Origin of the sequence: Pseudodonghicola sp. (genome assembly GCF_048268305.1) — a bacterium.
GTDB lineage: Bacteria > Pseudomonadota > Alphaproteobacteria > Rhodobacterales > Rhodobacteraceae > Pseudodonghicola.
The window spans coordinates 166,823-222,772 of sequence record NZ_JBLWVT010000002.1; the positions used below are offsets into that span (position 1 = coordinate 166,823).

The window sequence follows — 55,950 nt, forward strand, 5'->3', positions numbered from 1 at the left end:
CGGCACGCCGATCAGCGCGGTGACGGCGAAGGCGACGCCGAAGAAGGTGCCCCAGAGGGTCAGCGCCGCCGAGCGGATGCCATCGGGCGCCACCTGGGCGATCAGCGTCGGGGCGGCCACCACGATCGCCAGATGGCTGGCCCCCTCGGCCACCCGCAGGAGCAGCATCAGCGGCAACGGCGGCAGCGCCGTCTGCGCCAGCGAGATTGCGCCGCCCGCCGCCAGGGCCCAGATCAGGGTGCGGCGAAACCCGATGCGCGCGACCAGCATGCCGGCCACCAGCCCCAGTAGCACTCCCATCAGGCTGAGAAGCGAGACCAGGAACCCCAGCGCGGTGCCGGCCTGCGGATAGGCCTGACCGAGCTGTGGCAGGATCACCGCCATCTTGGCGAATTGCCCCGCCGCGCCGAGGCCGGCGGCGTAAAGCGCGAGGATCGCGATCCAGGGGGACAGGGGGCGGGTCATCGGTGCAGGGTTGGCGCGCCATGGGGCGGATTGCAAGGCGTCCGGTGCCGGTCGCGGCGCCGGGGCCTTGCCAGCGCGGCGCGTTTGCCGCAATACCGGCCGGATTGGCTCAGGACAAAGCGGGGGGTCGCGATGACGACGAAATTCTCCTTCACGCTGAAGGCAACCGACGGCAAGGCGCGCACCGGCGTGATCGACACGCCGCGCGGTCAAATCCGCACCCCTGCCTTCATGCCGGTGGGCACGGCCGCGACCGTCAAGGCGATGATGCCGGAAAGCGTGGCGGCGACCGGCGCCGACATCCTTCTGGGCAATACCTATCACCTGATGCTGCGCCCCACCGCCGAGCGGATCGACCGGCTGGGTGGCCTGCACAAGTTCATGAACTGGCACAAGCCGATCCTGACCGACTCGGGCGGGTTCCAGGTGATGAGCCTGTCGGGTCTGCGCAAGCTGACCGAAGAGGGGGTGACCTTCAAATCCCATGTCGACGGCTCGAAACATCACCTGAGCCCGGAACGGTCGATGGAAATCCAGCGGCTCTTGGGGTCGGACATCGTGATGTGTTTCGATGAATGTCCCGCCTTGCCGGCCGACCGCGACCGCATCGCCGAGAGCATGCGGCTGTCGATGCGCTGGGCCGCGCGGTCGCGCGAAGCCTTCGGTGATCGGCCAGGATACGCGCTTTTCGGCATCCAGCAGGGCGGGCTTGAGCGCGACATGCGCGAGGAGAGCGCCGAGGCGCTGAAGGCGATCGGCTTCGAGGGCTATGCCATCGGCGGGCTCGCCGTGGGCGAGGGGCAGGAGGCGATGTTCGGCTGTCTCGACTACGCCCCCGACATGCTGCCCGAGGACAAGCCGCGCTATCTGATGGGGGTGGGCAAGCCTGACGACATCGTGGGCGCGGTGAAGCGCGGCGTCGACATGATGGACTGCGTGCTGCCGTCGCGGTCGGGCCGGACCGGGCAGGTTTTCACCCGTCATGGGGTTTTGAACATCAAGAACGCACGGCATCAGGATGATCCGCGTCCGCTGGACGAACAGTGCGGCTGTCCCGCCTGCCGCAACTATTCGCGCGCCTATCTGCACCATGTGTTCCGCAGTCAGGAGATCATCTCCTCGATGCTGCTGACCTGGCACAACCTGCATTACTTCCAGGATCTGATGCAGGGCATGCGCGACGCCATCGCCGAGGGCCGTTTCGACGCCTGGGAGGCCGAGTTCCATGCCCGGCGGGCCGAGGGCGATATCGCGCCGCTGTGATCGTCTGACCTGCGCGTACATGCGCGCCGGGGCTTGCCGCGGCGCAGAATGCGCTTAGCTTCCCTGTCGGACCCGCCTTGCCAGCGCGGGACGGAAAGGGAGTTTCCTCATGTCGTACAAGCTTTTTTCGCCCTTCACCGCGGGCGATATCTCGCTGAAGAACCGCGTCGTCATGGCGCCTTTGACCCGGAACCGGGCCGATGACGTGACCGGCGAGGTCAATGATCTCCACGTCGAATACTATCGCCAGCGTGCCACCGCCGGGCTGATCATCACCGAAGCCTCCCAGATCTCGCCGCAGGGCAAGGGCTATATCCAGACCCCCGGCATCTATACCGAGGCGCAGGCCGAGGCCTGGAAAAAGGTCACCGAGGCCGTGCACGAGGCGGGCGGCAAGATCGTCATCCAGCTCTGGCATGTCGGCCGCATCAGCCATACCTCGCTACAGCCCGACGGGCAGGCGCCGGTCGCGCCCTCGGCGATCCCGGCGGGGGTGAAGACCTTTACCCAGAACGGGTTCGAGGAAACCTCCGCCCCGCGCGCGCTGGCGATCGAGGAATTGCCGGGCATCGTCGAGGATTACCGCAAGGCCGCGCGGCTGGCGATGATCGCCGGCTTTGACGGGGTCGAGGTGCATGGCGCCAATGGCTATCTGCTGGATCAGTTCCTCAAGACCGGCGCCAACCATCGCGACGACGCCTATGGCGGGCCGGTCGAGAACCGCGCGCGGCTGCTGCTTGAAGTGCTGGAGGCTGTGACCGAGGAGATCGGCGGGGGCAAGGTCGGGTTGCGGCTGTCGCCGTTCAGCCCTGCCAATGGCGTATCCGATGCCGATCCGATGGCGACCTTCAGCTATGTGGTGCCGCAACTGAACCGCTTCGGTCTGGCCTATCTGCATATGGTCGAAGGCGCCACCGGCGGATCGCGCGAACTGGCCGCGGGCGAAAGCATCACGGCGCTGCGCGCGATGTTCGAGGGGCCCTATATGGCCAACAACGGCTACGACCGGCAGATGGCGCTGGATGCGATCGAAACGGGTGCGGCCGATCTGGTGGCCTTCGGACGGCCGTTCATCTCCAACCCCGATCTGGTGGCGCGGCTGGAACAGGATGCGCCCTGGAACGAACTGGATCGCGCCACCCTTTACGGCGGCGGGGCAAAGGGGCTGATCGACTATCCGGCGCTCGAAGCGGTCTGACCGAAGCTTGTGTCGGCCGGGAGGAACGGTCTGCCGCCTCCCGGCCGGGTTTTCCACAACAAAAGGTCAAATGCTCTCTTGCGGCCCCGTCGCACCCGCGCCATGCTGGCCGACGCCTGAAACGGGCGAGGTTGAAATGGAGAGGGCGACGCCCCACGTAACAACTCGATGACAGGAGATGGCCGAGCGCCGCCTCGAAGAGGGGCCAGTGCCATCTTGCCAAAGCCAAGGAACGCATATGCAAGAGCCTCTCAACTCCTCCTACCCGGTCCTGCCGCTGCGCGATATCGTGGTTTTCCCCCACATGATCGTGCCGCTGTTTGTGGGTCGGGAAAAATCCGTCCGGGCGCTGGAAGAGGTTATGGCGGACGACAAGCAGATTCTGCTGTCCAGCCAGATCGACCCCGCCGTAGACGATCCCGATGTCGATGGCATCTATATGACCGGCGTGCTGGCCAATGTGCTGCAGTTGCTGAAACTGCCCGATGGCACCGTCAAGGTGCTGGTCGAAGGCCAGGCGCGGGTCCGCATCACCGAATTTCTGCCCAATGAGTCCTTCTTCGAGGCGCGGGCTGAATATCTGACCGAAATCCCGGGCGATGTCACCACCACCGAAGCGCTGCTGCGCACGGTGGAGGATGAATTCGAACGCTATGCCAAGGTGCGCAAGAACATCCCCGAGGAAGCTCTCGCCGCCGTCAGCGAAAGCACCGATCCCGCCAAGCTCGCCGATCTGATCGCGGGCCATCTGGGCATCGACGTGTCGCGCAAGCAGGAGCTTCTGGAAACCCTCTCGATCTCCGAGCGGCTGGAAAAGGTCTATGGTCTGATGCAGGGCGAAATGTCCGTTCTGCAGGTCGAGAAGAAGATCAAGACCCGGGTCAAGTCGCAGATGGAGAAGACCCAGCGCGAATATTATCTGAATGAGCAGATGAAGGCCATTCAGAAGGAGCTGGGCGATGGCGACGAGGGCGAGGGCGAGATTGCCGAGCTTGAGGCCCGCATCGCCGAGACCAAGCTTTCGAACGAGGCCAGGGAAAAGGCCGAGGCCGAGCTGAAGAAGCTGAAACACATGTCGCCCATGTCGGCCGAGGCCACCGTGGTGCGCAACTATCTCGACTGGATGCTGTCGATCCCCTGGGGGGTGAAGTCCCGGGTCAAGAAGGATCTGACCCGCGCCGAGGAGATCCTCGATCATGACCACTATGGCCTCGAGAAGGTCAAGGAACGGATCGTCGAATATCTCGCGGTGCAGCAGCGCTCGAAAAAGCTGAAGGGGCCGATCATGTGCCTCGTCGGCCCTCCGGGCGTCGGCAAGACCTCGCTGGGTAAATCGGTCGCCAAGGCCACGGGGCGCGAATTCATTCGCATCTCGCTGGGTGGCGTGCGTGACGAGAGCGAGATCCGCGGTCACCGTCGGACCTATATCGGCTCGATGCCCGGCAAGATCATCCAGGCGCTGAAGAAGGCGAAGACCACCAACCCGCTGATCCTGCTCGACGAGATCGACAAGATGGGCCAGGATTTCCGTGGCGATCCCGCTTCGGCCATGCTGGAGGTGCTCGATCCGGAACAGAACTCCACCTTCGTGGACCACTATCTCGAGGTCGAATACGACCTGAGCGACGTGATGTTCCTGACCACGGCGAACTCCTACAACATGCCGGGGCCGCTTCTCGACCGGATGGAGATCATCCCGCTCTCGGGCTATACCGAGGACGAAAAGCGCGAGATCGCCAAGCAGCACCTGTTGCCGAAGCAGATCAAGAACCATGGGCTCAAACCCCAGGAGTTCTCGATGACCGATGATGCGCTGACCGCCATCATCCGCTTCTATACCCGTGAGGCCGGGGTGCGGAGCCTGGAGCGCGAGATCGCCAAGGTCTGCCGCAAGGCGCTGACCAAGCTCGTCAAGAAAGAGGTGGCGAACGTTACCGTGACCGCCGACAATATTGACGATTACCTGGGCGTGAAGAAGTTCCGCTATGGTCTGGCCGAGAAGGAAGACCAGATCGGCGTCGTTACCGGGCTGGCCTGGACCAGCGTCGGCGGCGAGCTTCTGAGCATCGAGGCGCTGCGTCTGCCGGGCAAGGGCCGGATGAAGACCACCGGGAAACTGGGCGAGGTGATGAAGGAATCGATCGACGCGGCCTCGAGCTACGTGCGTTCCATCGCACCGCAGCTTGGCGTCAAGCCGACCAGTTTCGACAAGTGGGACATCCACGTTCACGTCCCCGATGGCGCGACGCCGAAGGATGGGCCCTCGGCCGGTCTGGCGATGGTCACGGCCATTGTCTCGGTGCTGACGCAGATCCCGGTGCGCAAGGATATCGCCATGACTGGCGAGGTCACCCTGCGCGGCAATGCCACCGCCATCGGCGGGCTGAAGGAGAAACTGCTGGCCGCGCTGCGTGGCGGCATCAAGACGGTGCTGATTCCGGAAGAGAATGAAAAGGATCTGCCGGAAATCCCCGACAACGTGAAGCAGGGGCTGGAGATCATCCCGGTCACCCACGTGTCGGAGGTGCTCAAGCACGCCCTGGTGCGTCAGCCGGAGCCGATCGAATGGAACGAGGCGGCCGAGGAAGAGGCCGCAGCCGCCCGTGCCAAGATGACGACGGCGGAAGAAAATTCCGGCGCCACCGCGCACTAAGCCGGAACGACATGCTAGCGTTCATCAGGCGGGCCCTCGGGCCCGCCTTTTTCATGTGCGTGGGAGAACGGCGGCTGGTGTTCGCTGTGGGCGAGGGCTAGACTCGCGTATAAGGCAAACAGCAGCTCATCAGACGGGGGGCAGGCATGGAAGAGACCAAGCAGACGATCAAGAAAAAGAAGGGAAAGGCCGGAGGCGAGACCCGCGCCGGTGGCGGTGCCGAGATGCCGGCAGGGCCGAAGCTTAAGGTGGCGAAAGCGCAGGGAGCGGCCGAGACCGATCTGCGGATGAAGGAGTTGCTCGACCGCGTGGTGGAGCGGACCCAGGCGAAGAAGGCCGATGCCAAGCCGGTGATCGAGGCGATGCTTGCCCTGCTGGGGGAAACCCTGGCCGAAGGGCGGGGCTTCAACCTGGCACCGCTCGGCAAGCTCAGCATCAACCGTACGGCCGAAAAGGGGCCGAACCGGGTAGTGGTGGCCAAGCTGCGCCAGAAACTGACCCCGGGAACCCAGGACACCGAGGACAGCGACGGCGCGCCGGACTGAGACGCCGATTTGGCAGTGGGCAGGGGATGAATTTTCCTGCCCACAAACTTGCGAATTGGGGGTTGCGCCCTCGGGAAAGCTTGTATAAATCCCACTCGCACGGGTGATTAGCTCAGTGGTAGAGCGCTTCGTTCACATCGAAGATGTCAGGAGTTCAAATCTCTTATCACCCACCATTTTCCCACTGAATTGCGATGCTCGGGCTTGAGATGGCCCTTGAGCGACAGTTCGGGAAACTAGCCGAAAGTTCCAATTCAGCTCCAGACCCGCGCCGCTTGGGCGGTGTCGCCTTGCCTCTCTGAAAGCTTCACGAACCGGCCAGGGGGCAGGCCGACATGGCGGCTGAAGGCGGTGCTGAAGGTGCTGGCAGAGCCATAGCCGATCCGGCTTGCGACCTCGTCCAGCGGCAGGCCGCTGCCGCGCAGCATGGTTTTTGCCACGGCCATGCGCCAGGACAGCAGATATTCCATCGGCCTGACTCCGACCAGGCGGGTGAAGCGGTCGAAAAAGGCCGAGCGGGACAGCCCGGCCTCCCGCGCCAGGGCCGCCACCGTCCATGACCGCTGTATCTGGTCGTGCATGCAGCGCAGGGCGGGCGCGATCCGCGGGTCTGCCAGACCGCGCAGCAGCCCTGGTTGTGCCTGTCCGGCCGGCGCGGCGCGCAACGCCTCGATCAGCAGGATTTCCACCAGTCGTTCAAGGATGAGATCACGGCCGATCTCCTCGCGCGCCGCCTCGGCGCCGAGCAGATGCACCAATTGGCTCAGCCGCGGGACGCCGCGTATATGGATCATGCGCGGCAGCAGAGCGACCAGCAGCCCGGCATCGGGAGAGGCGAAGGCGAACCAGCCGCCGAACTGCCGCATGTCCGGTGGCCCGTCCTGCCGGCCATAGCGGACCTCGCGGTCTGGCGGCGGCGCACTCCTCGGGTCGATCCGCACCGCCGGAGCGGGATCGAGGCCGGACATGGTGAAGGCGGGCGTCGCCGGCAGCAGGACGAAATCCCCGGCTTCGAGCAGAACCTCCGCCTCGCCCTCGACGGCCAGGCGGCAGTGGCCCTCGGTCACCGCGCAAAAGCCGGGCTCGCCAAATGCGCCATAGCGCACCGCCCAGCGGCCGGCGCCGCTGATCCCTTTCGAGACCACGGCGCGGGGCCGCAAGATCCGGATCACTTGGGTCAGGGGATCGGGCATTCAGGACTTTCGCAAACAAAATACGGACTTCGGATTGATGATAGTCTTGATTTTGCCCGATAGAACCGTCTGGTCAACAGCAAACTCAGGAGTCCCCCATGACCACCGTCCTCATCACCGGCTGCTCGTCCGGCTACGGGCTGGAGACTGCCCGTCACTTCCATGCCCGGGGCTGGAGCGTCATCGCCACCATGCGCGGCCCGCGCAACGATCTTCTCCCGGTCTCTGACCGCATCCGGATCCTGCCGCTCGACGTCACCCGGGCGGACAGCATCGCCGAAGCGATCGCCGCCGCCGGGCCGATCGACGTCCTGGTCAACAACGCCGGCATCGGTGTTGTCGGCGCGTTTGAGGCGACGCCGATGGCACATGTCCGAAAGGTTTTCGAAACCAATACCTTCGGGGTGATGGCAATGACGCAGGCGGTGATTCCGCAGATGCGGGCGCGGCGTTCCGGGGTGATCGTCAACGTCACCTCGAGCGTGACGCTGGCGCCGATGCCACTGGCCGCCGCCTATACCGCCAGCAAACAGGCGATTGAGGGGTTCACCGGGTCCCTCGCGCATGAGCTGGGCGCTTTCGGTCTGCGCGCCCGGCTGGTCGAACCCGGCTATGCCCCAACCACGCGGTTCGCCGAGAATACCGACATCCCGGTCATGGAGCTGGTGCCCGAGGCCTATGCGGATTTCGCCGGGTCGATCTTTGCAGGCTACGCCAACCCGACGCTGACCACGCGGGAAAGCGACGTGGCCGAGGCGGTCTGGCTGGCCGCCAACGATCCGTCGGATCGGCTGCGCTATCCCGCCGGGGCGGATGCGGTCGCGCTTGCCTCGGTCGGCTGATCGGGGCAGGCGGGGCGGCGATCGGCCCGACGGGCAAAGGATCGCTGCCCCGGATCATCGCGTCGGACCTGGCCCCGGGGCTCAGGCCGCCAGGTCGGCTTCGCCGAAGCTCTCCACCCGGAACCGCTGAAGGCTGGTATCCTTCGCCCAGGAGTGCCGTGGCAGCCCGGCCTTGAGTTTCAGCGCCTCGAGGAAGGCCCGCGGCTCGGGCAGGCTGTCCCAGACCGCCGGCAGGAAGACTCCGCGATGCCCGCCGGAGGAGAGGATCAGCCCGTCAAGCCCGGGAGCGACCTGCGCCAGCGCCTCCTGTTCATTGCGGAAATGCAGCGGCTGCGCCTTGCTGAGCACGGCGATCTTGATCCGCAGATCGGGCAGCAGCCCGGCGGTGACCGGGGCGAAGCGCGGATCGCGGAAGGCGGCGGAGATCGCATTGTCCGCGACATCCTCCGCCAGGGCCCGATGCGCCCGGATCGTCCCGATGCAGCCGCGCAGGTCGCCGTTCAGGGTCAGGGTCACGAAGCTGGCCGCCTGCGTCTGCAGCGGCGTGGCGGCGCGCTCAGGCGCGGGGGGCTGCGCTTGGTCCGGCGTCAGCCGGGCGGTGATCGCCCCGCGCGCGAGGTCGAGCAGCGCGGCCTGGGCGCGCGGTGGCAGCATCGCGGCGTCGATCGGATAGAAGGCCCAGGCACCATAGCCGACGACGCGGGAGCGATCGCCGCTGGCCTCGGCGCTGTCGCCGATGCCGAGCCGCAGCGCCTTGCAGCCCTGTCCGCTTCGCGACATCAGCCAGCCCTGCAGCCCCTTGGCGCCGCAGGCATGATAGGGGGTCAGCCGATCTGCCTGGCCGGTCTCCAGCAGATGGGCGGTTTCGGCGTCCTTCTCGCGCGCTTCGGCCTGGGTCAGGAAATGGCTGAGATCGGAGGACAGCACCACCAGCGTCCCGGGTGCCTCAAGCGCGTCGATCGCCGCGGCGACCTGTTCGGCCGGCACCTCGCCGCAGACCAGGGGGACGATGCGGGCCCCGGGCCAGAGGCTGCGGATGAAGGGGAGCTGGGTTTCGATGCCGTGTTCATTGTCATGGGCGGCGTCTTCCTCATGGGCGAGCCCGGCCTGGGCCAGCCCGTCGCAGGCGGCCCGGTCGATGGTCAGGGGACCAAGCGGGGTCGAGAACACCTGCTGCGATGGGAAGGCGATCCCATGGAACCAGTAGCGGTGCGAGGGGGAGACGATGACGATCCGTTCGGGCGTCCAGGTCACCGCCCCGAAGGAGAGCCCGGCGAAGCGCCCGGAATAGAGATAGCCCGCATGTGGCGCCACGATGGCGCGCGGCGCCGCCATCCCCGCCGGCGCGGCGAGTGCTGCGGCATGTAGATAGGCCTCGACCTCGGTGGCGAGCTGTTTCGGATCGGCGGGGAAAAACATTCCGCTGAAATGGCAAATGCGTTCGGACATTGTTCACCTGATGTTCTCGTGCCCCTGGTGTCGGGGCCTTTGCATCCTATATGGGATGTGATCACAAAAAATGGAGAGGTCATCTTGGAGACTGCGCGTTTTTGGTCATCCCGGCCCGAGGATGGGCGGCTTGTCTGCGAGCTTTGCCCGCGCTTCTGCGCGCTGCAACCGGGTCAGCGCGGCATGTGCTTCGTGCGCAAGCGCGAGGGCCAGCGCATCGTGCTGGACACCTACAACCGCTCGTCGGGCTTCTGCATCGACCCGATCGAGAAGAAGCCGTTGAACCACTTCCTGCCCGGCACCCCGGTGCTGAGCTTCGGCACCGCGGGCTGCAACCTGGCCTGCAAGTTCTGCCAGAACCACGAGATATCCAAAAGCCGCGAGACCGACAGCCTGACCGATTACGCCACGCCCGAGATGATCGCCGAGGCGGCGGAACGGGCCGGGGTGGCCTCGGTCGCCTATACCTACAACGATCCGGTGATCTTCCACGAATATGCGGTCGATATCGCCCAGGCCTGCCATGACAGGGGCATCCGCAGCGTGGCGGTGACCGCCGGTTACATCACGCCGAAACCGCGGGCGGAGTTCTTTGCCCATATGGACGCGGCGAATATCGACCTGAAGGGCTTCACCGAGGCGTTCTATCAAAAGCTCACCGCCTCGCATCTGGCGCCGGTGCTGGAGACCATCGAATATGCGGTGAAGGAAACCCCCTGCTGGGTCGAGTTGACCACGCTGCTGATCCCCGGCTGGAACGACAGCGACCGCGAGCTGACCGAGATGTCGGAATGGGTGGTCGACCGGCTGGGGCCGGAGGTGCCGCTGCATTTCTCGGCCTTCCATCCCGATCACCGGATGCCCGATGTGCCGGCGACGCCGCAGGCGACGCTGCTGCGCGCCCGCGATATCGCCAAGGCCGCCGGGGTGCATCACGTCTATGTCGGCAATACCCATCACAAGGACGGGCAGTCGAGCTATTGCTCGGGCTGTGGGGCGTTGCTGATCGGTCGGGACTGGTATCGGCTGTCGGATTGGAACCTGACCGAGGATGGTCATTGCCAGAGCTGCGGCACCGCCTTTCCCGGGGTGATCGACGGTGCGCCGGGGGACTGGGGGCGCAAGCGGCAGGTGCTGCGGATCGGCTGACCGCCGGCTCAAGGGCCGGTTTGGCCGGCCGCGCGGAAATCGAACGCGCGACCGACCGGGAGGAGGGGAGGCCGGGATCGGCCGCCCCTTTTCGTGAGCCTCGGCAAGGTGGGGCGGGCTGTCTCAGGCCTTTGTGGCGGAGAGGCCGCGCTGCGCGCCGCGGGCGGTGGCCAGCGCCAGTGCCACCCCGGGCAGGATCAGCATCAGGCCGATCAGCGGTGTGGCGCCCAGCCCCCAGCCTTGGAAGGCGGCGGCGCCGATCAGGATGCCGAGCCCCTGGCCGAGATAGATCATCGAGCCATTGAGCGAGAAGGCCAGCGTCGCGCCGCTGCCGGCAAGCTCGGCCAGGCGGGATTGCACCAGCGTGCCGGTGGCCGCCTGCGCCGCCGGTCCGGTGGCGACGCTGAGGATCATCGCCGCCAGGCTGAGCGCGGTTGCCGCGCCGGTCATCAGCGGGGACACCAGAATGCCGAGCGAGACCAGCAGCATCGCGAAGGGCAGGAGCAGCGCATAGCGGTGGCCACGGGCCGCAAGGGCTGCGCCGAGCCGCACGCCGAACAGGCTGCTGAAGCCGATCAGGCACTGGATCGCCGCGATGCCGCTGCCGGAAAAGCCGGTGGTCGCCCGGATCACCGGTCCGATCAGCCCGGCGACGCAGAACAGCGTGGCCGAGGCGATCAGCGTGACCCCGAGATAGGGCAGCACGCGCGCATTCAGACCGGCCGCCGCCGGGGTGATGCCAAGCCGCGCCCGATCCGGCACGAAGGCCCAGACCAGCAGGAGGGCAATCGCACAGATCGCGGCGGTGGCGATGAAGCTGGCCGGCCAGCCATAGCTGAGGCCCGCGATCGAGCCGATCGGGATGCCGAGGATCATCGCCAGCGGGATGCCGGCGTAGACGGTGGAAATCGCCTTGGGCCGCGCCGCCGCCGTCGCGGCCGAGGCGGCAAGCGTGGTCGCCAGTGGAAAGGCCAGCGCGCCGATGCCGCCGACCAGCAACCTGAGCAGGAAGAGGCTGCGGAAATCCGCGGCCAGGGCCGAGGCGGCGTTCAGCACCGTCAACGTCAGCAAGACCGCCAGCAGCAGCCGGCGCGGCGGCAGTCGCCGGGTCAGATGCGCCAGCAGCGGGCCGCAAAAGGCGCAGGCGATGGCAAAGGCCGATTGCAGCGTCGCCACCGCCGCGACCGAAACCCCAAGCGCCTCTGCCATCGGTTGCAGCACCCCCGAGAAGACGAAGGCCCCGGTGGTGAAGGCGAAGGGACAGAAGAGAAGGGCGATCAGATACATGTCTCAGCCCGCCGTGCGAATGAAACAGGTGGTGGTGCCGGTGGCGAGAATCCGGCCCTGGCTGTCCTCGACCCAGCCCGAGGCGGTGGCGGTGTTGCGGCCGCGGCTCTGCACCTCGGCGCAGCAGCGGACCTGGCCGGTGTTCGGCAGGATGGGGCGGATGAACTTCACCTCGGTCCCCAGAGAGGCATAGGTCTCGCCCCGGTTCAGCGTGGTCTGCACCGCGCATCCCAGCGCGGAATCGAGCAGCGTCATGGTCCAGCCGCCATGCACCAGCCCCATCGGGTTCAGATAGCGCGCCGCCGGATTGCCGAGAAAGACGATACGACCCTCGCCGAGTTCATGGACCCACTGGCGCATGACCTCGACCATCGGTGGGGCGGGAAAGCGCTGTTCGATGATTGCCTGCATCTGTTCCAGGCCGGTCATGGTGGCCGCCTCGCGCGGGTCGGCCAGGCCGAAGGCCAGTTCGGGCATCGGCACTTCGGTGGGAATCGGGGTCTGTTCGGTCATGCTGCAATCTCCAGGGCAATGGCCGTCGCCTCGCCGCCGCCGATGCAGAGGCAGGCGATGCCGCGTTTCAGCCCACGCGCGCGCAGCGCGTGGATCAGGGTGACGATGATGCGGGCGCCGGTGGCGCCGATCGGATGGCCAAGCGCGCAGGCGCCGCCATTGACGTTCAGCCTGTCGCGCGGGATGCCGATCTCCTTGGCGGCGGCCATGGCAACGACGGCAAAGGCCTCGTTGATCTCGAAGAGATCGACATCCTCGGCCCGCCAGCCGAGCTGATCCAGCAGTTTGCGGATCGCCGGGATCGGTGCGGTGGTGAACCAGGCGGGTTCCTGCGAATGGGTGGCATGGCCGAGGAGGCGGGCAAGGATCGGCAGGCCGGATTGCTTCGCCGTGCTCTGGCGCGTCAGCACCAGCGCCGCCGCACCGTCGGCATTGGCCGAGGCGCTGGCGGCGGTGATGGTGCCGCCCTCGCCGAAGGCGCTGCGCAGGGTCGGGATCTTGTCGGCGTTGATCTGTTCGGGGCGTTCGTCGCGGGCGACGAGGGTTTCGCCCTTGCGGGTCATCACCGTGACCGGCGCGCATTCGCCGTCGAACTGGCCCGAGGCGACGGCGCCCTGCGCGCGTTCCAATGTCTCGATCGCATAGGTGTCCTGATCGGCGCGGCTGAACTGGTAAAGTTCGGCCGTGGCCTCGCCGAAGGCGCCCATCGGCCGGCCGCGGTCATAGGCATCCTCCAGCCCGTCGTTCATCATGTGGTCGAGAACCTCGGCGCTGCCGGCCTTGTGACCCCGGCGCATGTCGCCCAGCAGGAAGGGGGCGTTCGACATCGATTCCATGCCGCCCGCGACGACGATGCCGGCACTGCCCGAGCGGATCAGATCGTGGCCCAGCATAACCGCCTTCATCCCCGACCCGCAGACCTTGTTGAGCGTGGTGGCGCCGACCGCATCGGGCAGCCCGGCCGCTCGTGCCGCCTGCCGCGCCGGCGCCTGGCCAAGCCCCGCAGGCAGCACGCAGCCCATCAGCACCTCGGACACGGACGCGGGGGCCACATCGGCCGCTTGCAGGGCGGCGCGGATCGCGGTGGCGCCCAACCGTGGCGCCGGCACTGACGACAGCGCCCCCATGAAGGCGCCGAGCGGGGTGCGTGCGGCCCCGGCGATGATGATCGGATCTGGGTCTGTGATGGTCATCTGACTCCCTCCAAGAGTTCCATTTAGAGTATGATCATACTCCAACTTGTCAATCGAAAGATTATGACTATAATTCAAATGGTCAGATCAGGAGGCTGTGGCATGAGGATGAGCCGACAGGACGCGGCGAAGAATCGCGAGCGGGTGCTCAGGACCGCCGGCGAGATGTTTCGCAGGGACGGGTATGACGGCACCGGCATCGCGGCGTTGATGAAGGCTTCGGGGATGACCAACGGCGCCTTCTACAAGCAGTTCGACAGCAAGGAGGCGCTGATCGCCGAGGCGACGGCGCAGGCCTTGGCCGAGAATGCGGAGGCTTGGAGCAAGGTGCTGGCCGGGGCCGAGGGCGATCCGCTGACCGCCATCGCGCAATGGTATCTGTCCGATCTGCATCTGGAGCATCGGGGCAAGGGCTGTACCTATGCGACCCTGGCGGCCGAGGCGCCGCGCCACGAGGGGGCGGTTCGCAAGGCCTTTGACGATGGTCTGCGCCACACAGTGGAAATCATCGCGGGGCTGGAGCATAGCGGCGACGCGCAGCGCGACGAGACCGCCGCCCTGCGGTATCTGAGCCGGCTGGTCGGTGCCTTGATCCTGGCCCGGGCGGCTGAGGATCCCGATTTGTCACGGCACATTCTGGAGGCCAATCGCGACCCGGACTGAGGCGTTGGCGCGGTGATTGGGGGGGGCCGGTCCGCCTTGTCTGCAAATCGCAAAGCGCCCGCCCGACGGCTATGATCTGGGCTGATCCCGCCCGGTTCCAGGCGACCTATTGAAGCTTCAGGCCGCGCTCCCGACCTTTTGTCGGGGCGCGGTTTTCGCGTTTCTCCGCGCGGGGTTGCAGGTGTCCTGAGGGGGCATCGAAAAAACCGGAAAAAATGCACAAAGGCCGCTTGACGGGGCAGGGGGAGCACCATAATACAGCGCAACGTTCCGGGGCGACCCGGACGGCAGCGAGCGGTTGTAGCTCAGTTGGTTAGAGTACCGGCCTGTCACGCCGGGGGTCGCGGGTTCGAGCCCCGTCAACCGCGCCATCGCTGCCCAAGCCCCGGTCCGGGGTAAAACGGACCAGATGAAAGTCGATGCGCGGTTGTAGCTCAGTTGGTTAGAGTACCGGCCTGTCACGCCGGGGGTCGCGGGTTCGAGCCCCGTCAACCGCGCCACTTTCATCCCTCCCGAACCGGAGAACTGACCCGCCATGGGGCCTCTGCTTGACAAAGTTTCGTGGGAAATCGCGCTGATCGCGGCGCTGACCCTTGGTCTTGCCCCGTTTTTTCCCGAACCGCATATCTGGGAAAAGCTGAAGATGCTGGCTGGCGGCACATTGCATCGTCCCATCGACATCTTCGATCTGGTCCTGCATGGGGCGCCCTGGCTGCTGCTGCTTGCCAAGCTGGGCCGCTGGGTGCTGAAGCTTCGGTCGGACGGCGGTTCTTGACAGCTTAGCGACAATTGGGGGACCCTGGGCGACACTCTGCCTCCCGGTGTCGCCTCTTACGGCTGACGGACCGGGCTCTGGAAGGAGCCGAATAGTGACTCAGCCATCCCTCGTCGTGCGGGGAAAGCGAGAAGTCTTGGCCCTTATGGGTTTGATTCTTCGTGATTCTGTCGCCGTCCGCATGTTTCTGCTTCTGTTGGCCACGACGCTCACCATGATCGTCCTCTATGTGGTCGCCGGCTTCTGGGATGAACAATCGGCCCTGGCGCATGTGATCCGGCACAACTTCGATCTCGGGCTCGACGACGTCTTTGCCGAGGATTTCAACCACGGTCTGTCCTTTCTGGTCGCGGCGCTGATGCTGATGAGTTTCCTCGAAATTCGTTCGCGCGCGCTGCTGTTCCTGGCAGTGCTTTACGGATTCATCTGGTTCGACGATTCGGCGCAGTATCACGAGCGTGCCGGCGGCAAGATCGGCGCGGCGCTGCATATTCCGATCTCGCATGGTCTTGGTCCGCAGGAATACGGCGAACTGCTGGCCTGGGGGATCGCGGGGCTTGGCGTCGGGGTCGTCTTTCTCTGGTCGTGGCGGGGGCGACGGCCTGGCGATCTGGGCGCGCTGTTTCCCTTCTTCATGTGCTTCGTGCTGCTGGTGATCTGCGCCGTGGTCGTGGACATGCTGCATGTCGTCCTGCCGCCGAGCTTCAGCGAATTGGCCGGGGTCATCGAGGACGGCGGCGAAATGGTGGCGATCACCGCCAGCGCCGGTCTTGCGATCGGCCTGTCCCGACATGCGCGGGACTATTATCGCGCGATGTCAGAGCCTTCGATCGAGAGGTGAGGGGGGGCATGAAAACGGCGCGCCGCTGCGGACGCGCCGGTGTGGTGTCGCGATGATGTCGGCTCAGGCGGTCTTGGTCAGCGCCGCCAGCACCCGCGCCCAGGAGCGGATGCCCTTGTGGAAGCTCTTCACATCGTATTTCTCGTTCGGGCTGTGGATGGCGTCGTCATCATTGGCGAAACCGATCAGCATCGAATCGAGATCGAGGATCTTCTTGAAGAAGCCCGCGATCGGGATCGAGCCGCCCATGCCGGTAAAGACCGCCTCGCGCTCCCATTCGTCGGAGAGTGCGCCGCGGGCGGCCTCGAACTCCGGCCGGGAGATGTCCATCACCGGCGCGCGGGAGCCTTCCATGTCATTGTCCCAGGTGACCTTGGCGTCGGTCGACAGCCGCGCCTCCACATGCTTGCGGATCTTCACGCGCAGGGCGTCCGGGTCCATGTCGCCGACCAGCCGGCAGGTGATCTTGCAATGGGCCTCCGACGGAATCACGGTCTTGGAGCCGGCGCCGTTATAGCCACCCCAGAGCCCGTTGATCTCCAGCGTCGGGCGGGCCCATTGCTGTTCCAGCGTCGAATAGGCCTTTTCGCCATGGGCTTCGGTGAAGCCGACCGAGCTGAGGTAGTCCTCTTCATCGAAGCCGCAGGTCTTCCACTGGCGCAGCTGGTCCTCCGGCACCTCATGGACGCCTTCATAGAAGCCTTCCACCGCGACGCGGCCGGTATCCTCGTCATAGAAGGAGGCAATGATGCGGGAGATTTCGCGCAGCGGATTCAGCGCCGGGCCGCCGTAATGGCCGGAATGCAGGTCGATGCGCGGGCCGGTGATGGTGAATTCGTCCTTCAGCATGCCGCGCAGCTGCGAGGCGATCGAGGGCACGCCGCGCGATACCATCGAGGTGTCGCAGATCAGCGCCAGATCGGCCTTCAGCTCTTCCGCGTTGGCCTGCATGAAGGGGATCAGTGAGGGGGAGCCGGACTCTTCCTCACCCTCGAAGAAGAAGGTGATGCGGCAGGGCAGGGTGCCGTTAATCTCCTTCCAGGCGCGGCAGGCCTCGACGAAGGTCATGAGCTGTCCCTTGTCGTCGGAGGAACCGCGGCCGCGGATCACCGGGCCATTGGCGGTCTCTTCGATCTGCGGCTCGAACGGCGGCGTGTGCCAGAGGGTGAGCGGATCGACCGGCTGCACGTCGTAATGGCCGTAGAACAGCAGATGCGGCACACCCTCGGCCGCCTCGCCGATATGCCCCACCACCATCGGATGCCCGGGGGTGGGGCGTTTCTCGGCGTCGATCCCCAGCGCTTTCAGATCGGCGACCAGCCAATCGGCGGCCTTGTCGCACTCGGCCTTATAGGCCGGGTCGGTCGAGATCGAGGGAATCCGCAGAAACTCCATCAACCGGTCGGTGGCCTGGGGCAGATCGGCATCGATTCGTGCGAGCACGGCGTCGAGGGACATGGAAGCTCTCCTGGAAGTGGTTTGATCGGCGCGAGACTAGCACCGCGCGCCGGGGTGTCCAGCTTGGGCGGGGGATTCAGCGCCGGCGTGCCGTCGGGATGTCGCGGATCGGGGCGGGTCGGGGCGGCAACCGTCCAGGGCGGGGCCGTTGGCGGCGCGCAAATCCGGCGTCGGTGGCGCAGATCGCGCCGCAACCGCAGGACGATCCCGGTCTCGTGTCTTGACTCAGGTCAAGGAAAGGACGTAGCGGCAAAATGTAGCCTATAAAAACGGCAGCTCGCCCCCTATAACAGCTTCATTCGGAGGGGAGGAGCCGCCGAGAGCCGCAGGTCTGGAGCCGATTCTGCGGACCGGAGGCCGGAACGCCAAAAAGCGAAGAGGAAGGCGCGTGGATTATAACGCTCAACTGGATCTCGCGATCGACCGTCTGCACCAAGAGGGCCGGTATCGGACTTTCATCGACATCGAACGCAAGCAGGGTCAATTCCCGCATGCGGTCTGGCGCAAGCCCGACGGGACCGAGCAGCCGATCACCGTCTGGTGCGGCAACGATTATCTGGGCATGGGGCAGCATCCCGTCGTCCTCGCCGCGATGCACGAGGCGATCGACGCCACCGGCGCCGGGTCGGGCGGCACCCGCAACATTTCCGGCACCACCGTCTATCACAAGCGGCTTGAGGCCGAATTGGCCGATCTGCATGGCAAGGAGGGCGCTCTGGTCTTCTCCTCGGCCTATATCGCCAATGACGCGACGCTGAGCACGCTGCAGAAGCTGTTCCCGGGTCTGATCACCTATTCGGACGAGCTGAACCACGCCTCGATGATCGAGGGGATCAAGCGCAATGGCGGTTCCAAGCGGATCTTCCGCCACAACGACCTGGCCCATCTGCGCGACCTGCTGGCGGCCGATGATCCGGCGGCGCCCAAGCTGATCGCCTTCGAATCCGTCTATTCGATGGATGGCGATTTCGGGCCGATCCGCGAACTTTGCGACCTGGCGGACGAGTTCAACGCGCTGACCTATCTCGACGAGGTGCACGCGGTGGGCATGTACGGCCCCCGCGGCGGCGGCGTGTCCGAGCGCGACGGGCTGGCGCATCGGATCGACATCATCAACGGCACGCTGGGCAAGGCCTTCGGCGTCTTTGGCGGCTATATCGCGGCCTCGGACAGGATGTGCGACGCCATCCGCTCCTATGCGCCGGGCTTCATCTTTACCACCTCGATTCCGCCGGCGGTGGCGGCGGGGGCGGCGGCCTCGATCGCCCATCTGAAAACCGATCAGGCGCTGCGCGACAAGCATCAGGAACAGGCCAGGATCCTCAAACTGCGGCTCAAGGGGCTGGGTCTGCCGATCATCGACCACGGGAGCCATATCGTGCCGGTGGTGGTGGGTGATCCGGTGCACACCAAGATGCTGAGCGATATGCTGCTCGAACGCTATGGGATCTACGTCCAGCCGATCAACTTTCCCACCGTGCCGCGCGGCACCGAACGGCTGCGGTTCACGCCTTCGCCGGTGCATGGACGGGACGAGATTAACCAGCTTGTTCAGGCCATGGATGAACTTTGGTCCCATTGTGCGCTGAATCGTGCCGAACTGGCGGGATGAACGCTGCCTTCTGTGCAATCGGCTTGCGGTATGGTAGCTTTCCCTTAACAACAAACACAGGCGAATCTGGCAGGCGATTCCACTGTGTGACTTGGAATTTCGCGGCAGGCGGCACGGGGCGGCAGGGATGATTGGGCGCAAGCTTCAGCGCAAATCTGAGGAAGATCAGGCTGTCGAACTGAAAGGTTTCGACGATTTCGAGGTCCGTCTCGGTGACATGATGCGCGGGGAACGCGCCACCTTGGGGAAATCCCTGCTTGATGTGCAGCGTGAGCTGCGCATCAAGGCCAATTACATCGCCGCGATCGAGAATACCGACCCCTCCGCCTTTGACACCCCCGGTTTCATCGCCGGCTATGTGCGGTCCTATGCGCGCTATCTGAACATGAACCCGGATCTCGCCTATGAGGCCTTCTGCCGCGAAAGCGGCTTCAGCGTCGCGCATGGTATGTCGGCGCGGGCCTCGGGGGTGAAACCTGCCCGGATCGAGAAGAAGGCCGCCCAGGGCGCTGACCGTGATCCCTTCACCGCGCCCAGCACGCCTTTCATTCCGGAACGCGAGGGGTTCCTCAGCCGGATCGAACCGCGGGCCGTGGGCTCGTCGCTCGTGCTTCTCGCCCTGATCGCCGGCATCGGCTATGGCGGCTGGAGCGTCCTGAAAGAGGTGCAGCAGGTGCAGGTCGCGCCGGTCGAACAGGTGCCGATGGTGCTTTCCGATCTCGATCCGCTGCAGGGGGCTGCCGTCAATGGAACCTCGGAATCCGGGGTGAGTTCGCCGAGCGCCGAGGCACTCGATCGGCTCTATCGGCCGCAGGCGCTGGATGTGCCGGTGCTGATGGCCCGCGACGCGCCGATCTCCACCCTCGATCCGCACAGCGTCGGAACCCTGGCGGCCGCGGAATCGCCGCTTCTGCAGATGGCTTCCGCAACACCCTCCCGCCCGGACGAGGTGGTGCCGCAGGTGGTCGAACAGGCGGCGCCCAGTTTGACCATGGTGGCCGTGCGCCCCTCTTGGGTGCGGGTACGCGCCGCCGACGGCTCGGTGATCTTCGAAGGCATCATGGAAAGCGGTCAGACCTATCGGATCCCCGCCACCGAGGAGCCGCCGACCCTGCGGGCGGGCGAATCCGGGGCGATCTATTTCGCGGTCAACGGCAAGCATTACGGGCCGGTGGGGGAACGTGGTGTGGTGACCTCGAAACTGCCGTTGTCGATTGACGCGGTGACCCAGCGCTATCAGGTTGCCGATCTGAAGCAGGACCGCGACCTGGCCCGCATGGTGGCCGAGGCGCAGACTGTCCAGACCCAGGGCCAATAACCGCCGTAGCGCAACGCCGGGGCGACGAGGTTTCGCGCCGCCGGATGGGGCCGGATGTCGCTGATCGCCGAAGCGCCATTGCGGATGGGGCGCGACCGGCCTATTTAGCGGGCAACGGACACCAGCAAGCGGACCGCCGTCATGTCGCTGAACCAGGTGCGCCCCTGGCGCAACATCTATCGTCGCAAATCTCGTCAGATCATGGTGGGCAATGTCCCCGTGGGGGGCGACGCGCCGATTTCGGTGCAGACCATGACCAATACGCTGACCACCGATGTCTTCGCCACCGTGGCGCAGGTGCAGGCGGCGGCGGATGCGGGCGCCGATATCGTCCGCGTTTCGGTCCCGGACGAGGCTTCGGCGCGTGCATTGAAGGAGATCGTCGCCGAAAGCCCGGTGCCGATTGTCGCCGACATCCATTTCCATTACCGCCGCGGCATCGAGGCGGCCGAGGCGGGCGCCGCCTGCCTGCGCATCAACCCGGGCAATATCGGCAGCCCCGAGCGGGTGCGCGAGGTGATCAAGGCGGCCAAGGATCACGGCTGTTCGATCCGCATCGGCGTCAACGCCGGCTCGCTTGAGAAACATCTGCTCGAGAAATACGGCGAACCTTGCCCCGAGGCGATGGTCGAATCCGGGCTGGAACATATCCGCATCCTCGAGGACAACGATTTCCACGACTTCAAGATCAGCGTGAAGGCCTCGGACGTATTCCTGGCCGCCGCCGCCTATCAGGGCATCGCCGAGGCGACCGATGCGCCGATCCACCTGGGCATTACCGAGGCCGGCGGGCTGATGTCGGGCACGATCAAATCCGCCATCGGCCTGGGCAATCTGCTGTGGATGGGGATCGGCGACACGATCCGCGTCAGCCTGTCCGCCGATCCGGTGGAAGAGGTCAAGGTCGGCTACGAGATCCTGAAATCGCTGGGCCTGCGGCATCGCGGCGTCAACATCATCTCTTGCCCCTCCTGCGCGCGGCAGGGGTTTGATGTGATCAAGACCGTGGAAATCCTGGAAAAGCGGCTGGAGCACATCAAGACGCCGATGTCGCTGTCGATCATCGGCTGCGTCGTCAACGGCCCGGGCGAGGCGCTGATGACCGATGTGGGCTTCACCGGCGGCGGCGCAGGCTCCGGCATGGTCTATCTGGCCGGCAAGGCCAGCCACAAGATGTCGAACGACCAGATGATCGACCATATCGTGCTCGAAGTTGAAAAGCGCGCCGCGGTGATCGAGGCCGAGGCGCCGGAAGCCGCCGAATAACCGGCTGGTCTTTTCCGTCAAAAGACATATCTGCAATTGAGCTTTGCGCTTTCGCCGGGGCCGGAGGGCTGGCGGCGACTGGTCCTCTGGGGCAGAAAGGGCGCGACAGCCAGAGACCGAGCCAGAAGAGGGGCGCCCGCCGATGACCACCCGCGAAGCCGTATTGGAAGAGCTGAAGCAGATCACCGATCCCGCCAGCGGTCAGGATATCGTCAGCGCCGGCGTGGTGCGCGCCCTGACCGTCGAGGGCGGGCAGGTCCGCTTCGTGATGGAGATCGACCCCAAGATGGCCGAGCGGATGGAAACCGTCCGCGCGCTGGCCGAAGAACGGCTGCGCCGCCTGCCGGGGGTCGAGAAAACCTCGGTCATGCTGACCGCCCATGCCGACAAGGCGCCGCCCGATCTGAAGCCTGCGGCGAAGCCCAAGCCCGCCGGTCCGCAGCGGGTGCCGGGCGTCAAGCATGTCATCGCCATCGCCTCGGGCAAGGGCGGCGTCGGCAAGTCGACCGTCGCCGCCAACCTCGCCGTGGCGCTGGCCGCCGAGGGCAAGAGGGTGGGGCTGCTCGATGCCGATATCTACGGCCCCTCGCAGCCGCGCATGATGGGGGTGAGCAAGCGGCCGGGCAGCCCGGACGGCAAGATCATCATCCCGCTGCAGGCCCATGGCGTCACCATGATGTCGATCGGTCTGATGCTGAAGGATGAAACTCAGGCGGTGGTCTGGCGCGGTCCGATGCTGATGGGGGCGCTGCAACAGTTGATGATGCAGGTCGAATGGGGCGAACTCGACGTGCTGCTGATCGACCTGCCGCCGGGCACCGGCGACGTGCAGCTGACGCTGGGCCAGAAGTTCGTGGTCGATGGCGCCATCATCGTCAGCACGCCGCAGGACGTGGCCCTGTTGGACGCGCGCAAGGGCATCGACATGTTCCGCCAGCTCAAGACCCCGATCCTGGGCATGATCGAGAATATGTCGACCCATATCTGTTCGAACTGCGGGCACGAGGAACATGTCTTCGGTCACGGCGGCGTCGCGGCCGAGGCCGAGAAACTCGGCGTGCCACTGCTGGCGGAAATCCCGTTGCACCTTGATATCAGGCTGGCAGCCGACGGCGGCACCCCGATCACCGCCGCCCAACCCGACAGCCCCCAGGCCGCGGCCTTCCGCACGGTGGCCCGAGAGCTGATCGGGCAGGGGCTGGTCTGAATTCAACCGCCGGGTGGAACGTAAAGCTCCATCCGGCTTTTTTGTGCTGGTGGCTACCAGTGGAGCCGGCCGACTATGGAGATGGTATCTTCAAGCTCGGAAACCAGAACGTTCTGGATCGTTATCGTACTTATCCCCAACTCACTCGTGATCAGAACGTCCGTATCTATTTGGGTCAGGGTGATAGGGTTATACCGGCTGTGGAGGCGGATGTTGTCCTCGGTGGGATCGAAGTCCGTGATGACGTAGTCGCCATGACCATGACCGCGGGCTTTCCGGAACCAGGGGAAGAGGAATTCATCCGCTCCGTCTCCGCCAGTCAGGATGTCGTCGCCATATTGGCCCACCAGCGTGTCATCGCCGTCTCCGCCGATCAATTCATCCCGCCCGGCGCCGCCGTCGAGGATATCGTTGCCGTCGCCGCCGCTCAGGAGGTCTCGGCCGTCGTCTCCCAGCAATCTGTCATTGCCCGAATCACCGAACAATCTGTCGTTTCCGGCCCTGCCTGACAGCTTGTCGTCGCCCGTTCCTCCGTGCAGCTTGTCACGCTGTATCCCTCCGGAAAGCTCGTCATCCCCAGCGCCTCCTTTCAGCAGATTCCGGCCGGCCCCGGACCTAAGGATATCGTCGCCGTTCCCGCCGATCAGGACGTCGTTGCCGTCGCCTGTTGACAATTGGTCATTCCCTTCGCCGCCCAGCAGCGTGTCGTTTCCCGACCCGGCTTTAAGTATGTCGTCCCCGCCAAGGCCACGGAGGATTTTGTCGCCGTCATCTCCATCAATACGGTCGGCCTGAGGGCTGCCGGTGACATCGTCATTACCGTCACCGATCTTGATGTGGAGCGCATTGCTGGCGGCGACAATCACGTCGTCACCATCCAAAAGCTCGCTCAGAAAAGGTGTCACGTCGCTCATCATGGTAAGCCAGAGTTTGGCTGCATCCTCGGATAAATCCGGAATGGAGAGTTCTGTGTATCCTTCGACGCTGAAGGTGATCGAGGTCACTGTTCCTTTCAGCGTTCCGAGCCCTCCGTAGATGAAATCCCCTTCCAAAATGACGTCATATGTGGCGCCCGCCAGAAAGCTCAGACGTGCGCTGATGGTCGTGGCGTCCGCAAAAACGGCGCCATCGAGAGCACGGGGGCTGTCCAAGGTCAGTCCGAGATAGGCGCCGGATATGGTTTCGGGAAGCTCGTAAAACGTTAAGGTCGTCATGGGGAACTCTTCGGTTTGCTGAACTAATCAATGACAATGTGCGTCGAACGATGCCCGCGAATTTCATCTTTTGGTAGATTTTCAGTTTTGAGTGTTCCCGTATAGGTATCTTGAATGGAAAAGGCTGATTGGCGATTTTTTGCCCCTCAATTCAAATCCTCGAGCAATCGGCCATAGCGGCGGGTTTCCTCCAGCACCGCGCCCAGCGTCTCAAGCCCCTGCGCCTTCAGTATCGGCAGCATGCGGCACAGAACCTCTGCCGTGGCGCGCGCATCGCCCAGGGCGGTGTGGCGGCGCTCTGCCGGCAGGACGACGCCGAGGCGCAGGCAGATCGCATCGAGCGTATGGCTCTCGGACGTGCCGAAGAGCACGGCGGAGAGCAGCACGGTGTCGAGGATCGGATTGTCCCAAACCAGCCCGCTCTGCTTGGCCTGTCGGCGCAGAAAGGCCATGTCGAAGGGCGCGTTATGCGCCACGATCACCGCGCCGGTGGCGAAGCGGTTGAAGCTGGCGGCAACGCGGTCGATCCCCGGGGCGCCCGCCACCATCGCATCGGTGATCCCGTGCACCCGGGTCGATCCCGGCGGGATCGGCCGGCCGGGATCGACCAATTGGTCGATCTCCTCGCCCGGAAGAATACGGCCGCGCAGCACCCGCACCGCGCCCAATTGCACGATCTCGTCCTTATGCGGCAGCAACCCGGTGGTTTCGGTGTCGAAGACGACATAGGCCAGATCCTCCAGCCGCCGCGCCTCCATCGCCAGATCATGCGGCTGATCCAGCAGGGCGAAGTCATAGACCAGCGGCCGCGCCGCCTCGGGGCCGATCTCTGCCGTGCTGTCGTCGAGGATCAGCAGATAGCCCGGCGCATCGCCCAGCGGTTTCATCCGGGCGCTATAGCGTTGCGCCCCGTCGGAGCCGCTGGCAACCAGCGCCACCTCGCGCCCGGTCTTCACCAGCCGGGCATAGGCCGCCTCCACCGCCGCCCGATCGAGGTAGTCGAAGAGGGAGGCGTTGAGCCGCGGATGCGCCACCTGTGCCAGCATGCCGGCGGCCTGCCCGTCATAAAGGACGATCCGATGCGCCGGGGTGAGCAGCACGGTGGCGATGGGCACCTCGGTCAGCAGCGCGGCCAGCCGGGTCTTTTCGGCCTCGAGCCGGGCGGTCTCTGCCGCTACCGTCCCGGCGGTCGCCAGCGTGCTGGCCGATAGCTGCCCCGCCATGGCTGCCGCCGCAGGGCCCAGATCGCCCAGATAGCGCACCCCATGCAGGTCGAGATCGGTCTCCACCCCGGCATGGGCCCGGCCACGCAACTGCGCCGCCAGCCGCTCGATCGGCCGCGCCACATTCTCGTCGAACAGGAGCCAGATACCGGCCGACAGCGCACAAAGCCCCAAGGCCGCAATCAGCCCGGCGATGACAAAGCCGTCAAAGACCTCGGGCCGCCCGCTTCGCGCATAGCCGGCCCAAAGCCCCAGCGCCGTCACCGCGCTGCCGCCCAGGGCCAGCAGGCAGAAGAACAGAAAGACCCGCAGCCGCAGTCCCTGGCGCATCACGCGCCCCCGGTGCAGAGCGCCGCCATCAGCGGATCATCCATCCCCGTCACCTGCCAGACCGCGCCGGAGATCTCGCCATCCGGGCCGAAATCCGCCTCGTTCCCCAAAAGCGCCTGCCGCTCGCCGGGGCAATCGACCGCGACGGTGATCCATTTCGGCGCCGTCCAGCGGGCAAACAGATAGAGATCGGCCAGATAGAGACCGGGCCGCGACGGGTTCTGCCGCAGGGTGCCGCGATCCAGCGCGATGAAGCGTTCGGTGATCGGCACCACATAGGTCCAGGGCCGCCAGCCCTGGCGCTGGCGCACCTGCTCGATCACCTCCACCCCTTCGGGCAGGGCGGCGGCGCTGCGCCCGTACCAGCTGTATTCGCTGGTCAGGGTGACCGTGATCATCGCGATGCCCGCCGCGGCCGGCACCAGCCAGCCGGGCAGCCGGCCACGGCTCAGCCGCCGTAGCAACAGCATGACGCCGCCGGTGGCGATCCCCGCCACGATCACCGCGATCAGTTCCAGTATCATGTGGTCTTCCCTTCCTTCGTCCCCCGGGCGGCGCCCGTGCGTTCCGCTCTGCCCAAATACTCCCGCCGGAGGCTCTCGCCGTCCAGCCCCGTCATCAGGGGGGCGAGGGGCCTCCGGCTCAGCTCAGCATCCCCTTGCCCTGACCCAAGGCCGATTGCAGCGTCTTGACCACCACGAAGGCGTCGCGCAGGTGGCTGCGCTCGAAATCCGACAGATCGGCCGGAGAGAGGTAATTGTCGGGGCGCCCGCCGGCGCGGATCTGCGCCGCCTGATGTGCCAGCCGGGTCTCGGCGATCAGGTCATAGGCGTCCAGCAGATCGCGGCCGCCCGATCCGCTCAAGAGACCCGCCGCCGTCGCCGCCTCCAGCCGCGCCCGGGTGCCGACCGGGGTCAATTGCCCCTGCAGCGCATAAATCCGCCCCAGATCGACCACCGGCACCACCCCGGCGTGCTTCATGTCGATCGTGTTGCGATGCTCGCCAGAACGGATCGTCGCCAACCCTCTGAGGAGCCCGAGCGGTGGCGTGTGTTTCAGGGAATTCGCGATCATATGGGCGACGAAGATCGAGTTCGTCGCGGCCGCCCTCAGGGTCTCCGCCTGCAGCCCGTCGAAGAGCCTCTGATCGCCGCCGATCGGGCGCAGATCGAACATGACCGAAGCCAGCATCTGCGCCTCGGGGTCGGGGCGGGCGATCCAGCCCGCGAAATACTGCCGCCAGGTCCGCAGCGGCTGGCACCAGCGCGGGTTGGTCGCCATCATCTCGCCCGGGCAATAGAAATATCCGCAGGCATCGAGCCCGTCGCTGACGAAAGCCGCCAGATCGGCGAAATAGCCGGTCTTCTGCTCTTCGCTCACCTCATCGCTCAGGATCAGGCAATTGTCCTGATCGCTCACCCCGGTCTGCTCCTGCCGTCCCTGGCTGCCGCAGGCGAGCCAGAGATAGGGCACCGGGGGCGGGCCGAACGTCACCTCGGCCAGCGCCAGCAGACGGCGGGTGGCGGTATCGGCCAGATCGGTGATCAGCCGGGTGGTGACCTCGTGCCGGGTGCCGCCGGCGACCAGTTGCCCCAGCAGGCGCGGGATGCGGGCGGTGGTACGGGCCATCTCTGCGCCGCTCTCGGCGCGGGCGAGAGTGGCGACCAATTCGGCCGAGCTGAGTGCCTGCACCCGGGTCAGATCGGTCTGAGTGACGATGCCGATCAGCCGGCCGGCCTCGATGATCGGCACATGGCCGATGCGGTGCTCCATCATCAGATGCAGCACGTCGGCGCCGATGGCGGTGGGCGGCAGGCTCAGCGGATCGGCGGTCATGATCTCGGCTACCGGGGTGTCGGGGGTGCGCCCCTCGGCCAGCAGGCGCGCCAGATCGCGCAAGGTCAGGATGCCGGTCAGCCGGCCGCCGTCCTCGGTGACGCAAAGGCAGGAGATATGCGCCTCTCGCATCAGCCGGGCGGCCTCGGCAACGCTGGCCTCGGCCCGGCAGGTGCGGGGGGAGGGCGCCATGAAGCTGTCGATCCGGGCCGAGGCGAGATCGGTCCCGGGGCGCGGGGCAGGGCGGCGGCGGTCGAAGAACCGGGCGAAGCGGGGTTCCTCCCGCATCAGCCGGTCGAACTCGGCACGTGGCAGCAGCAGCAAGAGCGTCGGCGCGGTGGCATGGGCGGAGGTCGCCGCCAGCCCGTCGCGGATCAGCCCGCGTTCACCGAAGGAATTGCGCGGCCCCAGCAGCGACAGGGGAATGCCATTGTCGTCGCAGACCTCCACCTCGCCGTGATGCAGCACATAGAGCCCCTCCAACCGATCGCCGATCCGGTAGACGGAGGCGCCCGGGGCAAGTTCGATCAGCCGGAACCGGGGGGCAAGCTCTTCCAGCCGTTCGGCACCGAAGCTGTCATAGGGGTGCACCGAGGCGAGGAAGCGGATCAGGTCGGTATGGGACAGGGGCATGGGCAATCGTCGCGTGAGGGCGGTGTCTGGAATTCACGTTTCCCGGGGCGTGTCAGTCCCGGATCGCGCCCGACCGGCCGCCCCCTCGGGGCCGGCGCGATCCTCGGCGCACGAATTCCACTGTGTCAGCAAGCCCGCCGCAAGAGAAGACATTGCCGCGTCGCGTGAGGGCTGGCTGGACGCTCAGACCACGCCCCGGGGAGCCCGGAGCGTGGAGGAGAGGAGGCCGACGCAACCCGCGGGGGAAGTGCGGGCTGCGTCGGCTGGTGTACACGCGCCCCGGAAGGGACAGCCGGAGCGCGCGCAGAGGGATCAGTGATCCTGCGCCGCGCCCGCACCGCGCGGAATGCGCACGCTTTCGACCAGATCCTTGATCTCTTGCGGGGTCTCCTTGGTCATGCCGGCGACGGCATAGGCGACCGCGAAGTTGATCAGCGCGCCCACCGCCCCGAAGGAGGTCGACTTGATCGGCCCCAGCAGCGGCTTGGCGTCGGTGAAGCTGTTGGTGCCCGGCACGAAGAACCAGCCCTTGTGCAGGAAGATATAGATCAGCGTCACCACCAGGCCGGTGATCATCCCGGCCACGGCGCCAGCGTTGTTGATGCGGGTCGAGAAGATGCCCATCATCAGCGCCGGGAAGATCGAGGCAGCGGCAAGGCCGAAGGCCAGGGCCACGGTCTGGGCGGCGAAGCCCGGCGGGTTCAGACCCAGCCAGGTCGCCACCGCGATGGCCACGGCCATGGCGATCCGGGCCGACAGAAGTTCGCCCTTCTCGCTGATATTGGGGGTGAACTGACCCTTCATCAGATCGTGGCTCACCGCCGAGGAGATCGCCAGCAGCAGACCGGCGGCGGTGGAGAGCGCCGCGGCAAGACCGCCGGCGGCCACCAGGCCGATCACCCAGCCGGGCAGGTTGGCGATTTCCGGGTTGGCCAGAACCAGGATGTCGCGGTTGAAGTTGGTCAACTCGTTCCCCTTCCAGCCGGCGGCGTCCGCCTTGGCCTTCATCTCGGGGCTCGCGTCATTGTAATACTGGATCAGACCATCGCCGTTCTTGTCTTCCCAGCCGAGCATGTTGGTTTTCCGCCAGGTCTCCATCCAGGCGTATTTCGGATCGGTCTCGATCTGCTGGATCGACACCGCGTCGCCCTTGGTGCCATTGGGCCACATCATGTCGGTGATGTTGAGCCGCGCCATCGCGCCCACCGCGGGCGCGGTCAGGTACAGCAGCGCGATGAAGACCAGCGCCCAGCCCGCCGACCAGCGCGCATCGGCGACGCGCGGCACGGTGAAGAAGCGCATGATGACATGCGGCAGGCCGGCGGTGCCGATCATCAGCGACAGGGTGAACAGCACCATGTCGAGCGTATTGCCCTGTTGCTTGGTATATTCGGCAAAGCCCAGGTCGTGCACGATCTGGTCGAGCTTGGCCAGAAGCGGCTCGCCGCTGGCGACATGGTCGCCGAAGAGACCCAGCGCCGGGACCGGGTTGCCGGTGAGCTGCAGCGAGATGAAGATCGCCGGGATGGTATAGGCGAAGATCAGCACGACATATTGCGCCACCTGGGTATAGGTCACCCCCTTCATGCCGCCGAAGACCGCATAGGCGAAGACCACCACGGCGCCGATCAGCAGGCCGGTGGTGTTCGACACTTCGAGGAAGCGGCCGAAGGCCACGCCGACGCCGGTCATCTGGCCGATCACGTAGGTCACTGAGGCGATGATCAGGCAGATCACCGCCACCATGCGCGCGGTCTTGGAATAGAAGCGGTCGCCGATGAACTCGGACACGGTGAACTTGCCGAACTTGCGCAGATAGGGCGCGAGCAGCAGCGCCAGCAGCACATAGCCGCCGGTCCAGCCCATCAGATAGGCCGAGGTGTCATAGCCGCCGAAGGCCAGCAGCCCGGCCATCGAGATGAAGGAGGCCGCCGACATCCAGTCGGCTGCCGTGGCCATGCCGTTCATGACCGGGTGAACGCCCCGGCCGGCGGCATAGAATTCCGATGTGGAGCCGGCCCGGGCCCAGATCGCGATGCCGATATAGAGCGCGAAGGAGGCGCCGACGAAAAGCAGGTTGATGGTAAACTGATCCATGGCGCTCACTCCTCGTCCACGCCGAATTCACGGTCGAGGTTGTTCATCCGCCAGGCGTAGAAGAAGATCAGCGCCAGAAAGACCAGGATCGACCCCTGCTGGGCGAACCAGAAGCCCAGATCGGTGCCGCCCACCGCGATCCCCGACAGCATCGGGCGCAGCACGATGCCGAAGCCGAACGAGCAGAGCGCCCAGATCACCAGGCTGATCAGAATGATGCGCAGGTTGACCTGCCAATAGGCCTTGCCGGCCCCCGGCCCTTGGGCCGAGCCTTGTGTTTTATCCGCCATTGCGGTTCCTCCTTGCTTCCTCCTGGGCGCCGGTCCCCGCTGTTGGACGGGAGGGCCGGACAGCCGCTCACATTTGCCGCCGGTCATGCCGGCAGGCATACCTCCCTCGGTCCGCCGGGGCGGGTCCTTTGGAAAATCTCGATGTTCGGGTCGTCTGGTCTTGCGGTGCGGGGCCCCGCGATCGGGGCCCCGGTGGTGCGATCTCAGGCCGTGGCGGCGGTGACGATGCGCGCCAGCTCCTCGGCGATGGTGTCGATCTGCCCCATGGCGTCGATGGATTGCAGCACGCCCTTGTCGCCGTAATAAGCGATCAGCGGCGCGGTCTGGGCATGATAGGCCTCAAGCCGGCTGGCGACGGTTTCCGCCTTGTCGTCGGCGCGGCGCTTCATCTCGGTGCCGCCGCATTTGTCGCAGACCCCGGCCACGGCGGGGGTCTTGAAACTGTCGTGATAGCCCTCGCCGCAGGTGCCGCAGGTGTAGCGGCCGGAAATCCGCTCGACCATGGCGCCGTCGTCGACTTCGAGGCTGACGGCAGCGTTGATCTTCTGGTCGCTCTCGGCCAGCAGATCGTCCAGCGCCTCGGCCTGCACGGTGGTGCGCGGGAAGCCGTCGAGGATCACGCCCCGGGCGCAATCGGGCTCGGCGATGCGGTCGCGCAGGATGGCGATGACGATCTCGTCGCTGACCAGTTGGCCGGCCTCCATCACCGCCTTGGCGGCAAGGCCAGCCTCGGTTCCGGCGGCGACGGCGGCGCGCAGCAGATCGCCGGTCGACAATTGCACCAGGCCGAATTTCTCTTCCAGCATGCGGGCCTGGGTGCCCTTCCCGGCGCCCGGAGGGCCGAGAAGGATCAGAACGGCGGGGGCGGTGGTCACTTGGGTGGCTCCGTCCATCGGGTCGCTCCTCAGTTGCCGGCGCGGTTGGCGATCAGATCGTCGACGACGGACGGATCGGCCAGGGTGGAGGTGTCGCCGAGCGATCCGAAGTCATTTTCGGCGATCTTGCGCAGGATGCGGCGCATGATCTTGCCCGATCGGGTCTTCGGCAGGCCGGGCGCCCATTGGATCACGTCGGGGCTGGCGATCGGCCCGATTTCGGTCCGGACCCAGTTGCGCAGCTCCTTCTTCAGCTCTTCCGACGGCTCCTGTTCATGCATCAGGGTGACATAGCAATAGATGCCTTGCCCCTTGATCTCATGCGGGTAACCGACCACCGCAGCCTCGGCCACGGCGACATGGGCCACCAGCGCGCTTTCGACCTCGGCGGTGCCCATCCGGTGGCCCGAGACGTTGATCACGTCATCGACCCGGCCAGTGATCCAATAGTCGCCATCCTCGTCGCGGCGGCAACCGTCGCCCGAGAAGTAATAGCCCTTGTAGTCGGCGAAATAGGTCTTCTCGAACCGCTCGTGATCGCCCCAGACGGTGCGCATCTGGCCCGGCCAGCTGTCCTTGAGGCACAGAACGCCCTCGGTCGGGCTTTCCTGGATTTCCTCGCCCGATTGCGGATCCAGAACCACCGGCTGCACCCCGAAGAAGGGTTTCATCGCCGCCCCCGGCTTCAGCGTATGGGCGCCGGGCAGGGGGGTCAGCAGATGGCCACCGGTCTCGGTCTGCCACCAGGTGTCGACGATCGGGCAACGGCCCTGGCCGACCACCTCGTGATACCAGTTCCACGCCTCGGGGTTGATCGGCTCGCCGACCGAGCCCAGCAGCCGCAGGCTGGAGAGATCACATTTGCGGACGAATTCCTCCCCCTGGCCCATCAGCGCGCGGATCGCGGTGGGGGCGGTGTAGAACTGGGTGACCTTGTGCTTTTCGCAGACCTGCCAGAAGCGCGAGGCATCCGGATAGGTCGGCACGCCCTCGAACATCAGCGTGGTGGCACCATTGGCCAGCGGCCCATAGACGATATAGCTGTGGCCGGTGACCCAGCCCACGTCAGCGGTGCACCAGTAAACATCGCCCTCATGATAATCGAAGGTGATCTCATGCGTCATCGCGGCATAGAGCAGATAGCCGCCCGAGGTATGCACCACCCCTTTGGGCTGGCCGGTCGAGCCGGAGGTATAGAGGATGAACAGCGGATCCTCGGCGCTCACCTCGACCGGGCGGGAGTAGTCGTTGGCCTCCAGCACCATTTCGTTATAGTCGAAATCGCGGTCGGCGATCCAGGTGGTCTGGTCGCCGGTGCGTTTCACCACCAGGCATTTCACCGTGTCCTTGCAGTGCAGCAGCGCCGCGTCGGCATTGGATTTCAGCGGTGTCTTGCGGCCGCCGCGCGGGGCGTGGTCGGCGGTGATCACCAGCTTGGCGTCGCAGCCGTTCACCCGGGCCGCCAGCGCGTCGGGCGAGAAGCCGGCGAAGACGATCGAATGGATGGCGCCGATCCGGGCGCAGGCCAGCATCGCATAGGCGGCCTCGGGGATCATCGGCAGATAGATCACCACCCGGTCGCCCTTGCGCACACCCAGTGTCTCAAGGATGTTGGCCATCCGGCAGACCCGGCGGTGCAACTGGGCATAGGTGATGTATTCGGCCGGCTCGTCGGGATTGTCGGGCTCGAAGATGATCGCGGTTTGATCGGCGCGGGTCGCCAGATGGCGGTCGAGGCAATTGGACGAGACATTCAGCGTGCCGTCGCCGAACCATTCGATATGGACATCGCCAAGCTCGAAACTGGTGTTCTTGACGGTGCTGTACGGCTTGATCCAGTCAAGCCGCTTGCCCTGCTCCCCCCAGAAGGCTTCGGGATCCTCGACCGAAGCGGCGTACATTTCCTGATACTTCGCGGCATCCACATGGGCGCGGGCAATCGTTTCGGCCGTCGGCGCGTAGACTCGGATCTCCGGATGTGCGGGACTGTTCATGTCAGGCTCCTCCCTCTGACTGTCTTCTGTCCGACTGTAGCGCAGAGTGCCCCTGCACGCCGTCGAATAGTGTCTCTCCTCGCCTCATAATACCCGTTCTTGAAAAGAATGAAATAACCTTAAGAAATAAAAGGATTTAATTGTAAAAGCGTTTATATTATGTCGCGTTTATAGTAAATATATTTGCTTTCCGTCTGGAAAGGCAGTTTTGGATCAGAGGGTTGTCAGTCAAGGTCTTTCCGGGTCAAGGCCGCTGCCGGGCCGCCGGTCGGCGATGTTTAGTCCCGGGCAGGTTCCGCTCGGGGGCCGCGGCGGTTTCGCCTCAGGCTTGCTTCGCGCCGGGCGGTTCCGATCACGCAAAGGTGAGTCGGTGCCGCCCGGCCATGCCCGCCCCTCCGCGCGGGGCTTCCGCCGGGATCGGATTTATGCGACGAGACGGGCAGGCGACAGGCGTTTGGGAGAGATCGGATGAACATAAACCTGGATCAGGCGCGGGGCATCATCCGCGCCGCCTTGGAGGCGGCGCGGGCGCGCGACATGCGACCGCTGGCAGTGGCGGTTCTGGATGCGGGCGGTCACCCGATCGCGTTCGAGCGCGAGGATGGCGCCCCTCCGGGCCGTTTCGCCATCGCCCAGGGCAAGGCCTATGGCGCGGTGATGATGGGCATGGGTGGGCGCAAGCAGATGGCCCGGGCCGAGGCGCAGCCCTATTTCATGTCGGCGCTGAACGGGGTCTATGGCGGCCAGATGGTGCCGGTGCCGGGCGGCGTTCTGGTGCGCGACGGCGACGGGCGGATCATCGGCGCGGTCGGGGTGACCGGCGACACCTCGGACAATGACGCCAGCGCGGCCTTGATCGGCATCGCGGCCGCGGGGCTGGTGGGCGAAGACTGATCCGGTGCCCATTTCTTGTGCAGCCGGGCACAACCGGTTGCGCCGTGGCGCAGGGGCGGACTGTTGCAGGGCAGCAGTCCTCTTTATATCTATCAGGGGAGTATTCGGAGATATTTTCCCATGACCCGCCCTGTTGTCGGCATCATCAGCAATTCCTTCCTGCTCAACGAGACCTATCCGGCTCACGGGGGCGGGACGATGAATTTCGAGGCGGTCTCGGGCGTCTCGGATTGTCTGGGGATGCTGATCGCCGCCGATCCCCGGTTCTCCTGCGTCGACGAGCTGTTGGAGATTTGTGACGGTTTCCTGCTGACCGGCGGGCGGCCCAATGTCCACCCCGAGGAATATGGCGAGGCGGAGACGTCGGCGCATGGTGCCTTTGATCGGGCGCGTGACGCGATCACCCTGCCGTTGGTGCGCGCCTGCGTCGAGCGGGGACAGCCGTTTCTGGGCATCTGCCGCGGCTTTCAAGAGGTCAACGTCGCCATGGGCGGTTCGCTCTATCCCGAAATCCGCGATCTGCCCGGCCGGATGAACCACCGGATGCCGCCGAACGGCACGCTGGAAGAGAAATTCGCCCTGCGCCATCGCGTCCGGCTGGTCGAGGGCGGCGCCTTTCACAAGCTGTTCGGCGCGCCCGAGGTGATGACCAACACGCTGCACGGCCAGGGCATCAAACGCCCGGGCGAACGGATCGTGGTGGAAGGCTGGGCCCCCGACGGCACGCCCGAGGCGATCCGGGTGCGCGACGCCAAGGGCTTTACCATGGCGGTTCAATGGCATCCCGAATGGGACGCGGTGAACGACCCGGTGTCGCGGCCACTGTTCACCGCCTTCGGCAAGGCCGTTCATGACTGGGCTGCCCGGAAACACGCCCAACCGCTGAAGTGCAGCGCCTGAGCGAGGCCGGGCAGGGGGCGCCTCGGCGCATCCTGATCTGCTATGCCAGCACCGAAGGCCAGACGCGCAAGATTTGCCGCTTTGCGGCTGAACAGCTTATTGCCAAGGGGCTGAGCGTCGAAATGCTGCCGGCCGGGGATGCGGCCGAGGTCGCCCTGGCCGCTTTTGACGCGGCGATCCTGGCGGGATCGGTGCATCTGGGCCGGTTGCAGCCGGAACTGGCCGAGTTCTGTTCCGAGCACGCCGGCACGCTGAACCGAATGCCGACGCTATTCCTTGTCGTCTCGCTCGTGGCCGCGGGCAATGACCCGGACGAGCGCGCGGCGCTGGACCGGATCGCCGCTGCCTTTGCTTCCGCCTCCGGCTGGCGGCCGGGCCGGGTGGAGCATGTCGCCGGTGCATTCCGGTTCGGCGCCTATGGCCCCCTGCGCCGTTGGGCGATGCGCTGGATCGCCTGGCGCAAGGGGCAGCGGATCGCGTCGGGACAGGACCGCGAATATACCGACTGGGCGGCGCTCGCGGCCCTGCTCAAGGGCTGGCCGGCCTAGCTCATCAGATCGAAATCCCCGGCCAGCGGCAGCCGGCGCGGCCGGGTGCCGGTCAGATCAAAGATCGCATTGCCAAGCGCCGCCATGGCGGGGGGCGTGCCGGGTTCGCCGGCGCCGGTGATATGGGCCTGGGTTTCCAGGATCTTCACCTCGACCTTCGGCATCGTGTGGATGCGCAGCGCGTCGTAATCGGGGAAATTCTGCTGATCGACCGCACCGCCGGTAAAGGTGATCTCGCCGAAGCAGGCGGCTGACAGACCATAGGCCAGCGCCCCGGTGAATTGCTGCTCCAGATTGCCGGGGTCGAGCGCGGTGCCCACGTCTGCCGCGATCCAGGCGCGGCTGATGGCGATGCCCTCGTCGCGATCCACGACCTCGATCACCGTGGCGGTGGGTACTCCGAAGCTGTAGCAGAAACCGACACCGCGCCCGGTATTGGCGGGCTTGGGGCCGGTCCAGCCGGACATCTCGCGCACCGCCTCCAGCACCGCGCGGGCGGGGGCATAGGTCTCGCCCATCGCCGCCAGCCGGAAGGCCAGCGGATCGGCCTTGGCCGCTATCGCCATTTCGTCGAGGAACCAGTCGAACATCACCCCGTTGAACGAGGCGCCGACCGACCGCCAGAAGCCCACCGGCAGGTCGAGATCGGCCAGATAGCCGCGAATGCGGTAGTTCGGGATCGCATAGGGCTGGTTATAGGCGCCATCCACCGTGCCCTTGTCGGGGCCCGCCGCCGGCAGCCCGAGCCAGCGGCCCATCGCCTGCTGCGTCGCCCCCTGGGCGGCGATCTGCCCGTCGATCATCACCGCCTTGCCATCCTTCACCCCACCGCGATAGCGCGCCACGGCGCCGGGGCGATAGAAGTCATGGCTCATGTCCTCTTCCCGGCTCCAGGTGAGCTGGACCGGGGTATCCGCCATCTCCTTCGCCACCCGGGCGGCATAGACGGAAAAGTCGAACTCTGCCCGCCGGCCGAAACCGCCGCCCATCAGCGTGGTGTGCACCTCGACCTGTTCGGGCTCCAGCCCCACCGCCTCGGCACAGGCGTTGCGGGCGAAGATCGGCGCCTGGTTGCCGCACCAGAGATCCAGCCGGATCCCGGAATAGAGCGCGGTGGCGTTCATCGGCTCCATCGTCGCATGGGCGAGATAGGGCAGGCGATACTCGGCGCTGATGATCTGGGTGCCGAGCGGCGGTTCCTCGACGTTGCCGTCCTCGCGCAGGGTGGAATTCGCGCCACCGTCGAAGCTCTTGGCGATCTTGCCGAAGATCGCCTCCATATCGGCGGGATGCGGGCTCGGGCCCCAGTCGACATCGACCGCCTCGGCCGCCTGCATCGCCAGCCAGGTGTTGGTGGCGATCACGGCAAAGCCGTCGCCCAGGTTCACCACCTTGTCGACCCCGGGCATCTGCCGCGCCTGGGTATCGTCGAGCCGGATCATCTTGCCGCCCAGATGCGGGTTGATCTTGAGCGCGGCGAATTTCATCCCCTTCTGCCGCACGTCGATCCCGAAGGTGGCGGTGCCGGTGGCCTTGGCGAGCATGTCGATGCGCGGCTGGGTCTTGCCCAGCAGCCGCCAGTCCGACTTCGGCCGCAGCGGCGCCTCGATCGGCGCCAGCGTCGCGGCCTCCTCTGCCAGATCGGCATAGGGCAGGCGGCTGCCATCCGGCGCGATCACCTCGCCCCGCTCGGTCCTGAGCTGGGCGCGCGCGACCCCCAGCCGCTTGGCGGCCACTTCCTTCAAGGTCTCCCGCGCGCTGGCGCCGGCGGCGCGCATCCGCTCGAACCCGTCGGGCATCGAGGTGGAGCCGCCGGTGAGCTGCATGTTCATCACCTTGCCGAGCTTGCCCAGCTGTTCGGCCACCGCATGGGTGAAATCGGAGCGGTCATAGCCCTTGTCGGGCAGCACCTCTCCCATCACCACGGAATTGTAATAGGCCTGCGCCGCGGGGCCATGCAGCACCCGCACCTGATCCAGATCGACATCCAGCTCCTCGGCGATCAGCGCCGCCCAGGTGGTATGCACGCCCTGGCCCATCTCGGCCTTGGGGGCGATCAGGGTGATGCCCTGGGGGTCGATCAGCACGAAGGGGTTGAGCGTGCCGCCACCCTTGGGCGCCGTCAGCGGGTTCGGCGCCGGGCGGGAGACGTAATAGGCGCCGAAGGCGACGCCGCCGATCAGCGCGGCAGAGCCGATCAGGAAGGAGCGGCGGGCGATTTTACCGATACGGGACATGGGCTCAGCCCTCCTTCATCATGGTCGCGGCGCTGTGGATGGCGGCGCGGATGCGGGGATAGGTGCCACAGCGGCAGAGATTGCCCTGCATCGCCTCGTCGATCTCCTCATCCGTGGGGGTGGGCGTTTCGGCCAGAAGGGCGGCGGCCTGCATGATCTGGCCGGACTGGCAATAGCCGCATTGCGCCACCTGATGATCGACCCAGGCCTGTTGCAGCGCCGACAGCATGTCGGGCGTGCCAAGACCCTCGATCGTGGTGACCGCCCCCGCCACATCGCCAAGTGCGACCTGACAGCTGCGCACCGCCACCCCGTCGATCTGTACCGTGCAGGCACCGCAGGCGGCGACGCCGCAGCCGTATTTCGTGCCGGTCAGCCCCAGTTCGTCGCGCAGCACCCAGAGGAGGGGGACGTCTTCGGGCAGATCAACGCTGTGAGACGTGCCATTGATCGTCAGAGAAATTGGCATGGGGAGACTCCCGGCTTGAATGAGGTCTGACATTTGTAACGCAAAGTGTCAGTTTGTAATTGGCATGTCAATTGACATTTTAGTCATTTTCTGTCAGCTCGTCCGCATGAGCGAAACGACACCCGATACCCGGCAGTCCGTCATTCTGCAGGCGGCGCTACAGGCCTTCGCGGCCTATGGATTCCGCAAGACCTCGATGGATGATATAGCGCGCGGCGCCGGCGTGTCGCGTCCGGCGCTCTACTTGCGGTTCCGCAACAAGGAAGACATCTATCGCGCCCTGACCGAGGCGCATTATGATGCGGCCGCTCGAGAGATTTCGGTGGCGCTGGAGGGCGGTGGCAGCGTGGCAGACCGTCTGGCGGCGGCCTTTGCCGTCCATGGCGGCGATGTGGTGAAGCTGATGATCAGCTCCCCGCACGGGATGGAGCTGATGGACGCGGGCTTCGCCGTCGCCGGTGATCTGGTCAAGGCGGGGGAGGCGCGGCTGACCTCCGTCTATGCCGCATGGCTCGCGCAGGCCGCGGCGGCGGGGCAGGTCCGCCTGACCGGTGCGCCGGACCAGATCGCCGCGACGCTGACCTCGGCGCTGAAGGGCATCAAGATGGCGGTGCCGGATTATCCCAGCTATGTGGTGCGGGTCGAACAGCTGGCCGCGCTGATCGGGGCCGGGTTGACGCCGCGCTGACGGAGCGCGGCGCCTGAGCGGCTCAGATCTGGCCGCCGGCGATCTCGATGCACTGGCCGTTGATGCTCTGCGATCCGGGGCCGACCAGCCACATGGCGGCGGCGGCGACCTCTTCGGGTTCGATCAGGCGACGGTGGCGGTTCTCGTTCACCATCATGTCGCGCGCCTTGTCGGCGCTCAGCCCGGTGCGCTGGGCGATGGTCTCGGTGTTGCGGGTGACGATCGGGGTATCGACATAGCCGGGGCAGATCGCGTTGAAGGTGAAACCGGTGCCGAGGTAATCCTCGGACAGCGATCGGGTCAGCCCGATCACCCCGTGTTTCGAGGCCGAATATCCCGCCGCCCCCTTCAGCCCGTGCAGCCCGGCGATCGAGGCCACGGTGATCACCCGGCCCCAATCGGTCTGCACCATGCCGCGCAGGCTTTCCCGGATGGTCAGGAAGGCGCCGTCGAGGTTGGTGGCCATGATGTTGCGCCACATCTCGAGCGAGGTCTTGTGCAGCGCGCGGCCCTCGGCGATGCCGGCATTGGCGACGCAGATTTGGATCGGGCCGCGGGCCTCGACCGCCGCGGCGATGGTGGCGACGACCTCTTCTTCCGACCGCACGTCCATCGCCATGCCGGTGATCCCGTCACCGGCGACCTCGTCCAGCACCGCCTGGCGCCGGCCGGTGATCGTGACCTGCGCCCCCTGAGCCGCCAGCGCCTGGGCAATGGCCAGACCGATGCCGGTGCCGCCACCGGTGACGAGCGCGTGTTTTCCTGTCAGTGACATCTGAAATCCTCCCTTGGTCGATCGGCAGACTAGCCGCTGACCGGGCCGGCGCAAGGCGCGTCGTACCGTCACTTCGTCAGACGATACCGCATTTCATCGCAACTGGTTTTGACTGTCACCGAAAGCGGGTAATATCGGGCGACAGGCAGCGAGAGGGAGCGGCGATCATGCAAATTTCTTCGAAGAAATTTGCCAAGATTTTTCGAAAAATCTTGGGTGATGCGTGATGCGCTGGCTGGATGTGCCGCCGGTCTGGCTGGTCGCCTGTGCCGTGCTGGCCTGGGCCCAGGCGCGGTTCTGGCCCATGGGGCTCAGCTTCGGCGGGGATTGGGCGCAGCTGCTCGGCGGGCTTCTGGCCGGGGCCGGGGTACTGCTGATGCTGCTCGCCGTCTATGAGTTGCGGCGCCAGCACACCACCGTCCTGCCGCACAAGACGCCCGATCGGCTGGTGCAGTCGGGCGTCTTCAGCCGCAGCCGCAACCCGATCTATCTGGGCGACGTGCTGCTGCTGGCCGGGCTGATCCTGCGATTTGACGCGGTTCTGGCCTTGCCGCTGATCCCGATCCTGACCTGGGTGCTGGAACGGCGCTTCATCCTGCCCGAGGAAGATCGTATGCGGCGCAAATATCGGGCGGAGTTCGCGCGATACGAACAGAAGGTGCGCAGATGGGTGTAGCTCATATGTACCAAACGATCGGACGATTCTATGCCGCGCTTGCGAAATTTTCTTGCGCAGGATAGGGGACGAATTTGCAATCAATACCAAGTTACGCCCCTAGGGCGGGGCGGTAGAGGGGGACTGAATAGGTGAAAATAGGGACACCGAAGGAAATCTACGAGGGCGAAGCGCGGGTCGCGATGACGCCCGACTCGGCTCTGCAGTTGCAGAAGCTGGGTTATGACTGCGCCATCGAAACTGGCGCCGGCGCGGCCGCCGGGTTTTCGGATGCCGCCTATGAGGCTGCCGGGGTCGAGGTCGTCAAGACCGCCGCTGATCTGTGGAAAGAGGCGGATATCATCGCCAAGGTCCGTCAGCCCAGCGACGCAGAGCTTGCACTGCTGGACAAGGGCAAGACGCTGATCTCCTTCTTCAACCCGGGCGGCAATGCCGACGGGCTGGAAAAGGCCAAGGCCTCTGGCGCCGCTGTCATCGCCATGGAAATGGTGCCGCGGATCAGCCGTGCCCAGAAGATGGATGCGCTGTCGTCGATGGCCAATATCGCCGGCTATCGCGCGGTGATCGAGGCCGGCAATAACTTCGGCCGCTTCTTCACCGGCCAGATCACCGCCGCGGGCAAGGTGCCGCCGGCGAAGGTTCTGGTGGTGGGCGCCGGTGTGGCCGGTCTTGCCGCGATCGGCACCTCGACCTCTCTTGGTGCTGTCACCTATGCCTTCGACGTGCGTCCCGAGGTGGCCGAGCAGGTCGAATCGATGGGGGCTCAATTCGTCTATCTCGACTTCGAGGAAGAGCAGCAGGACGGCGCCGCCACCGGCGGTTACGCCTCGGTCTCCAGCCCCGAATTCCATGCTGCCCAGCTCAAGAAATTCCGCGAGCTGGCGCCCGAGATGGATATCGTCATCACCACCGCGCTGATCCCCAACCGCGAGGCGCCGGAACTGTGGACCGAGGACATGGTGAAAGCCATGAAACCGGGCTCGGTGATCGTCGATCTCGCGGCCGAGAAGGGCGGCAACTGCAAGCTGACCGTCAAGGACGAGAAGATCGTTACCGACAATGGCGTCACCATCATCGGCTATACCGACTTCCCCAGCCGGATGGCGACCCAGGCCTCGACGCTCTATGCCACCAACATCCGTCACATGATGACCGACCTGACCCCGAACAAGGACGGTCAGATCGTGCACAACATGGAAGATGACGTGATCCGCGGTGCCACCGTCGCCTTTGGCGGTGAGATCACCTTCCCGCCGCCGCCGCCGAAAGTGCAGGCGATCGCGGCGCAGAAGAAGGAGAAGCCGAAGGAGCTGACGCCCGAGGAGAAGAAGGCGCAGGAGGCTGCGGCCTTCAAGAGCCAGACCAAGACGCAGATCACCCTGCTGGTGGTCGGTGGTGCGCTGCTGCTGGGCGTGGGCCTGGTGGCCCCGGCCAGCTTCATGCAGCACTTCATCGTCTTCGTGCTGTCGGTCTTCATCGGCTTCCAGGTGATCTGGAACGTCTCCCACAGCCTCCACACGCCATTGATGGCGGTCACCAACGCGATTTCGTCGATCATCATCCTCGGTGCGCTGATGCAGATCGGCTCTGGCTCCGGGCTGGTGATCGTGCTGGCGGCGTTGTCGGTCTTCATGGCCGGGATCAACATCTTCGGCGGCTTCCTCGTGACACGGCGCATGCTCGCCATGTTCCAGAAATCCTAAAGGGAGGTGGAGACAATGGACTTCGGATTCACCACGGCGGCCTATGTGGTCGCAGCCGTCCTCTTCATCCTCTCGCTCGGGGGGCTGTCGGGGCAGGAAAGTGCCAAGCGCGCCGTCTGGTACGGCATTTCGGGCATGGCGCTGGCGGTCTTCGCCACGCTGATCGGGCCGGGCTCGGGCCTGTGGCTGCTGTCGCTGGTCCTGATCGCGGGCGGCGGCATCATCGGCTATATCGTCGCCACCCGCGTGCAGATGACGGAAATGCCGCAACTCGTGGCGGCGATGCACTCTCTGGTCGGTCTCGCCGCCGTCTTCGTGGGCTTCAACGCCCATATCGAAGCCGCGCGGATTGCCACCATGACCCCCGAGGCGCGCGGGGCGCTGACCGGTTTCGCGGCGCTGGTCGCGCATAAGAGCCCGGTCGAGCTGAGCATCCTCAAGGTCGAGCTGTTTCTTGGCGTCTTCATCGGCGCCGTGACCTTCACCGGGTCGGTCATTGCCTTCGGCAAGTTGGCTGGCAAGGTGACCTCGAAGGCGACCAAACTGCCGGGCGGTCACCTGCTGAACGCAACCGCGGCGATCCTGTCGGTCATCCTGCTGATCATGTACATGAACGGCGCCGGCGGCTGGACCCTGATCGCGATGACGCTGCTGGCCTTCTTCATCGGCTATCACCTGATCATGGGCATCGGCGGCGCCGACATGCCGGTGGTGGTGTCGATGCTGAACAGCTATTCGGGCTGGGCCGCGGCGGCGATCGGTTTCTCGCTGGGCAACGATCTGCTGATCGTGGTCGGCGCGCTGGTCGGTTCCTCGGGTGCGATCCTCTCCTACATCATGTGCAAGGCGATGAACCGGTCCTTCGTCAGCGTGATCCTCGGCGGCTTCGGTGGCACCACCGGTCCGCAGATGGAGGTCGAGGGCGAACAGGTGGCGATCGACGCCGAAGGCGTGGCGGCAGCTCTGAACGAGGCCGACAGCGTGATCATCGTGCCGGGCTATGGCATGGCGGTGGCGCAGGCGCAGAACGCCGTCTCCGACCTGACCCGCAAGCTGCGGGCCGCGGGCAAGGAAGTGCGCTTTGCGATTCACCCGGTCGCCGGCCGTCTGCCCGGGCACATGAACGTGCTGCTGGCCGAGGCGCGGGTGCCCTATGACATCGTGATGGAGATGGACGAGATCAACGACGACTTCCCCAACACGGATGTGGTCATCGTGATCGGCTCGAACGACATCGTGAACCCGGCCGCGCAGGAAGATCCGAACAGCCCGATCGCCGGCATGCCGGTGCTCGAGGTCTGGAAGGCGAAACAGGTCTTCGTGTCGAAGCGCGGTCAGGGCACCGGCTATTCCGGCATCGAGAACCCGCTGTTCTACAAGGAGAACACGCGGATGTTCTATGGCGACGCCAAGGATAGCGTCGACAAGCTGATCCCGCTGATCGACTAGGTGATCAATTGTCCTGCTGGGCGTGGTCTTCGATCACGTCCAGCAGGATTGCCTGAACATGGGCGAGAGTGCCCGTGACCTGATCGCGGAACTCTGTCATCGCCTCTTGGGTGCTGGCCCGGTCGAAAGGCCGGGCCATTGCCATTTCGACGATCTTGCTGCGGGCGGCGACGATCTGCGCCAGCTCCTGCTTGATCTCGGGCTGATGCGCCTTCAGCGCCGCATTGAATTCCCTGCGATAGTCGCGCGGGAAAAGCGCCGATTGCGATCCGGGCCCCAGCAGGCTGCTGCGCATCTGCTGGAACCGCAGCACGGTGCCGATGCTGACCGCATTGCCCAGCAGCGACACCGCCAGCACGCCGATCAGGATCATCCGGCCCCGGTTCCGACGGGGTTTGTGCGACATCTCCGGCATCACCAGCCTCCCGTGGTCAGAACCAGACCGTCGCCAACGGCGCTGATCAGCCCGATCAATTCGGCCGACACGCCCAGAAGTGGCAGCGCCACGTATCCGGCCAGAAGGCCGAGCGACAGCAAGGTGCCATAGCCGGCCAGCAGGCCGCCGGCGCCAAGATGCAGGCGCGGCTGTGATGTGGCCACGACCAGCCGGGTCAGCACCGCTTGGCTCAGCGCTCCGGGGCCGGCAAGGTCGTCCGCCTCGCCCAGGGTATCGCGCAGCCAGTGATCGAAAGCCTCGTCCGCGTCTGGCGGGACGATGGGGGTGTCTGTCATCTCTCCGGTCTCCCTTTCATTCCGTTCTCCCGGGTCTGCCGGGCCTCCTCCTCCAATCGGGCGCGCAACCCGCCGCGAGCGCGCACCAGAAGCTGTTCGACCGCGCCCGGACTGGTGCCAAGCGCGGCTGCGACCGCTGCGGTGTCCAGCTCGGCGACCACCTTCAACAGCAGCGCCATGCGCTGACGTTGGGGCAGGGCCTGCAGCGCCGGGGTCAGTTGTGCCAACCGTTGCCGGGCGTCGGTCTGCTGTTCCACATCCGGAGCGGGATCGACGGGCCCGTCGCCCAGTTCCGGAGTGTCGAGCCCGAGAAACTGTCGCAAGCCGCGCCGTCGGCGCTGGTCGATGCAGAGGTTCACCGCAATGCGGTAAAGCCAGGTCGACACCGCCGCCTTGGCGGGGTCATAGCGATGCGCCAGCCGCCAGGCGCGCAGGAACACCTCCTGCGCGACATCCTCGGCATCGGCGACATTGCCAAGGGTGCGGGCGGCAAAGCTCTCGATGCCCCGGCCATAGAGCCGGATCAGCCCGGCCAATGCCGAACGATCCCCGGCGGCCATCGAGGCCACCAGGGCTTGCGCCTGCTCTGGGGGGGAGAGATCGCTCACCCGTCCTCCATCAATTGCACGTCGCTTTGCCGTCGGGCGCCGGGATCAGCGGTTGACCTGACGGGTCCGTCCGCCGGTCTGCCCATTGGCTCCGATCCGCGACACCGTGGTGGTCGATTGCCCATCGCCGGTCACCCGGGTCCGGTTGCGGGTCGCGGTCTGGCCGTTGGCGGTGGTGGCCGTGGCACTGGTCTGACACATGGCGGTGCCGCCACCACGCAGGCAATCGCGGCTTTTCTGGATCGTGCCGCCATTATTGCCGGTGACGGTGACGGATTGGGCAGCCGCCGGCAGCGCGAGGAGCGCCGCGATGAGCGATGCGGCGGTCAGACGAATGGGGGTTTGCATGGAAATCTCCTGAAATGGATACTTTGGGGGCTATTGTTTCGGCGCGAGATAACGGGCGATGCGGGTGAATTCGGCGCGGCTGAGCGCGCCGTCGCCATTCTGGTCGGCAAGGTCGAAGCCTCGGGTCTGGGCGGTGTATTCGGCCAGGCTCAGCCGGCCGTCGCCATTGGCATCCTGCTGCCAGACACGGGTGTTGCGCTGCATCCGGCTGCCGCCCTGACCGCCGGCGCGCGCCGCCTCGATCTCCTCGCGGGTGAGAAAGCCGTCGCCATTGGCATCGAGCGCGGCGAACATCTGCCGGCGCAGGTCGAGAAACTCCTCCCGGCTGAGGCTGCCGTTGCCATTGGCGTCGAGCCGGGCAAAGGCCTGGTCCGCCGGCGTCTCGGCCGCGAGTGGCAGCACCAGAACGCCGAGGCTGAGCGCGGCCAGCAGCGGCAGGGCGGTTGGGGATTTGCGGTTCATCGCGTCCTCTCGTGTTGCTCTGTGCAAGGCTTTACGGGCGTGCGGACCCACTCCTACGCGGCGCACCGTTTTTTTTCCCCGCAGGCGCAGAAAACCGCTTGAGCTGGAGTGTACTCCAGCCCGTAAGCTTGGGACGACTCAGGCAGAAAGGGTCATGCGATGAAGATTTCCGAGATGGCTGAACGTTCAGGCCTCAGCATCGACACGCTGCGGTTCTACGAGAAGATCGGGTTGATCGAGCCGCCGCCGCGCGACGATGCCGGCCGGCGCGATTACCCCGAGGCGGCGTTGGGCTGGATCCGCTTTCTCGACCAGCTCAACGCCACCGGCATGAAACAGGCCGACCGCATCCGTTATGCCCGGCTGCGCGCCGAAGGGCCGGCCACCTATGCCGAACGCCGCGCCATGCTCGAAGCGCACCGCACCGAGATCGCCCGCCGCCTGGCTGAGCTGGAAGAGACGCTCGCGCTGATGGACCGCAAGGTCGCCCATTATCGCGCATTGGAAAACGAGACACAGAAGGAGATGACGAATGTCTGATGCATTGCAGAAGGGCCGCGACCTGCTGGCCGAGATGAACCCGGGGTTGGAGGCCGCCTTGGCGGATCGCTATGATGCGACGATCCCTGGCATGGCCGAAACCCTGGTCGAATGGGCCTATGGCCGGCAATACGCGCGCGAGGGGCTCGATCTGCGCACTCGCCAGCTTTGCACCGTGGCGGCGCTGACCGCGATGGGCGGGCAGACCGGGCCGCAACTGAAGGTGAATATCGAACACGCGCTGGCCGCGGGCGCCAGCGAACGCGAGGTGCTCGAGGTCATCTGGCAGATGGCGGTCTATGGCGGAATGCCGGCGGCGATCAACGGTCTGAACGCGGCGATCGAGGTCTTCGACCGGGCGGCCTGAGCGAATGTATACGGTGGTATTCCAGTAACTAGTTGAAATATAAAAAGAGTTTTGAAAATTTGGGCGGCGGGGCTATAACGGGGGTTCCCTGACGGAGCCGAGGCCATGCCGCCCATCGAAGATCATCCCCTGCGCTATCAGCTTGCCAACGAGCTGCACGCGCGTCCCTTTCCCGTCGTCACCCCTCCGGCCACGGTGGTCTATCTGGCGATCAAGCAGCCGACGCAGGCGGTCAGCCGGGATCGCGCCGTCGATCTGGCGCATCTGACCGAATTGCTCGACCGTCACGGCGCACCGCATCCGCAGCCGGGGGCGACGCATTATTCCGGCCGGATCGGCCGGCACGTGCTGAAATGGGAGCAGCACACCGAATTCGTCACCTATACGGCGATTTCCGCGGGGCTGTCGGAGCGTGCCTTCGATCCGGCGGATTTTGATGTTTTCCCTGAGGATTGGCTGGGCCGCGCCCCGGGGCAGCGGATCACCTCGATCGCCATCCGGGTGGCGGCGCGGCCGGATGACGAGGGCATCAACGCGGCTCTGGCGGATTGGTTCGTGGCCGAAAGCACCGCGGTGTCGCATGTGCTGGACGATGCCGCCGTCGCCGCCGGAGATTTCCGCATCGACCCTGCCGGCAACATGCGCTTTGCCGTCTTTGTGACCGAGGGCACCGGCCAGCGCCGGGTCGGCCGGGTGGTACAGCGGCTATGCGAGATCGAGACCTATAAGGCGATGTCGATGCTGGGGTTTTCCCGCGCCCGAGGACTGGCGCCGAAGATCGACGCGCTCGACACCCGGCTGCTCGGGCTGATGACGGACATGAGCGGCGGCAACAGCCCGGCGGATCAGACCCTGACCCGGCTCTTGTCGATCTCGGCCGAGTTGGAGACGCTGGCGGCGCGGGGGGCCTTTCGCTTCGGTGCCACCGGCGCCTATGAAGCCCTGGTCAACCAGCGCATCGCCTCGCTGCGGGAAGGCTGGTTCCAGGGGCGGCAGAGCTTTGGCGACTTCATGGCGCGCCGCTATGAGCCGGCGATGCGCACGGTGAAATCGACCGAGACCCGCTTGCAGGCGCTGGCCGACCGCGCCATGCGCGCCGGAGAGCTGTTGCGCACCCGGGTGGATGTCGAGCGCAGCGGCCAGAACCAGGCGCTTTTGGCCAGCATGGACCGGCGTGCCGATCTCTCGCTCAGGTTGCAGCACACGGTCGAGGGGCTGTCGGTGGTGGCGATCAGCTATTACGCGGTCTCGCTGGCCTCCTATCTGTTCTATCCCGTGGCCGAGCTTGGCGGCCTCAGCAAGGGGATGTTGACAGCGGCGCTGGTGCTGCCTGTCGCGCTGGCGGTCTGGGCCGGGGTGCGCCGGGTGCGGCGGCGGCTTGAGGGCGGCGCGGGCCATTAGGGCCAGTGATTAGGGCCAGTGATTAGGGCAGGGGCAAACGAAAACCGCCGCCCCTTGGGGCGGCGGTCTGTCTTTGTGCGTCCGGATGGCTCAGCGCCCGCGAATGCGCGGATCGAGCGCATCGCGCAGACCATCACCCAGATAGTTGACGCTGAGCACGGTGAGCGAGATCGCCAGACCCGGCCAGAACACCCGCTCTGGGTATTGCTGCAGATAGTCGGTGGCGTCGAACAGCAGCCGCCCCCAGGTGGGGAAGTCCGGCGGGAAGCCGAGGCCGAGGAAGCTGAGCGAGCTTTCGGTGATGATCGCGGTGGCGATCCCCAGCGTGGCCGAGACCATGATCGGCGACAGCACGTTGGGCAGGATGTGCCGCAGGATCATCAGCGCGTTGGTGGTGCCGATCGACCGGGCGGCCAGCACGAATTCCCGCTCCTTGATCGCCAGCACATCGCCGCGCACGATCCGGGCCGTGGGCATCCAGCTGGTCACCCCGATCGAGACGACGATCAGGATGAAGATGCCTTGTTCGGGCCCGAAGGCAGCGTTCAGCGGATCGCGGAACAGCAGCATCATCACCAGCAGCAGCGGCAGCAGCGGCAGCGCCAGGAACAGATCTGTCAGCCGCATCAGCAGCCCGTCGAGCCGTTTGAAGAAGCCCGACAGAACACCCACCAGCGATCCGAGACCCAGCGCCAGCAGCATCGCGGTGATGCCGACCGAGACCGAGGTCTTGCCGCCCGCCATCATCCGCGCAAAGGTGTCGCGGCCAAGCTGGTCGGTGCCGAAGGGATGGGTAAAGCTGGGGCCCTGGTTGCGGGCGCGGATGTCGATCTTGGTCGGATCTAAGTCCCAGAACATCGGCCCGAGATAGACCCAGACGATGATCACGAGGAACAGGCACCCGCCATAGAGCGCGCCCCTGTGGTTCTTGAACTGATGCCAGACTTCGCGCCATTGGCGTTGCGGCGGTTTGGTGAATTCCTCCAGCGTGCCGGCTGCGGGCAGGGCGGTCGAGGCCGGGGCGATTCCGTCGTCGGGCACCAGACGGTCGTTGTCAGTCATAGCGGATCCTCGGGTCAAGCAGGCCATAGAGCACGTCGGCGATCAGGTTGAACAGCACGATCAGCACCGCGAAGATGAAGGTCAGCGTCTGCACCATCGGCAGGTCGTTGGCCTGGATGGCGCCGATCAGCAGCTGGCCGATGCCGTTCACCTTGAACACCTGTTCGGTGATGATCGCGCCGCCGAAGATCGAGGGCACCCCGAGCGCGATGACGGTGACCACCGGGATCATCGAGTTGCGCAGGACGTGAACCAGGACCACGGTCCTTTCGCCCAGCCCCTTGGCGCGGGCGGTACGGACGTAATCCTGATTGAGGTTATCCAGCATCGAGGCGCGCATGAAGCGGCTGATCTGGGCGGTGATCTGCAACGCCAGCACCGTCACCGGCATGATCATCTGCCTGAGCTGAACGACGAAGCTGTCCCAGTTGTCCACCTTGAGGGTGGTATCATAGATCGAGGGGAACCAGCCCAGGTTGACAGAGAAGATGACGATCACCAACACGCCCGAGAAGAAGGGCGGTACCGAAAAGCCGATCATCGACACGAAGGTGCCGGCCTGGTCGAACCAGGAATATTGCCGGTAGGCGGAATAGATGCCGATCGGCAGCGCGATCAGCACGCCCACCACATAGGCGGTGCCGACCACCCAGAGGGTCTGGGGAATGCGCTGAATCACGATATCCATCACCGGGCTGCGGGTCTGCCAGGAGATCACGCGCAGATCGCCGGCCGAGAAGCTGGTGCCGAAGATATGGTCGATCAGCACCTGCGGCTCGATCCAGAAGAACTGGACCAGCCACTTCCAGAACCGCACGTGCACCGGCTGACCAAGCCCCAGCGCCTCGCGCATTTTCTCTTTGACTTCCGGCGGCACGGTGAGGGGGACCTGTGCCATCGGGTCGCCGGGTGCGAATTCCAGGAGCAGGAACAGCACCAGGCTGATGAACAGTAACGTCGGCACGGCCAAGACCAGGCGCCGAACGGTAAAGGTGAGCATGGAGGATACACCCTAGGTTCTGTGGGGTGCCCCGGGGGGCACGCCCTTGTCAGAAAGAACAGCCCCGGACGGTGCCAGGGCTGTCGATGGCCGGTTTACTTGATGCGGTACCAGTCCGCCGCATTCCAGAGTTCGGAGTCCCAGGTGTTCAGCAGGACCCCGCCCAGGGTGTTGGAATGCGCCGAGACGCGGCCGCGATCGACCAGCGGAATGATGGCATAGCTTTCCTTGGTCAGCATCTCGTTCAGCTTGATGGCGAGCTGACCGCGTTTCTCCAGCGCGCCGGTGTTCAGCAGCTCGTCGAGCAGCTTGTCGTATTCCGGATCGCAGTAGCGGTTGATGTTGGTGCCCTGCCACTGGGTGGAGGGTTTCGGTTCCGCGCCGCAGCGACGGGTGGCCAGATAGGCCTGCGGATCGGTGCCGTCGAAGTTGTTGGCGTACATCTCGACGTCGGCATAGAACTTCTGGAAAGTGTCGGGCGAGCCCGGGTCACCGCCGAAGAAGACCGAGCCGGAGATATTGCGCAGTTCGGTCTCGACGCCGATTTCGCTCCACCACTGCTTGATCAGCGCCTGGAAGTCCTGACGCACCGCGTTGGTCGAGGTCTGGAAGAGCAGTTGCAGCTTCATGCCGTCCTTTTCGCGCACCCCGCCGGCACCGACTTTCCAGCCGGCTTCCTCGAGCAGCGCCTTGGCGCCCTCGATGTCCTGCGTCATGCAGTCGGTATTGGGCGAGGCATAGAGCGCCGGAGCCGGCACCAGGTTGCAGGTCGGTCGGCCGGCCTGGCCATAGCCCACCTCGGTCAGCAGGCCGCGGTCGATCGCCATCGACAGCGCCTTGCGCACGCGCAGGTCGCTCAGGATCGGATGCGGCGCCTCGCGGGTCGATCGCACATCGTCGGGCAGCGAGGGCGACGGATCGGTCAGGTTGACCTCGATCCGTTCGACCAGGGTGCCGAAGGCCGAGACGGCGACGCCCTTGCCGGCGGCGGCCATCTGCGCGATCACCTCGGGGGCGAGCTGCAGGTTCCAGGCATAATCGTATTCGCCGGTTTCCAGCACCGCACGACCGGCCGCGGTGGCATCGCCGCCGCCCTTGAAGTTCACCTTGGCGAAGGCCGGTTTGGCCGGGTCGCGATAGTTGGGGTTGGCCGACAGCGCGATCACGTCGTTGGGGCGGAAGTCATCCACCTTGAAGGGGCCGGTGCCGATCGGAGAGAAGTTCGCCTCGGTGCATTCGGGGGCCTTGGTGCCCAGGCAGTTCTGGAACTGTGCCTTTTGCAGGATCGGCGATTGCGCGCCCATGAAGGGGCCATAGGGGTTCGGCATCGGCCGTTTGAAGGTGACCTTCACGGTCAGGTCATCCAGCGCCTCGACCTTGTCGACGCCGTCGAACTTGGCAAGCTGAGCGCAGCCACCTTCGGGATGCATGCAGTATTCCGCGGTGAAGGCCGGGTCGGCCGCGGTCACCGGGCTGCCATCCGACCACTTCAGGCCGGGCTTCAGCTTCCAGGTGATCGTCATCAGGTCAGACGAAACACCGCCGTTCTCCAGCGTCGGGATCTCGGCGGCGAGGAAGGGCACCATATTGCCCTCCGGATCATAGCGGCCCAGCGGTTCCAGCACCAGGGACGAGGATTCGATGTCCTTGGTGCCGCCCGACAGATAGGGCGTCATGATCGACGGCGCCTGCCAGTAGATGATGTTGACGGTGCCGTCGCTGCCGCGTTCAGCCATGGCAGCCGGCGCCAGTGCGGTCGAGGCAATGGCGCCGAGCAATAGGGATTTGATCTTCATTATACACTCCACGTTGGACACATTGTCGTGTCGCTTTATCCGCTCGTCCGAGCAGAGTTTTTGGTTCCGTAGCGTCACGCAAAATATTGGAATTCAAGAAAAATACTCGAGCAGTCGGAGCATTCTCAGCAATTCGCGGCGACGGATACATGACCATCGAAACAAAGTTTGAGAAAAAAGCAAGCCTTGCCGCGGGGAAATTCTGTTCGGGGGTTTGACACCGGCGCCATGCCGGCCTTAGCGTCGGGTCAATAATTATAAAAAGGGGAGCGCTGTGCTGGATAATCCGATCGCCCGGATCGAAGGGCTTCGCGTCGAATTCGAAACCAAAGATGGTCCCGTTGTCGGGGTCGAGAATGTGTCGTTTTCCGTAAATCCCGGTGAAACCGTCTGTATCGTCGGCGAATCCGGCTCTGGCAAGTCGGTGTCCTCGTTGTCGCTGATGCGGCTGGTGGAGTTCGGAGGGGGCGATATCGCGGCCGGGCGCCTAATTTTTGATCGTCGCAACGGTGAGGAAGTCGACCTTGCCAAGGCCGATCAGGATCTGATGCGCCAGATCCGCGGCAATGAGATCGGCATGATCTTCCAGGAGCCGATGACCGCGCTCAATCCGGTCTTCACGGTCGGGCGGCAGCTCACCGAAGGGTTGCGGGTGCACAAGGGGATGACCAAGGCCCAGGCCCGTGCCCGCGCTTTGGAGCTGCTGCGCGAGGTACGCATTCCTGAACCCGAACGGCGGCTGGATCAATATCCGCACGAGCTGTCGGGCGGTATGCGCCAGCGGGTGGTGATCGCCATGGCGATGGCCTGCGAGCCGCGCCTGCTGATCGCGGACGAACCGACAACCGCGCTCGACGTGACGATCCAGGCTGAAATCCTCGCCCTGATGGACCGCCTCAAGCGCGAGACCGGCACGGCGGTGATGTTCATCACCCACGACATGGCCGTGGTCGCCCAGATGGCGGACCGGGTTGTCGTCATGTTCCGTGGCAACAAGGTCGAAGAGGGGCCGGTCGAGCAGATCTTCGAGAACCCGCAACACGATTATACCAAGGCGCTGCTTGCGGCGGTGCCGAAGCTGGGCGAGATGCGTGGCAAGGCGGCGCCCGAGCCGATGAAGCTGATGGGCGTCGAGAACCAGAAGATCGAACCGATTCCCGGCACCGACGAGGTGCTGTTGCGGGTCAAGGGGCTGACCACGCGCTTCGCGGTCAAGGGCGGTTTCTTCCGTCGCACCGTCGCCAATGTCCACGCGGTCGAGGATGTCTCCTTCACCATCAACAAGGGGCAGACGCTGAGCCTGGTGGGCGAATCCGGTTGCGGCAAATCGAGCTGTGGCCGATCGGTGCTGCGGCTGGTCGAACCCATGGCCGGAGAGATCGAGCTTGATCGCAAGGACATCATGTCGCTGAACGATCGCGATCTGCGCAAGGCGCGGCTCGACATGCAGATGATCTTCCAGGATCCCTTCGCCTCGCTCAATCCGCAGATGCAGCTGCTGGATCAGGTGGCCGAGCCGATGCGCAACTATGGCATCGCCTCGGGGTCCGAGATCCAGGATCGCGTCGCCTCCCTGTTCGACCGGGTGCAATTGCCGCGCAGCTTCATGCGCCGCTATCCGCACGAGATGTCGGGCGGCCAACGGCAGCGGATCGCCATCGCGCGGGCGTTGGCGCTGAACCCCAAGCTGATCGTCTCGGACGAGGCGGTCTCGGCGCTCGACGTCTCGGTGCAGGCGCAGGTGCTGAACCTGATGATGGAGCTGCAGGCGGAACTGGGGCTGTCCTATCTTTTCATCAGCCATGACATGGCGGTGGTCGAACGGGTCAGCCACCATGTCGGCGTGATGTATCTGGGCCGCATCGTCGAGATGGGGCCGCGCGCCGCCGTCTTCGAAAATCCGCAGCACCCCTATACCCAGGCGCTGATGAAGGCGGTGCCGATCGCCGACCCGCATCGCCGCAAGGCCGAGAAGGATTTGAACTTCAAACCGATCCCGTCGCCCATTCATTCACCGGATTATCGGCCCGAGCCTTCGCTTTATCGCGAGGTGAGCCCGGGCCATATGGTGCTGACCACCGACAGCGGCTATTGACCGATGCGAACCGGGCCGGCGGACAAGACGCCTTCGCGCCACCGCGCGGCCCGGGATTTTCCCTACCGAACGGACCTTAGATGCCGACCCGATTGACCCCCCGCCAGATCCTCGCCCAGTTGGTGAGCTTTCCCTCTGTCAGCCGCGACAGCAACCTTCCCCTGATCGACTGGGTCGAGGAGTATCTGGCCAGCCACGGCATCTCCGCCCACCGCCATTACAACGACGACGGCGACAAGGCGGCGCTTTTCGCCCATGTCGGCCCCTGGGAAGAGGGGGCCGTGGTGCTCTCCGGTCATACCGATGTGGTGCCCGTCGATGGTCAGCCCTGGACCGACGATCCCTTCGTGCTGACCGAACGCGACGGCAAGCTCTATGGTCGGGGCGCCGCCGATATGAAGGGCTTTGACGCGCTGTCGATCTGGGCCCTGGTCGAGGCGCAGGCGCGCGGGGTGAACCGCCCGCTGCAGATCGCGCTCAGCTATGACGAGGAAGTCGGCTGCACCGGCGCGCCGCCGTTGATCGAGGCGATGCAGAAGGTGCTGCCCAAGGGGACGGCGGCCATCATCGGTGAGCCGTCGATGATGAAGACTGTGACCGGCCACAAGTCGGGCCGCGGCTATTGGATCGACGTCTGGGGGCACGAGGTCCACAGCTCGATCCTGCATACCGGGATCAACGCGATCATGGAGGCGGCCAAGATCATCGCCTGGGAAAACGAGGTCAACGCCGAACAGAGGGCCAAGACCCCGTCGCCCATCGCGGCGATGTTCGTGCCGCCCTGGACCACCTTGCACACCGGGCTGATCGAAGGCGGCACGGCGGCCAATATCACCGCCAAACATTGCCGGTTCGATTTCGGCTTTCGCGCCGTGCCGGATGAAACATTGGACGACTGGCATGTCCGCCTGATGGCCAAGGTGGCCGAGGTCGAGGCCGAGATGAAGGCAGTGGTGCCGGAAACCCGGATCGACGTGACCGAACGCTTTTCCGTTCCCGGGCTGCGCCCCGAAACGGAGGGGGCGGCCGAGGAGATCATCCGCCAGGTCACCGGCGACAATGCCACCCATGTGGTGAGCTACGGCACCGAGGCCGGGCATTTCCAATCCGCCGGCTATTCGGCGGCGGTCTGTGGGCCCGGCGACATCGCCCAGGCGCATCAGCCCGACGAATTCATCACCATCGCCCAGTTCGAGGCCGGCGCCGCCTTCATGGACCGTCTCGTCACCCGTCTGCAGGAGGTCTGAGATGCCGATCAAGAACCGTCTTGCCGAGATGCACGCCGAAATCACCGGGTGGCGTCGATACCTGCACGAGAACCCGGAACTGGAATTCGCCTGCCAGAACACCGCCGGCTTCGTGGTCGACCGTCTGCGCGACTTCGGGATCACCGATATCACCACCGGCGTGGGGAAATCGGGCGTGGTGGCCCGGATCGAGGGCAAATCCAACACCTCGGGCCGGGTGATCGGGCTGCGCGCCGACATGGATGCGCTGCCGATCCTGGAGGCGACCGGCAAGGACTATGCCTCGAAGACCCCGGGCAAGATGCACGCCTGCGGTCATGACGGCCACACCGCGATCCTGCTGGGCGCCGCCAAATACCTGGCCGAGACGCGCAATTTCGATGGCACCGTGGTGCTGATCTTCCAGCCGGCCGAGGAAAACGGCGGCGGCGGTCGTGCCATGTGTCGCGACGGGCTGATGGAGCGCTGGGGCATTCAGGAGGTCTACGGGCTGCACAACATGCCCGGCCTGCCCGAGGGCGCCTTCGCCATGCGCCCCGGCGCGTTGATGGCCTCGACCGACCAGTTCGAG

52 protein-coding genes and 3 tRNA genes (2 of these 55 only partly in view) are annotated in these 55,950 nt (G+C 65.5%); 29 read left to right on the forward strand and 26 right to left on the reverse strand.

Annotated features, from left to right (window positions below; translation table 11 throughout):
* Positions 1-465, reverse strand: partial view of an MFS transporter gene (locus ACN0V4_RS03920; RefSeq protein WP_417673222.1) — the 5' portion only. The gene continues 732 nt to the left of window position 1, outside the view; only the first 465 of its 1,197 coding nucleotides appear in the window; its start codon is at positions 463-465; its stop codon lies beyond the left edge, outside the window.
* A gap of 132 nt (positions 466-597) precedes the next feature.
* On the opposite strand from ACN0V4_RS03920, the gene tgt reads away from it, so the two are divergent.
* The 5 genes from tgt to ACN0V4_RS03945 all read left to right on the forward strand — a co-directional run bounded on the left by tgt (position 598) and on the right by ACN0V4_RS03945 (position 6,300).
* Entirely contained in the window at positions 598-1,728 is a 1,131-nt protein-coding gene (gene tgt, locus ACN0V4_RS03925; protein WP_417673223.1) for a tRNA guanosine(34) transglycosylase Tgt, read from the forward strand.
* 109 nt (positions 1,729-1,837) lie between these two features.
* Complete coding sequence (locus ACN0V4_RS03930) at positions 1,838-2,926, forward strand: alkene reductase (protein ID WP_417673224.1); 1,089 nt, start codon at positions 1,838-1,840, stop codon at positions 2,924-2,926.
* 238 nt (positions 2,927-3,164) lie between these two features.
* Positions 3,165-5,579 carry an endopeptidase La gene (gene lon, locus ACN0V4_RS03935; protein ID WP_417673225.1) on the forward strand — a complete coding sequence of 805 codons (2,415 nt, stop codon included), beginning with the start codon at positions 3,165-3,167 and terminating at the stop codon, positions 5,577-5,579.
* A 146-nt stretch (positions 5,580-5,725) separates the two neighbouring features.
* On the forward strand, positions 5,726-6,124 hold the full coding sequence (locus tag ACN0V4_RS03940; RefSeq protein WP_417673226.1) for an HU family DNA-binding protein: 399 nt from the start codon (positions 5,726-5,728) through the stop codon (positions 6,122-6,124).
* Between the two features lie 101 nt (positions 6,125-6,225).
* A tRNA-Val gene (locus tag ACN0V4_RS03945) sits at positions 6,226-6,300 on the forward strand.
* A 78-nt stretch (positions 6,301-6,378) separates the two neighbouring features.
* Here the strand turns inward: ACN0V4_RS03945 and ACN0V4_RS03950 are convergent.
* Positions 6,379-7,317, reverse strand: coding sequence for a cupin domain-containing protein (locus ACN0V4_RS03950; RefSeq protein WP_417673227.1), 939 nt, complete (start codon positions 7,315-7,317; stop codon positions 6,379-6,381).
* Positions 7,318-7,415: 98 nt separating this feature from the next.
* Between ACN0V4_RS03950 and ACN0V4_RS03955 the strand changes: the two genes are divergently transcribed.
* Positions 7,416-8,159: an SDR family oxidoreductase gene (locus tag ACN0V4_RS03955; RefSeq protein WP_417673228.1), complete on the forward strand. Its 744-nt coding sequence runs from the start codon at positions 7,416-7,418 to the stop codon at positions 8,157-8,159.
* Positions 8,160-8,240: 81 nt separating this feature from the next.
* Here ACN0V4_RS03955 and amrB read toward each other — a convergent pair whose 3' ends face one another.
* Positions 8,241-9,608: an AmmeMemoRadiSam system protein B gene (gene amrB, locus ACN0V4_RS03960; protein WP_417673230.1), complete on the reverse strand. Its 1,368-nt coding sequence runs from the start codon at positions 9,606-9,608 to the stop codon at positions 8,241-8,243.
* Positions 9,609-9,692: 84 nt separating this feature from the next.
* Here amrB and amrS point away from each other — a divergent pair, with 84 nt between their 5' ends.
* Positions 9,693-10,757 carry an AmmeMemoRadiSam system radical SAM enzyme gene (amrS, locus tag ACN0V4_RS03965; RefSeq protein ID WP_417673232.1) on the forward strand — a complete coding sequence of 355 codons (1,065 nt, stop codon included), beginning with the start codon at positions 9,693-9,695 and terminating at the stop codon, positions 10,755-10,757.
* A 123-nt stretch (positions 10,758-10,880) separates the two neighbouring features.
* Here the strand turns inward: amrS and ACN0V4_RS03970 are convergent, their stop codons facing one another.
* Genes ACN0V4_RS03970 through ACN0V4_RS03980 form a run of 3 tightly spaced genes read right to left on the reverse strand, consistent with a single transcriptional unit; the run spans position 10,881 to position 13,750 of the window.
* The gene (locus tag ACN0V4_RS03970) at positions 10,881-12,044 is read right to left on the reverse strand and encodes an MFS transporter (protein WP_417673234.1); all 1,164 of its coding nucleotides are present in this window, start codon (positions 12,042-12,044) and stop codon (positions 10,881-10,883) included.
* 3 nt (positions 12,045-12,047) lie between these two features.
* Entirely contained in the window at positions 12,048-12,557 is a 510-nt protein-coding gene (locus ACN0V4_RS03975) for a PaaI family thioesterase (protein WP_417673236.1), read from the reverse strand.
* The gene (locus ACN0V4_RS03980) at positions 12,554-13,750 is read right to left on the reverse strand and encodes an acetyl-CoA C-acyltransferase (RefSeq protein WP_417673238.1); all 1,197 of its coding nucleotides are present in this window, start codon (positions 13,748-13,750) and stop codon (positions 12,554-12,556) included. Before ACN0V4_RS03980 ends, ACN0V4_RS03975 begins: the two co-directional genes overlap by 4 nt.
* A 102-nt stretch (positions 13,751-13,852) precedes the next feature.
* Between ACN0V4_RS03980 and ACN0V4_RS03985 the strand changes: the two genes are divergently transcribed.
* From ACN0V4_RS03985 to ACN0V4_RS04005, 5 genes are all read left to right on the forward strand, one after another.
* Positions 13,853-14,413, forward strand: coding sequence for a TetR/AcrR family transcriptional regulator (locus ACN0V4_RS03985; protein ID WP_417673240.1), 561 nt, complete (start codon positions 13,853-13,855; stop codon positions 14,411-14,413).
* Between the two features lie 294 nt (positions 14,414-14,707).
* A tRNA-Asp gene (locus tag ACN0V4_RS03990) sits at positions 14,708-14,784 on the forward strand.
* Between the two features lie 52 nt (positions 14,785-14,836).
* Positions 14,837-14,913 (forward strand) — tRNA-Asp (locus ACN0V4_RS03995).
* Positions 14,914-14,948: 35 nt separating this feature from the next.
* Positions 14,949-15,188 (forward strand): RND transporter, encoded by a 240-nt coding sequence (locus ACN0V4_RS04000; protein WP_417673242.1) that lies wholly within the window; start codon positions 14,949-14,951, stop codon positions 15,186-15,188.
* Between the two features lie 181 nt (positions 15,189-15,369).
* Positions 15,370-16,029, forward strand: coding sequence for a hypothetical protein (locus tag ACN0V4_RS04005; RefSeq protein WP_417673244.1), 660 nt, complete (start codon positions 15,370-15,372; stop codon positions 16,027-16,029).
* Between the two features lie 63 nt (positions 16,030-16,092).
* Here the strand turns inward: ACN0V4_RS04005 and ACN0V4_RS04010 are convergent, their stop codons facing one another.
* Complete coding sequence (locus tag ACN0V4_RS04010; RefSeq protein WP_417673246.1) at positions 16,093-17,487, reverse strand: dipeptidase; 1,395 nt, start codon at positions 17,485-17,487, stop codon at positions 16,093-16,095.
* Positions 17,488-17,875: 388 nt separating this feature from the next.
* Between ACN0V4_RS04010 and hemA the strand changes: the two genes are divergently transcribed.
* The 4 genes from hemA (at position 17,876) to ACN0V4_RS04030 (ending at position 22,890) form a co-directional block, all read left to right on the forward strand.
* Positions 17,876-19,099 carry a 5-aminolevulinate synthase gene (gene hemA / locus ACN0V4_RS04015; RefSeq protein WP_417673248.1) on the forward strand — a complete coding sequence of 408 codons (1,224 nt, stop codon included), beginning with the start codon at positions 17,876-17,878 and terminating at the stop codon, positions 19,097-19,099.
* A 127-nt stretch (positions 19,100-19,226) separates the two neighbouring features.
* Entirely contained in the window at positions 19,227-20,417 is a 1,191-nt protein-coding gene (locus ACN0V4_RS04020; protein ID WP_417673250.1) for a helix-turn-helix domain-containing protein, read from the forward strand.
* A 141-nt stretch (positions 20,418-20,558) separates the two neighbouring features.
* A complete protein-coding gene (ispG, locus tag ACN0V4_RS04025; RefSeq protein WP_417673252.1) occupies positions 20,559-21,683 on the forward strand; it encodes a flavodoxin-dependent (E)-4-hydroxy-3-methylbut-2-enyl-diphosphate synthase in 1,125 nt (374 codons plus the stop codon).
* Between the two features lie 142 nt (positions 21,684-21,825).
* Positions 21,826-22,890, forward strand: coding sequence for an Mrp/NBP35 family ATP-binding protein (locus ACN0V4_RS04030; protein ID WP_417673254.1), 1,065 nt, complete (start codon positions 21,826-21,828; stop codon positions 22,888-22,890).
* A 53-nt stretch (positions 22,891-22,943) separates the two neighbouring features.
* Here ACN0V4_RS04030 and ACN0V4_RS04035 read toward each other — a convergent pair whose 3' ends face one another.
* From ACN0V4_RS04035 to acs, 8 genes are all read right to left on the reverse strand, one after another.
* Positions 22,944-24,104, reverse strand: coding sequence for a calcium-binding protein (locus ACN0V4_RS04035; protein ID WP_417673256.1), 1,161 nt, complete (start codon positions 24,102-24,104; stop codon positions 22,944-22,946).
* Positions 24,105-24,250: 146 nt separating this feature from the next.
* Positions 24,251-25,657 (reverse strand): exonuclease domain-containing protein, encoded by a 1,407-nt coding sequence (locus tag ACN0V4_RS04040; protein WP_417673258.1) that lies wholly within the window; start codon positions 25,655-25,657, stop codon positions 24,251-24,253.
* Entirely contained in the window at positions 25,657-26,181 is a 525-nt protein-coding gene (locus tag ACN0V4_RS04045; RefSeq protein WP_417673260.1) for a hypothetical protein, read from the reverse strand. Before ACN0V4_RS04045 ends, ACN0V4_RS04040 begins: the two co-directional genes overlap by 1 nt.
* A gap of 118 nt (positions 26,182-26,299) precedes the next feature.
* On the reverse strand, positions 26,300-28,126 hold the full coding sequence (locus ACN0V4_RS04050) for a DUF294 nucleotidyltransferase-like domain-containing protein (RefSeq protein ID WP_417673264.1): 1,827 nt from the start codon (positions 28,124-28,126) through the stop codon (positions 26,300-26,302).
* Between the two features lie 312 nt (positions 28,127-28,438).
* Positions 28,439-30,223 carry a sodium:solute symporter family protein gene (locus tag ACN0V4_RS04055; RefSeq protein ID WP_417673266.1) on the reverse strand — a complete coding sequence of 595 codons (1,785 nt, stop codon included), beginning with the start codon at positions 30,221-30,223 and terminating at the stop codon, positions 28,439-28,441.
* A 5-nt stretch (positions 30,224-30,228) separates the two neighbouring features.
* A complete protein-coding gene (locus tag ACN0V4_RS04060; protein WP_417673268.1) occupies positions 30,229-30,513 on the reverse strand; it encodes a DUF4212 domain-containing protein in 285 nt (94 codons plus the stop codon).
* A 203-nt stretch (positions 30,514-30,716) separates the two neighbouring features.
* On the reverse strand, positions 30,717-31,406 hold the full coding sequence (locus tag ACN0V4_RS04065; RefSeq protein WP_417673270.1) for an adenylate kinase: 690 nt from the start codon (positions 31,404-31,406) through the stop codon (positions 30,717-30,719).
* Positions 31,407-31,417: 11 nt separating this feature from the next.
* The gene (gene acs / locus ACN0V4_RS04070; RefSeq protein ID WP_417673272.1) at positions 31,418-33,382 is read right to left on the reverse strand and encodes an acetate--CoA ligase; all 1,965 of its coding nucleotides are present in this window, start codon (positions 33,380-33,382) and stop codon (positions 31,418-31,420) included.
* A 468-nt stretch (positions 33,383-33,850) separates the two neighbouring features.
* Between acs and ACN0V4_RS04075 the strand changes: the two genes are divergently transcribed.
* The 3 genes from ACN0V4_RS04075 to ACN0V4_RS04085 all read left to right on the forward strand — a co-directional run bounded on the left by ACN0V4_RS04075 (position 33,851) and on the right by ACN0V4_RS04085 (position 35,724).
* Positions 33,851-34,276 (forward strand): GlcG/HbpS family heme-binding protein, encoded by a 426-nt coding sequence (locus ACN0V4_RS04075; RefSeq protein ID WP_417673274.1) that lies wholly within the window; start codon positions 33,851-33,853, stop codon positions 34,274-34,276.
* A 120-nt stretch (positions 34,277-34,396) separates the two neighbouring features.
* A complete protein-coding gene (locus tag ACN0V4_RS04080) occupies positions 34,397-35,176 on the forward strand; it encodes a gamma-glutamyl-gamma-aminobutyrate hydrolase family protein (protein ID WP_417673276.1) in 780 nt (259 codons plus the stop codon).
* Positions 35,164-35,724: a flavodoxin domain-containing protein gene (locus ACN0V4_RS04085; RefSeq protein ID WP_417673278.1), complete on the forward strand. Its 561-nt coding sequence runs from the start codon at positions 35,164-35,166 to the stop codon at positions 35,722-35,724. The genes ACN0V4_RS04080 and ACN0V4_RS04085 overlap by 13 nt, the downstream gene beginning before the upstream one ends.
* Here the strand turns inward: ACN0V4_RS04085 and ACN0V4_RS04090 are convergent.
* Both ACN0V4_RS04090 and ACN0V4_RS04095 read right to left on the reverse strand, forming a co-directional pair.
* Positions 35,721-37,961 (reverse strand): molybdopterin cofactor-binding domain-containing protein, encoded by a 2,241-nt coding sequence (locus tag ACN0V4_RS04090; protein WP_417673280.1) that lies wholly within the window; start codon positions 37,959-37,961, stop codon positions 35,721-35,723. The two genes, ACN0V4_RS04085 and ACN0V4_RS04090, sit on opposite strands and share 4 nt — an antisense overlap.
* Positions 37,962-37,965: 4 nt before the next feature.
* A complete protein-coding gene (locus tag ACN0V4_RS04095; RefSeq protein ID WP_417673282.1) occupies positions 37,966-38,430 on the reverse strand; it encodes a (2Fe-2S)-binding protein in 465 nt (154 codons plus the stop codon).
* Between the two features lie 106 nt (positions 38,431-38,536).
* On the opposite strand from ACN0V4_RS04095, the gene ACN0V4_RS04100 reads away from it, so the two are divergent.
* Positions 38,537-39,118: a TetR/AcrR family transcriptional regulator gene (locus ACN0V4_RS04100; RefSeq protein WP_417673284.1), complete on the forward strand. Its 582-nt coding sequence runs from the start codon at positions 38,537-38,539 to the stop codon at positions 39,116-39,118.
* A 22-nt stretch (positions 39,119-39,140) separates the two neighbouring features.
* Here the strand turns inward: ACN0V4_RS04100 and ACN0V4_RS04105 are convergent, their stop codons facing one another.
* Positions 39,141-39,893: an SDR family NAD(P)-dependent oxidoreductase gene (locus ACN0V4_RS04105; RefSeq protein WP_417673286.1), complete on the reverse strand. Its 753-nt coding sequence runs from the start codon at positions 39,891-39,893 to the stop codon at positions 39,141-39,143.
* A gap of 226 nt (positions 39,894-40,119) precedes the next feature.
* Between ACN0V4_RS04105 and ACN0V4_RS04110 the strand changes: the two genes are divergently transcribed.
* The 3 genes from ACN0V4_RS04110 (at position 40,120) to ACN0V4_RS04120 (ending at position 43,721) form a co-directional block, all read left to right on the forward strand.
* Positions 40,120-40,569 (forward strand): methyltransferase family protein, encoded by a 450-nt coding sequence (locus ACN0V4_RS04110; RefSeq protein ID WP_417673288.1) that lies wholly within the window; start codon positions 40,120-40,122, stop codon positions 40,567-40,569.
* A gap of 131 nt (positions 40,570-40,700) precedes the next feature.
* A complete protein-coding gene (locus ACN0V4_RS04115; protein WP_417673290.1) occupies positions 40,701-42,272 on the forward strand; it encodes a Re/Si-specific NAD(P)(+) transhydrogenase subunit alpha in 1,572 nt (523 codons plus the stop codon).
* 15 nt (positions 42,273-42,287) lie between these two features.
* A complete protein-coding gene (locus tag ACN0V4_RS04120) occupies positions 42,288-43,721 on the forward strand; it encodes an NAD(P)(+) transhydrogenase (Re/Si-specific) subunit beta (RefSeq protein ID WP_417673292.1) in 1,434 nt (477 codons plus the stop codon).
* 4 nt (positions 43,722-43,725) lie between these two features.
* Here ACN0V4_RS04120 and ACN0V4_RS04125 read toward each other — a convergent pair whose 3' ends face one another.
* Genes ACN0V4_RS04125 through ACN0V4_RS04145 form a run of 5 tightly spaced genes read right to left on the reverse strand, consistent with a single transcriptional unit; the run spans position 43,726 to position 45,871 of the window.
* Complete coding sequence (locus ACN0V4_RS04125) at positions 43,726-44,127, reverse strand: hypothetical protein (protein ID WP_417673294.1); 402 nt, start codon at positions 44,125-44,127, stop codon at positions 43,726-43,728.
* Positions 44,128-44,135: 8 nt separating this feature from the next.
* The gene (locus ACN0V4_RS04130) at positions 44,136-44,453 is read right to left on the reverse strand and encodes a hypothetical protein (protein ID WP_417673296.1); all 318 of its coding nucleotides are present in this window, start codon (positions 44,451-44,453) and stop codon (positions 44,136-44,138) included.
* The gene (locus ACN0V4_RS04135; protein ID WP_417673298.1) at positions 44,450-45,061 is read right to left on the reverse strand and encodes an RNA polymerase sigma factor; all 612 of its coding nucleotides are present in this window, start codon (positions 45,059-45,061) and stop codon (positions 44,450-44,452) included. The genes ACN0V4_RS04130 and ACN0V4_RS04135 overlap by 4 nt, the downstream gene beginning before the upstream one ends.
* Before the next feature lie 45 nt (positions 45,062-45,106).
* Entirely contained in the window at positions 45,107-45,409 is a 303-nt protein-coding gene (locus ACN0V4_RS04140) for a hypothetical protein (protein WP_417673300.1), read from the reverse strand.
* Positions 45,410-45,439: 30 nt separating this feature from the next.
* Positions 45,440-45,871, reverse strand: a complete 432-nt coding sequence (locus ACN0V4_RS04145; RefSeq protein WP_417673302.1) for an EF-hand domain-containing protein — start codon at positions 45,869-45,871, stop codon at positions 45,440-45,442.
* Between the two features lie 159 nt (positions 45,872-46,030).
* Here ACN0V4_RS04145 and ACN0V4_RS04150 point away from each other — a divergent pair, with 159 nt between their 5' ends.
* From ACN0V4_RS04150 to ACN0V4_RS04160, 3 genes are all read left to right on the forward strand, one after another.
* Positions 46,031-46,411, forward strand: a complete 381-nt coding sequence (locus ACN0V4_RS04150; protein ID WP_417673304.1) for a MerR family transcriptional regulator — start codon at positions 46,031-46,033, stop codon at positions 46,409-46,411.
* Positions 46,404-46,778, forward strand: a complete 375-nt coding sequence (locus ACN0V4_RS04155) for a carboxymuconolactone decarboxylase family protein (protein ID WP_417673306.1) — start codon at positions 46,404-46,406, stop codon at positions 46,776-46,778. The genes ACN0V4_RS04150 and ACN0V4_RS04155 overlap by 8 nt, the downstream gene beginning before the upstream one ends.
* A gap of 105 nt (positions 46,779-46,883) precedes the next feature.
* The gene (locus tag ACN0V4_RS04160; protein WP_417673308.1) at positions 46,884-48,179 is read left to right on the forward strand and encodes a DUF3422 family protein; all 1,296 of its coding nucleotides are present in this window, start codon (positions 46,884-46,886) and stop codon (positions 48,177-48,179) included.
* A gap of 90 nt (positions 48,180-48,269) precedes the next feature.
* Here ACN0V4_RS04160 and ACN0V4_RS04165 read toward each other — a convergent pair whose 3' ends face one another.
* The 3 genes from ACN0V4_RS04165 to ACN0V4_RS04175 form a co-directional block, all read right to left on the reverse strand.
* On the reverse strand, positions 48,270-49,241 hold the full coding sequence (locus ACN0V4_RS04165; RefSeq protein WP_417673310.1) for an ABC transporter permease: 972 nt from the start codon (positions 49,239-49,241) through the stop codon (positions 48,270-48,272).
* Positions 49,234-50,241, reverse strand: coding sequence for an ABC transporter permease (locus tag ACN0V4_RS04170; RefSeq protein WP_417673312.1), 1,008 nt, complete (start codon positions 50,239-50,241; stop codon positions 49,234-49,236). The genes ACN0V4_RS04165 and ACN0V4_RS04170 overlap by 8 nt, the downstream gene beginning before the upstream one ends.
* Positions 50,242-50,336: 95 nt before the next feature.
* Positions 50,337-52,037: a peptide ABC transporter substrate-binding protein gene (locus ACN0V4_RS04175; protein ID WP_417673314.1), complete on the reverse strand. Its 1,701-nt coding sequence runs from the start codon at positions 52,035-52,037 to the stop codon at positions 50,337-50,339.
* Positions 52,038-52,311: 274 nt separating this feature from the next.
* Between ACN0V4_RS04175 and ACN0V4_RS04180 the strand changes: the two genes are divergently transcribed.
* From ACN0V4_RS04180 to ACN0V4_RS04190, 3 genes are all read left to right on the forward strand, one after another.
* Positions 52,312-54,132, forward strand: a complete 1,821-nt coding sequence (locus ACN0V4_RS04180; protein ID WP_417673316.1) for a dipeptide ABC transporter ATP-binding protein — start codon at positions 52,312-52,314, stop codon at positions 54,130-54,132.
* Positions 54,133-54,212: 80 nt separating this feature from the next.
* Entirely contained in the window at positions 54,213-55,379 is a 1,167-nt protein-coding gene (gene argE / locus ACN0V4_RS04185) for an acetylornithine deacetylase (protein ID WP_417673318.1), read from the forward strand.
* A gap of 1 nt (position 55,380) precedes the next feature.
* Positions 55,381-55,950 carry the 5' portion of a M20 aminoacylase family protein gene (locus ACN0V4_RS04190; protein WP_417673320.1) on the forward strand. 597 nt of this gene lie beyond the right edge of the window, so the window shows 570 of its 1,167 coding nt (coding positions 1-570); the start codon lies at positions 55,381-55,383; its stop codon lies off the right edge, out of view.

Bases quoted from the DNA above. Each gene is read 5' to 3' on its own strand.
- tgt (WP_417673223.1), top strand. From the start codon at position 598: ATGACGACGAAATTCTCCTTCACGCTGAAGGCAACCGACGGCAAGGCG.
- ACN0V4_RS03930 (WP_417673224.1), top strand. From the start codon at position 1,838: ATGTCGTACAAGCTTTTTTCGCCCTTCACCGCGGGCGATATCTCGCTG.
- lon (WP_417673225.1), top strand. From the start codon at position 3,165: ATGCAAGAGCCTCTCAACTCCTCCTACCCGGTCCTGCCGCTGCGCGAT.
- ACN0V4_RS03940 (WP_417673226.1), top strand. From the start codon at position 5,726: ATGGAAGAGACCAAGCAGACGATCAAGAAAAAGAAGGGAAAGGCCGGA.
- ACN0V4_RS03950 (WP_417673227.1), bottom strand. From the start codon at position 7,317: ATGCCCGATCCCCTGACCCAAGTGATCCGGATCTTGCGGCCCCGCGCC.
- ACN0V4_RS03955 (WP_417673228.1), top strand. From the start codon at position 7,416: ATGACCACCGTCCTCATCACCGGCTGCTCGTCCGGCTACGGGCTGGAG.
- amrB (WP_417673230.1), bottom strand. From the start codon at position 9,608: ATGTCCGAACGCATTTGCCATTTCAGCGGAATGTTTTTCCCCGCCGAT.
- ACN0V4_RS03970 (WP_417673234.1), bottom strand. From the start codon at position 12,044: ATGTATCTGATCGCCCTTCTCTTCTGTCCCTTCGCCTTCACCACCGGG.
- ACN0V4_RS03975 (WP_417673236.1), bottom strand. From the start codon at position 12,557: ATGACCGAACAGACCCCGATTCCCACCGAAGTGCCGATGCCCGAACTG.
- ACN0V4_RS03980 (WP_417673238.1), bottom strand. From the start codon at position 13,750: ATGACCATCACAGACCCAGATCCGATCATCATCGCCGGGGCCGCACGC.
- ACN0V4_RS03985 (WP_417673240.1), top strand. From the start codon at position 13,853: ATGAGGATGAGCCGACAGGACGCGGCGAAGAATCGCGAGCGGGTGCTC.
- ACN0V4_RS04000 (WP_417673242.1), top strand. From the start codon at position 14,949: ATGGGGCCTCTGCTTGACAAAGTTTCGTGGGAAATCGCGCTGATCGCG.
- ACN0V4_RS04005 (WP_417673244.1), top strand. From the start codon at position 15,370: ATGTTTCTGCTTCTGTTGGCCACGACGCTCACCATGATCGTCCTCTAT.
- ACN0V4_RS04010 (WP_417673246.1), bottom strand. From the start codon at position 17,487: ATGTCCCTCGACGCCGTGCTCGCACGAATCGATGCCGATCTGCCCCAG.
- ACN0V4_RS04020 (WP_417673250.1), top strand. From the start codon at position 19,227: ATGATTGGGCGCAAGCTTCAGCGCAAATCTGAGGAAGATCAGGCTGTC.
- ispG (WP_417673252.1), top strand. From the start codon at position 20,559: ATGTCGCTGAACCAGGTGCGCCCCTGGCGCAACATCTATCGTCGCAAA.
- ACN0V4_RS04030 (WP_417673254.1), top strand. From the start codon at position 21,826: ATGACCACCCGCGAAGCCGTATTGGAAGAGCTGAAGCAGATCACCGAT.
- ACN0V4_RS04035 (WP_417673256.1), bottom strand. From the start codon at position 24,104: ATGACGACCTTAACGTTTTACGAGCTTCCCGAAACCATATCCGGCGCC.
- ACN0V4_RS04040 (WP_417673258.1), bottom strand. From the start codon at position 25,657: ATGCGCCAGGGACTGCGGCTGCGGGTCTTTCTGTTCTTCTGCCTGCTG.
- ACN0V4_RS04045 (WP_417673260.1), bottom strand. From the start codon at position 26,181: ATGATACTGGAACTGATCGCGGTGATCGTGGCGGGGATCGCCACCGGC.
- ACN0V4_RS04050 (WP_417673264.1), bottom strand. From the start codon at position 28,126: ATGCCCCTGTCCCATACCGACCTGATCCGCTTCCTCGCCTCGGTGCAC.
- ACN0V4_RS04055 (WP_417673266.1), bottom strand. From the start codon at position 30,223: ATGGATCAGTTTACCATCAACCTGCTTTTCGTCGGCGCCTCCTTCGCG.
- ACN0V4_RS04060 (WP_417673268.1), bottom strand. From the start codon at position 30,513: ATGGCGGATAAAACACAAGGCTCGGCCCAAGGGCCGGGGGCCGGCAAG.
- ACN0V4_RS04065 (WP_417673270.1), bottom strand. From the start codon at position 31,406: ATGGACGGAGCCACCCAAGTGACCACCGCCCCCGCCGTTCTGATCCTT.
- acs (WP_417673272.1), bottom strand. From the start codon at position 33,382: ATGAACAGTCCCGCACATCCGGAGATCCGAGTCTACGCGCCGACGGCC.
- ACN0V4_RS04075 (WP_417673274.1), top strand. From the start codon at position 33,851: ATGAACATAAACCTGGATCAGGCGCGGGGCATCATCCGCGCCGCCTTG.
- ACN0V4_RS04080 (WP_417673276.1), top strand. From the start codon at position 34,397: ATGACCCGCCCTGTTGTCGGCATCATCAGCAATTCCTTCCTGCTCAAC.
- ACN0V4_RS04090 (WP_417673280.1), bottom strand. From the start codon at position 37,961: ATGTCCCGTATCGGTAAAATCGCCCGCCGCTCCTTCCTGATCGGCTCT.
- ACN0V4_RS04095 (WP_417673282.1), bottom strand. From the start codon at position 38,430: ATGCCAATTTCTCTGACGATCAATGGCACGTCTCACAGCGTTGATCTG.
- ACN0V4_RS04100 (WP_417673284.1), top strand. From the start codon at position 38,537: ATGAGCGAAACGACACCCGATACCCGGCAGTCCGTCATTCTGCAGGCG.
- ACN0V4_RS04105 (WP_417673286.1), bottom strand. From the start codon at position 39,893: ATGTCACTGACAGGAAAACACGCGCTCGTCACCGGTGGCGGCACCGGC.
- ACN0V4_RS04110 (WP_417673288.1), top strand. From the start codon at position 40,120: ATGCGCTGGCTGGATGTGCCGCCGGTCTGGCTGGTCGCCTGTGCCGTG.
- ACN0V4_RS04120 (WP_417673292.1), top strand. From the start codon at position 42,288: ATGGACTTCGGATTCACCACGGCGGCCTATGTGGTCGCAGCCGTCCTC.
- ACN0V4_RS04125 (WP_417673294.1), bottom strand. From the start codon at position 44,127: ATGTCGCACAAACCCCGTCGGAACCGGGGCCGGATGATCCTGATCGGC.
- ACN0V4_RS04130 (WP_417673296.1), bottom strand. From the start codon at position 44,453: ATGACAGACACCCCCATCGTCCCGCCAGACGCGGACGAGGCTTTCGAT.
- ACN0V4_RS04140 (WP_417673300.1), bottom strand. From the start codon at position 45,409: ATGCAAACCCCCATTCGTCTGACCGCCGCATCGCTCATCGCGGCGCTC.
- ACN0V4_RS04145 (WP_417673302.1), bottom strand. From the start codon at position 45,871: ATGAACCGCAAATCCCCAACCGCCCTGCCGCTGCTGGCCGCGCTCAGC.
- ACN0V4_RS04150 (WP_417673304.1), top strand. From the start codon at position 46,031: ATGAAGATTTCCGAGATGGCTGAACGTTCAGGCCTCAGCATCGACACG.
- ACN0V4_RS04155 (WP_417673306.1), top strand. From the start codon at position 46,404: ATGTCTGATGCATTGCAGAAGGGCCGCGACCTGCTGGCCGAGATGAAC.
- ACN0V4_RS04160 (WP_417673308.1), top strand. From the start codon at position 46,884: ATGCCGCCCATCGAAGATCATCCCCTGCGCTATCAGCTTGCCAACGAG.
- ACN0V4_RS04165 (WP_417673310.1), bottom strand. From the start codon at position 49,241: ATGACTGACAACGACCGTCTGGTGCCCGACGACGGAATCGCCCCGGCC.
- ACN0V4_RS04170 (WP_417673312.1), bottom strand. From the start codon at position 50,241: ATGCTCACCTTTACCGTTCGGCGCCTGGTCTTGGCCGTGCCGACGTTA.
- ACN0V4_RS04175 (WP_417673314.1), bottom strand. From the start codon at position 52,037: ATGAAGATCAAATCCCTATTGCTCGGCGCCATTGCCTCGACCGCACTG.
- argE (WP_417673318.1), top strand. From the start codon at position 54,213: ATGCCGACCCGATTGACCCCCCGCCAGATCCTCGCCCAGTTGGTGAGC.